Source organism: Streptomyces sp. NPDC060002 (assembly GCF_042737245.1).
Classification (GTDB): Bacteria; Actinomycetota; Actinomycetes; order Streptomycetales; family Streptomycetaceae; genus Streptomyces.
Genome location: NZ_JBHWUW010000064.1, coordinates 1 through 42,226 on the forward strand (window position 1 = coordinate 1; position 42,226 = coordinate 42,226).

Sequence of the window (42,226 nt, forward strand, 5' to 3'; positions counted from 1 at the left end):
CCTGGTATTTGTTTATACGACCATGGGTGGGCGCGGCCCCCGGGTGTGGGGGGGGGGGGGGCGGGGGGGCGGGGGGTCCGGCCCCGGTCCGGGCGGGGCCGGACACCCGGAGTGGGGAGGGCTCAGGCCTTGGCGAGTTCCTTCTCGCCGCCCTCGCGCTGCTCGGGCACGTCCGCCGGGGCGGTCTCAGCGCCGCCCTCGTTCTCGTCGAGCAGGGTCTTCTCGTCGAAGGGCAGTCCGCCGGCGAGCACCAGCTGGACGCGCTCCTTGTCGATCTCCTTGGTCCAGGTCCCGATCAGGACGGTCGCGACGGCGTTGCCGGCGAAGTTGGTGAGGGCGCGGGCCTCGCTCATGAAGCGGTCGATGCCCACGATGAGACCGATGCCGTCCACCAGGGCGGGCTTGTGCGACTGCAGACCGCCGGCCAGGGTCGCCAGACCCGCGCCGCTGACGCCGGCCGCGCCCTTGGAAGCAAGGAGCAGGAACAGCAGCAGCGGGATCTGCTCGCCGATCGACATCGGGGTGCCCATCGCGTCGGCGATGTAGAGCGACGCCATGGTCATGTAGATCATGGTGCCGTCGAGGTTGAAGGAGTAGCCGGTCGGGACGGTGATGCCGACGACCGGCTTGCTGACGCCCAGGTGCTCCATCTTCGCGATGAGCCGCGGCAGCGCGGACTCGGAGGAGGAGGTGGACAGGATCAGCAGGAACTCACGGGCCAGGTACTTGAAGAGCTTGAGGATGTTCAGGCCGGTGAAGACGCGCAGCAGGGCCGCGAGCACGACGAAGACGAACAGGAAGCAGGTCGCGTAGAAGCCGAGCATCAGTACGGCGAGGCTCTTCAGCGCGTCCATACCGGCCGAACCGACCACGGCGGCGATCGCACCGAAGGCGCCGATCGGGGCCGCCCACATGACCATGGCCAGGATGCGGAAGACGAGCCGCTGGATGTGCTCGATGCCGCGCAGGACCGGCTGGCCGACCGACCCCATCGCCTGCAGCGCGAACCCGGCGAGCAGCGCGACCAGCAGCGTCTGCAGTACCTGGCCCTCGGTGAACGCGGAGACGAACGTCTTCGGAATGATCGACAGCACGAAGTCGACCGGCGGCAGTGCGTCGGCGGACACCTGGTCGTGCCCGGTCGCCTTGATCGCGTCGGTCAGGTGCATCCCGTCGCCCGGGTGCAGGATGTTGCCGACGACGAGGCCGACCGTGAGCGCGACGAGCGACATCACCGTGAAGTAGCCCAGCGCGATACCGCCGACGGCACCGACCTTCGCGGCCTTTCGTACGGACCCGATCCCGAGGACGATCGTGCAGAAGATGATCGGCGAGATCATCATCTTGATCAGGTTCACGAAGCCCGTGCCGAGAGGCTTGAGCTCGACCCCGGCATCGGGCCAGATCAGGCCCACCGCGATGCCGAGCGCCACGGCGACGATCACCGCGATGTACAGGTAGTGGGTGCGGTCCCGCTTGACCGCGGGTGCGGTAGGTGCCGTATCGGGGGTGCTGCTGGCGGCCACGGCTGCCCTCCTTGACGTCTTCGTCGGCATCACCGGCGTGCGGCTCACGTCCGGGGTTTATGGGGGATTGCCGTGACTATCTCCCGCCCTGTGAGGGCGGTCACCCTTCCGTTCATTTAGTTCACACTTAACGCCGGGGGCACACTGACGACATGCGCATCCCCGCTCTGCCGAGACCCCGCAGCCTGGCCGGCCAGCTCTTCGCCATGCAGGCGGTGCTGATAGCGGTGCTCGTCGCGGGATACGCGCTGTTCACCTACGTCAGCGACCGCAACCAGGCCGAGGAGGCGGCGGGCCGCCAGGCCACGGCCGTGGCACGCTCGGTCGCCGACTCCCCCTCCGTGAGGGCGGCGATCCGGACCGCGAAGCCCACCGCCGAGCTCCAGCCGTACGCCCTGCGGGTCATGAAGGACACGGAGGTCGACTTCGTCACGATCATGAACCCGGAGGGCATCCGCTGGACCCACCCGGACAAGACCCAGATCGGCCAGCGCTTCCGCGGCAACACGGCGAAGGCCCTGAAGGGCGACACCTTCACCGAGACCTACACCGGCACCCTCGGCGCGTCCGTCCGCGCGGTCACCCCGATCGAGGACGACGGCACGATCATCGGCCTGGTCAGCGCGGGCATCAAGGTCGAGTCGATCAGCAAGCGGGTGCAGGACCAGGTGACGGCCCTGTTCGCGGTGGCCGGCGGCGCGCTCGCCCTCGGCGCGATCGGCACGTACGTCATCAACGCGTCCCTGCGCCGGCACACCCACGGCATGAACGCGGCCGAGCTGAGCCATATGCACGACTATCACCAGGCCGCGCTGCACGCGGTGCGCGAGGGGTTGCTGATGCTGGACGGACAGTACAAGGTGGCGCTGATCAACGACGGGGGCCGGGAGCTGCTGGGCGTCTCGGGGGAGGTGGTGGGTATGTCGGTGGCGGAGCTGGGTCTGCCCGCCCCGCTGACGGGTGCGCTGCTCTCCTCGGAGCCCCGGGTGGACGAGGTGCATCTGACGGCGGACCGGGTGCTCGTGGTGAACACCTCCCCGGTGTCGGGCGGTGAGCGCCGGGGCAGCGTGGTCACCCTGCGTGATGTGACCGAACTCCAGTCCTTGATGGGCGAGTTGGACTCCGAACGCGGCTTCACCCAGGCGCTGCGCTCACAGGCCCACGAGGCGGCGAACCGGCTGCACACCGTGGTGTCGCTGATCGAGCTGGGCCGGGCGGAGGAGGCGGTGGACTTCGCGACGGCGGAACTCGAACTGGCCCAGGCGCTGACGGACCAGGTGGTCGCGGCGGTCAGCGAGCCGGTCCTGGCGGCCCTGCTGCTGGGCAAGACGGCCCAGGCGAACGAGCGGGGCGTGGAGCTGGTGGTGTCGCAGGAGAGCACCCTGGACGACGGGCTGCTGCCGGAGTCGCTCCCCGCCAGGGACCTGGTGACGATCCTGGGCAACCTCATCGACAACGCGGTGGACGCGGCCCAGGGCAGCACCCGGGCGCAGGTGACGGTGACCGCCGCCACGGAGGGCGCCGAGCTGCTGCTGCGGGTGGCGGACACGGGAGCGGGCGTGGACCCCGCGCACGCCACCCTGGTCTTCGAACGCGGCTTCTCGACGAAGCCGGCCGGGCCGGGCGGACGCGGACTCGGGCTGGCACTGGTCCGGCAGGCGGTACAGCGGCACGACGGGACCCTGTCGGTGGCGGAGGCCTCGGGCGGCGGAGCGGAGTTCCTGGTACGCCTGCCGTTGCCGGCGACGGCCGCCTCCGGTGCGGCCGCCTCCGGTGGCGCCGGGTCCGGTGGCGCCGGGTCCGTGTCGGGGTCTGGAGGCAAGGGATGACGAACGAAGAGCCGATCAGAGTGCTGGTCGTGGAGGACGATCCGGTCGCCGCGGACGCCCATGTGATGTACGTGGGCCGGGTGCCGGGGTTCGTCGCGGTGGGCAAGGCGCACACCGGCGCGGAGGCCCGGCGGCTGCTGGACCGCACGCCGGTCGACCTGCTGCTGCTGGACCTGCACCTGCCCGACGCGCACGGGCTCCAGCTGGCCCGCTCGCTGCGGGCGGCGGGGTACCACGCGGACGTCATAGCGGTGACGTCGGCGCGGGACCTGACGGTGGTGCGGGAGGGCGTCTCACTCGGAGTCGTGCAGTACGTACTGAAGCCCTTCACCTTCGCCACGCTCCGGGACCGGCTCGTGCGGTACGCCGAGTTCCGGGGAGCCGCGGGCGAGGCGAGCGGTCAGGACGAGGTCGACCGCGCGCTGGCGACACTGCGCGCGCCGGGACCCGCCGCGCTGCCCAAGGGACTGAGCGCGCCCACGCTGGAGCGGGTGACGGAGACCGTACGGGAGGCGGAGCAGGGGCTGACCGCGGCGGGGGTCGCCGAGTCGGTGGGCATCTCGCGCATCACGGCCCGGCGGTATCTGGAACATCTCGTGGAGGCGGGGAGAGTCGAGCGGAAGCCGCTGTACGGGCAGGTGGGCAGGCCCGAACTGGTCTACCGGTGGGTACGGACAACGCGCGGAAAGTGACATCCGCCCCCTGACCACACGCCCCTGCCACCCGCCACCGCCCTCGCTCGCGGTCACGGCCCTGACTCACGGGCCACCGCCCTCACTGACGGTCCGGTTCCGACTCGCGGTCACGGTCCTGGCTCACGGGCCCCCGCCCTCGCTGACGGCCACGGCCACGGTCCCGACTCGCGGCCACCGCCCTCGCTCGCGGTTATGACTCGCGGCCACCGCCCTCACTCACCGCCGCCCCCGAACGGCAGCGCGTACCGCACGACGAACACCGCCAGCCCCGCCACCGCTCCCGCCTCGGCCACGGACAGCGCCAGCAGCCCCGCCGACACCTGTCCCCCGCTCCAGTACACGACCAGCGCGGCCGTCGGCACGACACAGAAAGCCAGCAGATCGACCACGCACTGCACGATCTTCCGGGACGTCCGCCCGGGGTCGCCCCGATGGTAGGTCTCCCACCGGAAGGCCACCTCGGTCCCGGCCAGTTCGGCGAGCCTCGGCCCCAACTCCTGCCGTACGTACCGCCCGACGGCCGAGATCTTCTCGTCGTTGACCAGGTAGGTCCACCCCAGCACCACGCACACCGGCGGCAACGCCAGCAACATCGACGTCTGTTCGGCCTGGGCCGCCGCGGCGATCACCGCCGCCACCACCGCCAGGGTCACGTACAGCAGGTTGTCCCGGAACCCGATCCGCGCCTTCTGCTCGTCCTTGACGCTCTGGTACTCGGCGAGCAGCAACTGCCCGGCGCTGACGTCTCGTTCGGCCACGGCGACCGCCCCCTCCCCCGATGGTCCTGGCAGTACCTTAAGGGTGTGCCCGAGACCGAACCCCTCGCCGTGGTCCTCACCGCGCTTCCCGTCGAGTACGACGCCGTGCGCGCGCTCCTCGGATCCCTGGACGAAGTCGTCCTCGACGACGGGACCCGTCTCGAACAGGGCCGGCTCTCCGGTACGGACTGGACGGTGGCGCTCGCCGAGCTCGGCGAGGGCGCCCTGACCACGGCCGCGCTCACCACCCGTGTCGTCGCCGAACTCGCCCCCGAGTGCCTGCTCTTCGTGGGCGTCGCGGGGGGCCTCAAGGACGACCTGCGGCTCGGTGACGTCGTCGTCGGCACCAAGGTCTACGCCGTCCACGGCGGCAAGCAGACCGCCGGGGGTCTCCTGGCCCGCCCCGAGGTCTGGCACGGCTCGCACCGCCTGGTCCAGGCGGCCCGCTCGGCGCTGCGGGACCTGGACGGGGTGCGGGCCCACCGCAAGCCGATCGCCTGCGGGGACGTCGTGCTGGCCGACGAGCGGTCCGCGCTGCGCGAACACATCCGGCGGACGTACAACGACGCGTACGCCATCGAGATGGAGGGCTCGGGGGCGTCCCACGCGGCACACCTCTGCGGCCGGCTGGACGCCCTCGTCGTCCGGGGCATCAGCGACCTCGCCGACGCCGGCAAGGGCGCGGCCGACGCGGAGGGCTCGCAGGAGCTGGCGGCGGGGCAGGCGGCCAAGGTCGCGGTGGCGGTCCTGCGCAAGCACGACCCGCGTCCACGGAGCACCTCCGGCACCCGGCAGGAGCCCCGACGCGGCACAGGCGCGGGCACGGACTCAGGCACGGGCACGGGCACGGGCTCAGGCGGCGACACCATCAACTTCCAGGGCGGCACCTACTACGGGCCGGTCGTCGGGAAGATCACGCGGCGCGACTGACCCGTACGACCGGCCGACCGGACCTCCGTAGGTTCCTACAACCGGTGACCATCCGAACACCGTGTAGTCATCGCACGCCGCGCCCCCTACCTTGTCCCCGGTGTCCAGGCCTCCAGCCCACACCCGCCAGCCAGGTCCCCCCTTCAACGCTCCCGCCACCCGCAGGCTCCGCGCGGCCCTCGGCATGACCCCGGACCACGTCGCCCACGGACTGCGCGCCTCCTACTCTCTCCCGCACGCGACCCCCGATCCCGTCCGCGCCTGGGAACGCGGGGCACGCCCCCCCTCGCACCCCGAACTCACCGCTCTCGCAGGCGTGTTGTGGTGTTCTCCGGGTAAGCTGATCGGCAGACCGTGGACCCTGCGCGAACACCGCGTAGCCCAGGGCTTCGCCCCCGAGGACGTCGCCCGGCCCGGGGGGCACGAGTTCCTGGCGTACACGCGCATGGAGGAGAGCGGGCGGTGGCGCGGCACGGACCGGCAGTCCGCGGTCCTCGCCGAGCTGCTCGACCTCTCGCTGCCCGACCTGGTCACCGTCACCGGCCTCGAGGCCGAGCTGGCGGACCTGCTGCGCACCGCCGCCCCGCACCCGCCGGCAGGCGTACGTCAGATCCGTGGGCATGATCTTGCCCCTGGACCGCCGGCTCCTGGAGGAGACCCTCCAAGAGCTGCGTCAGGACTACCAGGGGCAGGTGGTCGCCACGCTGAGCTGGGGCGACGGCAGCGCGGCCGGTGAGGCGAGCGACGCGGGCCGGGACTTCCTCGACCGGATCGTCGACACGTTCTGGACGAGCCTCGTGAACCGGACCGCCTAGAAGACCGACTCCGCCTCGACGATCCGGTCCTTCGGGACCGTCTTCAGCTCGGTCACCGCCTCCGCCAGCGGCACCATCACCACGTCCGTCCCGCGCAGCGCCGTCATCCGCCCGAACTGGCCCCGGTGCGCCGCCTCCACCGCGTGCCAGCCGAAGCGGGTCGCGAGGACACGGTCGTACGCCGTCGGGACACCGCCACGCTGGACGTGGCCGAGAATCACCGGTCGGGCCTCCTTGCCGAGCCGCTTCTCCAGCTCGTAGGCCAGCGCCGTGCCGATGCCCTGGAAGCGCTCGTGGCCGAACCGGTCGATCGCGCCCTTGGTGTAGTCCATGGTGCCGTCGGCCGGGTGCGCGCCTTCCGCGACGCAGATCACCGCGAACTTCTTGCCGCGGGCGAACCGCTCCTCGACCATCTTCACCAGGTCGGCGGGGTCGAAGGGCCGCTCCGGCAGACAGATCCCGTGCGCGCCCGCGGCCATGCCGGACTCCAGCGCGATCCAGCCGGCGTGGCGGCCCATGACCTCGACCACCATCACCCGCTGGTGGGACTCCGCCGTGGTCTTCAGGCGGTCCATCGCCTCCGTCGCGACGCCCACCGCCGTGTCGAAGCCGAAGGTGCGGTCCGTCGACGAGATGTCGTTGTCGATCGTCTTCGGGACGCCCACCACCGGCAGGCCGGCGTCCGACAGCATCCGCGCCGCCGTCAGCGTGCCCTCGCCGCCGATCGGGATCAGCGCGTCGATGCCGAAGTCGTGGATCATGTCGGAGGCGCTCTCGCAGGCCTCGCGCAGCCGGTCGCGCTCCAGGCGGGACGAGCCGAGAATGGTGCCGCCGCGGGCCAGGATGCCGCTCACCGCGTTGAGGTCGAGGCTGCGGTAACGGCCGTCCAGCAGACCCGCGTAACCGTCCTCGAAGCCGATCACCTCGTCGCCGTAGTTGTCGACGGCGCGGTGCACGACCGACCGGATCACTGCGTTCAGGCCGGGGCAGTCGCCACCTGCGGTGAGAACTCCGATGCGCATCGTGCTGTGTCTCCTGCTCGCTGTTGGTACCGGTGAGCCAGGTCCGATTGTTTCACGCCGCCGAGCGGGCTGTCTCTTGACGGGCGCCTTAACTACGGCCGGAGGTATTGTCAAGAGGGATCTGCTCACCTAGGTGGGCGATTTTTGTGCCCCGTGCCCCGTGCCCCCGTAGAGAGACGGAGAGCTCGCGTGACCCGCAGCGTGTACGTGACCGGAATCGACCGCGGCGACGGCCGTCAGGTCGTCGAGCTGGGAGTGATGGAACTCCTGACCCGGCAGGTCGACCGGGTGGGCGTGTTCCGTCCCCTCGTCCACGACGGGCCGGACCGGCTCTTCGAGCTGCTGCGTGCGCGCTACCGGCTGGCGCAGGATCCGGCCACCGTCTACGGCATGGACTACCACGAGGCGTCCGTCCTCCAGGCGGAACAGGGGACGGACGAGCTGGTCTCCACCCTCGTCGAACGGTTCCACCGCGTCGCCCGCGCCTACGACGTCGTCCTCGTCCTGGGAACGGACTACGCCGACACCCAGTTCCCGGACGAACTCGCCCTCAACGCGCGTCTCGCGAACGAGTTCGGCGCGTCCGTGATCCCGGTCGTCAGCGGCCGCAAGCAGCCGGTGGAGTCCGTGTTCGCGGAGACCCGCAACGCCTACCGGGCGTACGAGGTCCTCGGCTGCGACGTCCTCGCCATGGTGACCAACCGGGTGGCCCCGGACGACCGGGAGGAGATCGCCGCCCGGCTCGCGACCCGGCTGCCCGTGCCCTGTTACGTGCTGCCCGACGAGCCCGCGCTCTCCGCGCCGACCGTGGCGCAGATCGCCCACACGCTGGGCGCGAGGGTGCTGCTCGGCGACGACTCCGGGCTGGCCCGTGACGCGCTCGACTTCGTCTTCGGCGGGGCGATGCTGCCGAACTTCCTCAACGCGCTGACCCCGGGCTGTCTGGTCGTCACTCCGGGGGACCGGGCCGACCTGGTCATCGGCTCGCTTGCCGCGCACAGCGCCGGCACCCCGCCGATAGCCGGCCTGCTGCTCACCCTCGACGAGGTGCCGAGCGACGCGATCCTCACCCTCGCCGCCCGCCTCGCCCCCGGCACCCCCGTCGTCTCGGTGCCCGGCAACAGTTTCCCCACCGCCGAGCAGCTGTTCTCCCTCGAGGGCAAGCTGAACGCGGCCACCCCGCGCAAGGCCGAGACCGCTCTGGGTCTGTTCGAGCGGCACGTGGACACGAGCGGTCTGCTGGGGCGCGTCTCCGCGCCGAGCACCGACCGCCTCACGCCGATGATGTTCGAGCACAAGCTGCTGGAGCAGGCCCGCGTCGACAAGCGCAGGGTCGTCCTTCCGGAGGGGACCGAGGAGCGGGTGCTGCACGCGGCCGAGGTGCTGCTGCGCCGGGGCGTCTGCGACCTCACGCTCCTCGGGCCGGTCGACCAGATCCGCAAGAAGGCCGCCGACCTCGGCATCGACCTGGGCGACTGCTCGCTGATCGACCCGGCCACCTCCGAGCTGCGCGACTCCTTCGCCGAGAAGTACGCCCGGTTGCGGGCCCACAAGGGCGTCACGGTGGAGCTGGCGTACGACGTCGTCTCGGACGTGAACTACTTCGGGACGCTCATGGTCCAGGAGGGCCTCGCCGACGGCATGGTCTCCGGGTCGGTGCACTCCACGGCCGCGACCATCCGGCCCGCCTTCGAGATCATCAAGACCAAGCCGGACGCCGACATCGTCTCGTCCGTCTTCTTCATGTGCCTCGCCGACAAGGTCCTCGTGTACGGCGACTGCGCCGTGAACCCCGACCCGAACGCCGAGCAGCTCGCCGACATCGCCATCCAGGCGGCCGCGACCGCCGCCCAGTTCGGCGTGGAGCCGCGGATCGCGATGCTGTCGTACTCCACCGGTACGTCCGGCTCGGGCGCCGACGTCGACAAGGTGCGGGAGGCGACGAAGCTCGTCCGCGAGCGGCGTCCCGACCTGAAGATCGAGGGGCCGATCCAGTACGACGCCGCCGTGGAGCCCACCGTCGCGGCGACCAAGCTGCCGGGCTCCGAAGTCGCCGGGCAGGCAAGCGTGTTGATCTTCCCGGACCTCAACACCGGCAACAACACCTACAAGGCCGTGCAGCGTTCGGCCGGCGCGATCGCGGTCGGGCCGGTGCTCCAGGGCCTGCGCAAGCCGGTCAACGACCTGTCCCGGGGCGCCCTGGTCCAGGACATCGTCAACACCGTCGCCATCACGGCGATCCAGGCCCAGACCTCGACCCGGACCCCGCCTCCGGCCCCGTCCATCGACCAGAAGGCTCCCCAGCAGTGACCGCGACCCGTGTCCTCGTCCTCAACTCCGGCTCCTCGTCGGTGAAGTACCAGCTGCTCGACATGCGAGACAGCGGCCGGCTGGCGAACGGGCTCGTCGAGCGGATCGGTGAGCAGTCCTCCCGGCTCAGGCACACGCCCCTCGCGACCGGCGGGGAGAGCCGTGAGCGGACCGGGCCGATCGCCGACCACGACGCCGCGCTGAAGGCCGTCGCGGAGGAGCTCGCGAAGGACGGGCTCGGTCTCGACTCCCCCGAGCTCGCCGCCATCGGGCACCGTGTCGTGCACGGCGGCAGGCGGTTCACCGAGCCGACCGTGATCGACGACGCCGTCCTCGCCGAGATCGAGCGGCTGATCCCGGTCGCCCCGCTGCACAACCCGGCCAACCTCACCGGCATCCGCACCGCGACGGCCCTGCGCCCCGACCTGCCCCAGGTGGCCGTCTTCGACACCGCGTTCCACACGACGATGCCGGAGGCGGCGGCCCGCTACGCGATCGACGTCGAGACCGCCGACGCGCACCGCGTGCGGCGCTACGGCTTTCACGGGACCTCGCACGCGTACGTCTCCCGGGCGACGGCGAAGCTGCTGGGCAAGGCACCCGAAGAGGTGAACGTCATCGTGCTGCACCTCGGCAACGGGGCGTCCGCCTCGGCCGTCGAGAAGGGCCGGTGCGTGGACACCTCGATGGGGCTGACGCCCTTGGAGGGGCTCGTGATGGGTACGCGCTCCGGAGACACCGATCCGGCCGTCATCTTCCATTTGGCACGTGTTGGTGAAATGTCCATCGACGAAATCGACACTCTTCTCAACAAGAGGAGCGGGCTCATCGGGCTGTGCGGTGACAACGACATGCGGGAGATCCAACGCCGGATCGACGAGGGTGACGAGCGGGCGAAGCTCGCCTTCGACATCTACATTCACCGGCTGAAGAAGTACATCGGCGCCTATTACGCCGTGCTCGGGCACGTGGACGCGGTCGCGTTCACCGCCGGGGTCGGGGAGAACGCGGCGCCGGTGCGGGAGGCGGCCGTGGCGGGCCTGGATTCCCTGGGCCTGGCGGTGGACGACGAGCTGAACGCGGTACGCGGTGACGGGCCGCGGCTGATCTCGCCCGCCGGCGCGCGGGTGGCGGTCGCCGTGGTGCCGACGGACGAGGAACTGGAGATCGCCACACAGACCTACGCACTGGTGAAGCGGCATTGATATGCGACTCCGCCGCGTGGCAACTGAGCAGGAAAGCAACTGAGCACAAGGCCTCTCATTTGTATCTTCCACCAGACGGAATATTCCGTAGCGAAACAAACCGATAGGATCCCCCCATGCGCCGTTCGAAAATCGTCTGTACTCTCGGCCCCGCGGTCGACTCCCATGAAATGCTCGTGTCGCTGATCGAAGCCGGCATGAACGTGGCCCGCTTCAACTTCAGCCACGGCACGCACGCCGAGCACCAGGGCCGCTACGACCGGCTCCGGGCCGCCGCCAAGGAGACCGGCCGGGCCATCGGTGTCCTCGCCGACCTCCAGGGCCCGAAGATCCGCCTCGAGACCTTCGCCGAGGGTCCGGTCGAGCTGGTGCGGGGTGACGAGTTCGTCATCACCGCCGAGGACGTCCCCGGCGACAAGACGATCTGCGGCACGACGTACAAGGGCCTGCCGGGCGACGTCTCGCGCGGCGACCAGATCCTCATCAACGACGGCAACGTCGAGCTGAAGGTGCTGGACGTCGAGGGCCCGCGGGTGAGGACGATCGTCATCGAGGGCGGTGTCATCTCCGACCACAAGGGCATCAACCTGCCCGGCGCGGCCGTCAACGTGCCCGCGCTGAGCGAGAAGGACATCGAGGACCTGCGGTTCGCGCTGCGGATGGGCGCCGACCTGGTCGCGCTGTCCTTCGTCCGGGACGCCAAGGACGTCACCGACGTCCACAAGGTCATGGACGAGGAGGGCCGCCGGGTCCCCGTCATCGCCAAGGTGGAGAAGCCGCAGGCGGTGGAGAACATGGAGGACGTCGTCGCGGCGTTCGACGCCGTCATGGTGGCCCGTGGCGACCTGGCCGTCGAGTATCCGCTCGAGAAGGTCCCCATGGTGCAGAAGCGCCTCATCGAGCTGTGCCGGCGCAACGCCAAGCCGGTGATCGTGGCGACCCAGATGATGGAGTCGATGATCACCAACTCCCGTCCGACCCGCGCCGAGGCCTCCGACGTGGCCAACGCGATCCTGGACGGCGCGGACGCGGTCATGCTGTCCGCCGAGTCGAGCGTGGGTGCTTACCCGATCGAGACCGTGAAGACGATGTCGAAGATCGTCACCGCGGCCGAGCAGGAGCTGTTCAGCAAGGGCCTCCAGCCGCTGGTGCCGGGCAAGAAGCCCCGCACGCAGGGCGGTTCGATCGCGCGCGCCGCGTGCGAGATCGCCGACTTCCTCGGCGGCCGGGGCCTGGTGGCCTTCACCCAGTCCGGTGACACCGCCCGCCGGCTCTCCCGCTACCGCGCGGCCCAGCCGATCGTCGCCTTCACCACCGACGAGGGCACCCGCAACCAGCTCGCGCTCAGCTGGGGCGTCGAGTCGCACATCGTGCCGTTCGTGAACAGCACCGACGAGATGGTCGACATGGTCGACCAGCAGATCGCCAAGATCAACCGCTTCAGCCCCGGCGAGATCGTCATCATCACCGCCGGCTCGCCCCCCGGCGTGGCCGGCACCACCAACATGCTCCGCGTCCACCACCTGGGTGGCGTCTCCCGCGACTGAGCGGGCGGCCCCGGCCCGCTGACCGGGCTTGCACGGCGCTGAGGGCGCCCCCTGTGAACAGGGGGCGCCCTCAGCGTCTGTTGCGGCTCCCGGACGGGATCGGGGACGATCGGCCGGTGCTGCTCAGCCGGTCGTGTACTGGTGCAGGCCCGGAACGGTCAGCGTGCCGCCGAGCTGCCCCGCCTGCTGGACCTTCGCGTCGGTGAAGTAGATCAGCGGGATGTTCAGCGGCGGCGGGCTCTTCGGGCTGAACGTGATGGGTATCAGGCCGAACAGGTTGCCGGAGATGCTCTCCGTGTACATGATCGTGTCGCCGTCACGGATGGTGGACGTGGTGCCCTTGCCCGCCTGTACGTGGTACGTCTTGCCGGACTGCTTGTCGTCCACCGTCTGGTGCAGGTCGCCGATGTCGGTGCCGTCGGAGATGACGTACTTCAGCACCTCCTTGACCGTGCCGTTGGCGGTCTTCACCTTGACTATGCCCTGGTAGTCGGCGCCCTTGAGGAGCAGCGAACTGGCGTTCAGGTACCAGGGGTCGTCGGGCAGCCTGATCTTGTTGTCGATGCCGCCCTCGTCGTCCGTGGCGGCTGGGCAGTCGTCGGCGTCCGTGGTGGCGCTCTCCGAGGGGCTCGGCGAGGCCGTGGCGTCGTCGGCGGTCTCCTCGGTGTCCTTCGCCGTGTCCTCGGCCTCGTCGGCGGTGTCCTTGACGGTGTCCTTCGCCGTGTCGGTGACGGCGTCGGTGGCGTCCTTGGAGGTACCGGACGTGTCCTCGCCGGCCGAGCCGGAGTCGGAGGAGCCGGAGCTGTCCGAGGAGCCCGAGCCGGAGTCCGACGACGAGTCGCCGGTCGACGCCGATTCCGAGGCCGACGGGGACGGGCTCGAACTGGCCGTCGCGTCGGACTCGTTGCCGTCGAAGAGGTCCGTGATGGCGTCGCCGACGGTCTCCAGGACGTTCTTGCTCGTCTCGGAGGCCGAGGGGCTCGCCGTCGCGGTGTCGCCGGACGTCGACGACTTGTCGGGCTCGGCGGCCGCGGAGGACGCGGCGGGAGCGGGCTCGGCCGTGTCGTCGGAACCTGAATCCGACGAATCGGAGTCACCCGTGCCGCCCGAGCTGCCCGAAGTGTCCTTGGAGTCGTCCGCGGACTCGTCCTTCGAGTCGTCGGCCGATTCGCTCGCGCTCGCCGAGGCGGACGGCGACGGGGAGGCCGACGCGGAGGCGTCCGCGCCCTCCAGGGCCGCCACGCAGTCCTTGTACTCGTCGATGGTGAGGCTCTTGGACGCCGGCTGGTCCTCGGCGTTGGCCAGGGTCGGCGTGAACCCCATTCCCATGAGGACCGCCGTCGGCATGGCCGCCAGGGCTATCGCCTTGCCGGCCGGCATGTGGAACCTGGTGAAGATCGGCTTTTTGGGTGCCGCGTGCCGCGGCCCGGTGGTTCTCACGCGGGCAGCGTCCACATCGCTCCCGGTGGAAACCTCGTCAGCCGGCACTGTGCCTCCCGTTCGCCCCGTTGGCCGGGCTCGTTCCTGACAGATCGTGCAGATCGTGCGGCTCGCCCGCCCCGTGGTCGTCCTTCGTGAAGGACGGCCTCTCGGTGGGGGCCGGGCCCGTGCTGTACGGGTTCTCGGTGAGGTCGCCCGCATCGGCGGGACTTGCGGGGAACGCGCCCTCGGGGGCGTTTCCGGCGGTCGCGCCGGCCTCGGGGCCCGGAGCCGGGGCGGGCGGTGAGCCCGGCACCCAGGACACGGCCATCGCCCCGCCGATCAGCGCGAACAGGAAGCCGATGAGGAAACCGCCGAGGTTCGACACCGGGATGGACACCAGACCGAGCAGGATCGCCGCGACTCCCGCGAAGACCTGTACGTGCTTCTGGAACCACAGACTGATGCCCAGGACGCCCAGCAGCACGCCGATGATCAGCGACCCTGCGCCCGCGGTGGTAGCCATCGCCAAAGTCAGGTGGCCCACCTGGAGGTGCGCGTAAGGGAAGTAGGCGATGGGGAAGCCGGCAAGAAGGACGAACAGGCCCGCCCAGAACGGCCTGGTTTCCCGCCAGGCGCGGAACTGCTGCCTCCGGCGGGTGAACTGACCGGGGGCGACAGGGGTCTCGGCGCTCATGGAAACAGCTCCCTGGTGCGGCGTTTCTGTGGTGGTGAGTCGAACTGCTGGTGAAGCCGCGGGCTTCAGACTGGACGGGCGGGGGCGCCACCGGCCCCCCCGCCCGTCAGAGAGTGCTTAGTAGCACTCCTTGACACCCGTCGACAGCGACATCTTCAGGCCGCTGAGCTTGAAGGTTCCGGCAGTGGTGGCCCACGCCGTCTGCTTCACGTCGGACAGCGTGGCGGACTCCGCCTGCTGGGCGAACCCGTACGGGTTGGCCGCGTCACCACTCTTGAGGCCCGGACCCTTGGTGGCGTCCTTGGCGGCCACACCGATGTCGATGTTCTTGAACACGGCGTCCGCGCTCAAGTCCTCGACGTCGATGTACAGGTTCTCTGCCTCGACCGGCGTACCGCCGCCGCCCGCCTTCAGCGTGAGGCTGACGGAGCCGAGCAGCGGGATGTTCGGGGTGACCACGGACTGGCACATGTTCGTGATCGAGGCGCTCTTGAACGCCGAGACCGCAACGGCGTGAGCCGTCTTCTTGCCGTCGAGGGTGTAACCCGAGTCGATCGCGCCGTACTGCGAGAAGCCCGTGCCCTCCAGCTTGTCGGCCGTCACCTTGAACGACTGACCGGACACGCTGAACGACGCGGCCAGTGCACCCTGCGCGAGGGCGACACCTATACATGCCGTAGCGGCGACGCTGGGCACCATGACCACAGCGAAGCGCTTCCATCTGGTCCCGCCACGCACCTGGGACTCCATATTTCCTCCTTCTCGGACGTACATCTCCTGATCCCGGTTCGCCCCCTCGAACGGCGGCTCAGCCGGGCAGGGATGGGAGAAGTGCTACGTCCTCGGGAAGGGGAGCGCCTGTCTCGGAGGCGCGAACCGCGCACCGATCACCGGCGATCACCCCCGAGCGACAACCACTGGTCGCGCCTGACGCACATCACGCACAACCTTGCCGGACAGGCTTCGCCGCAGCGAAGACCCCCCTGTCCGAGAGCCGACTCCACTGCCTTCGGCTCTGCTCGGTGGGGACCCAGGAAAACCCGTTGACCCAACCGGCTGTCGGGGGAGGGGATTGGACCGAGCGTGGCCGATCGTGGTGCATTCTCGTCGCCCGCACAAGGGGGTTCGTTACTGGCTAGTAACGGCCGGATAACCGAACAACGACCCATAGGTCTCGACCGGCAACGCAGGGTGTCATCGACGCCGGGGACAAAGCTGTTGATCGCTGGACAGAATCCGACAGAACAACGCCCGAGTCTTACTTGAAGTAACAGCGGCCGCGATTACCAAGATTTGGTAAAGCGCGGCCGCGGGGGAACCACATCGGCCGAACTTTCACTCCGGCACCACGGGCTCTGACGTTTAGTGACTGGTCAGAACCCGGCTCGCGCCGGATCAGAAGAGGGCGCGCGCCAGCGCTCGCCTGGCCGCCGCGACCCGGGGGTCGTCCGGCCCTACCACCTCGAACAGTTCGAGCAGCCGCAGCCGTACGGCGTCCCGGTCGTCGCCGGCCGTGCGCCGCACGGTGTCGATGAGCCGTCCGAACGCGTCCTCGACATGACCGCCCACCAGATCCAGGTCGGCCGCGGCGATCTGCGCCCCGGCGTCCTCCGGCTTGTCGGCGGCGTCCTTGCGCACCTGCTGCGGGTCCATCTCACCCACCCGCTGGAGCAACTCGGCCTGCGCGAGCCCGAGCTTGGCCTCGCTGTTGCCCGGGTCGTCGGCGAGCACGTTGCGGTACGCCTGCACGGCGCCGCCGAAGTCGCCTGCGTCCAGCGCCCGCACGGCGGCTTCGAGCAACGTGTCGTACGGCCCGACGGGCTCGGCCGCGACCGCCTCCACGGCGCCCGGCTCGGCGTCGGCGTCGACGGTCAGGCCGGTGAGCCCGAACCGCTCCTCGGCGACCTGTACCAACTGATCGAGGGTCTGCCGGATCTGCGCCTCGCCGGCGGCCCCCTGGAAGAGCGGCAGCGCCTGCCCGGCGACGACCGCGAAGACGGCCGGGATGCCCTGCACCCCGAACTGCTGCATCAACATCTGGTTGGCGTCGACGTCGACCTTGGCGAGCAGGAAGCGGCCGCCGTACTCGACGGCGAGCCGCTCGAGGACGGGGCTCAGCTGCTTGCAGGGCTGGCACCACTCGGCCCAGAAGTCGATGACGACGGGCACCTCGGCGGACCGCTGCAGGACCTCCTGCTCGAAGCCCGCCTCATCGACGTCGATGACGAGATCGGCCGGGGAGACAGCTCCCGCGCCGCCCTGCCGTGCCGTTTCGGCGCGCGTCTGCTCCGCCTTCGCCTTGGCCTCCTGGGCCGCCTTCACCGCGGCGAGGTCGACGACTCCGCTCATGGACATGTTCCGTGGCTGCATGCGTCTATCCTCCCCCGTCCGCGCGCCTGCGTGAAAAGCGATCCGAATACGTCCCGAACATCCCGAACATGAGCACCGGGGTCCCCACCCCGCACCCTGCCGGGCCGGTCGGCCCGCGCACGTCCTGCGCGAGCTTTCGCTACGAGTCGTAGCGTAATGGCACCGAGTGCCTCCGCAACACCCCGCCTCGGTGATCTCCCTCACGGAAGCCCGTGACAAACCGCCGGTTATGGTCGGGGAATGCAGATCCGCACCCCCGCCTGCCGTACGGGCCGTTCGGGCCGTCCGCGCAACGCCGCCGCGGACACCGCGATCCTGGCCGCGACCCGGGAGGCGCTGGTCGAGCTGGGCTGGTCCAAGCTGACGCTGGGGGACGTGGCGACGCGCGCCGGGGTCGCCAAGACGACCCTCTACCGCCGCTGGGCCGGCAAGAACGAACTGGTCGTCGACGCGGTCGCGGAACTCTTCGGTGAACTCGAACTCCCCGACCGGGGCAGCCTCGCCGCCGACATCGAGGGTGTGGTCCTTCAGTTCGCGGCGATCCTGGCCCGGCCGGAGGCCAAGAGCGGCCTGATGGCGGCCGTCGCCGAGTCCACCCGCGACGACGCCCTGCGCGAGCGCATCCGGGCCTCCATCGTCGACCCGCAGAAGGACCTGGTCCTGGAGGGCCGCGCCCGTGCACAGGCGCGCGGTGAACTCCCCCCGCAGACCGACCCGGCCGAGGCCGCCCGCACGGTCGACCTCATCTTCGACGTCGTGGCGGGTGCGGTGGTCCACCGCACCCTGGTCAGCGCGGAACCCGCGGACGAGGAGTGGGTACGCGGCTTCACCCGGATCCTTCTCCTGGGCCTGACCGCGTCCACCGGCCCGTCCGGGGACCTCCCCGGCGAACGCGCCTGAGGCGGGGGCCACAGACTCGCCCCCGCCCCCGACCGGCGTCCCCTAGAAGCCCGCGGGCTCCGTGTACACCCCCCACTCCTCCCGCAGCACCTCGCAGATCTCGCCCAGCGTCGCCTCGGCCCGCACGGCGTCCAGCATCGGCCCGATCATGTTGGAGCCGTCACGGGCGGCGCCCAGCATGGCGGCGAGCGCGTCCCGCACCGCCGTATCGTCCCGAGCGGCCCTGCGTGCGCCCAGCGCCCGCACCTGCTCCCGCTCCACCTCGTGGCTGACCCGGAGGATCTCCAGGTCCCCGGTCACCGACCCGGTGTACGCGTTGACGCCGACGACCCGCTTCTCGCCCTTCTCCACGGCCTGTTGGTACCGGAACGCCGACTCCGCGATCTCCCCGGTGAACCAGCCGTCCTCGATCCCGCGCAGGATCCCGGAGGTGATCGGACCGATCGGGTGCCGCCCGTCGGGATGGGCCCGCAGCCCACGCTCCCTGATCTGCTCGAAGATCTTCTCGGCGTCGGCCTCGATCCGGTCCGTCAGTTGCTCGACGAACCAGGAACCGCCCAGCGGATCGGCGACGTTGGCGACGCCGGTCTCCTCCATCAGCACCTGCTGGGTGCGCAGCGCGATCTCCGCCGCCTGCTCGCTCGGCAGCGCGAGCGTCTCGTCCAGGGCGTTCGTGTGCAGCGAGTTGGTCCCGCCGAGCACCGCCGCGAGGGCCTCCACGGCCGTCCGCACCACGTTGTTGTACGGCTGCTGGGCGGTCAGCGAGACGCCGGCGGTCTGGGTGTGGAAGCGCAGCCACTGCGCCTTCTCGGACTTCGCCCCGTAGACGTCCCGCATCCAGCGCGCCCAGATCCTGCGCGCCGCGCGGAACTTGGCGATCTCCTCGAAGAAGTCGACGTGCGCGTCGAAGAAGAAGGACAGCCCGGGCGCGAACACGTCCACGTCGAGACCGCGGCTGAGCCCCAGCTCCACGTACCCGAAGCCGTCCGCCAGCGTGTAGGCCAGCTCCTGCGCGGCCGTCGCGCCGGCCTCGCGGATGTGGTACCCGGAGACGGACAGCGGCTTGTAGGCGGGGATGCCGGCCGCGCAGTACTCCATCAGGTCGCCGATGAGGCGCAGGTGCGGCTCGGGCTGGAAGAGCCACTCCTTCTGGGCGATGTACTCCTTGAAGATGTCCGTCTGGAGCGTGCCGTTCAGGACGCCCGGGTCGACGCCCTGCCGTTCGGCGGCGACGAGGTACATGCAGAAGACGGGGACGGCCGGCCCACTGATCGTCATGGAGGTCGTGACGTCACCCAGCGGGATGTCCTTGAAGAGGACCTCCATGTCGGCGGCCGAGTCGATGGCGACCCCGCAGTGCCCGACCTCGCCCAGCGAGTGCCGCTCGTCGGAGTCGCGCCCCATCAGCGTGGGCATGTCGAAGGCCACGGACAGACCCCCGCCGCCGTTGGCCAGGATCATCTTGTAGCGCTCGTTGGTCTGCTCGGCGTTGCCGAACCCGGCGAACTGCCGGATGGTCCACGTGCGCCCCCGGTAGCCGGTCGGGTACAGGCCGCGCGTGAAGGGGTACTCCCCGGGCCAGCCGATCCGCTCGAAGCCGTCGTACGCGTCACCGGGCCGGGGCCCGTACGCCGGCTCCACGGGGTCCCCGGAGAGCGTGGTGAAGTCGGCCTCGCGCTTGCGCGAAGCGTCGTACCGGGCCTGCCAGCGACGGCGGCCCTCCTCGATGGCGTCAGCGTCCATGCCTCAAATTTACTAGGACGTCCAAGTAAATGTCGATGGCTACTGGTAGGACATCCAAGTAACTGTGCGTGACCGTCCGCCGCACCCGCGTGGGTACGGCGTGGGCTCGGGCCCGCTGACAGGCGGTGGGGCTCGGCGCCGGAGCTAGGCCTTGGCGGCCACGGGAGCCTCGTCGGCGATCCGGCCCTCCAGCTCGCGGCTGATCCTGCGCTCCACGAAGAAGGCGGCCGTCGGGACGGTCCCGGCCAGCAGCACCCACAGCTGCTTGCCCACCGGCCACTTCGCCTTGGACCCCAGGTCGAAGGCGAAGACCAGGTAGAGGACGTAGAGCCAGCCGTGCGCGATGGCGACGACGCGGGTGAAGTCCGCGGCCCCGTCGACGTCCAGGCCGTACTTGGCGATCATGCCCAGGCACAGCAGGACCAGCAGCACACCGGTGACATAGGCCAGGACGCGGTAGCGGGTCAGCACGCTCTTCTTCATGCCGACGAGCGTAACGGCCCGTTCCGGGAGATCTTGCCCCGGGTCACTCCTCGTCGAAGTCGTGCGCGGCCACCCGCAGCGGCCTCAGCATCGCGAAGATCTCCCCGCACTCCTCCGCGTCGTACGCCCCGAGGCCGAAGTCCATCGCCATCAGGTCGCGGGTGGCCGCCTCGACGACCTCCCGCCCCTTGTCGGTGATGACGGCGAGGGTGCCGCGGCCGTCGTTGGGGTTGGGGCGCCGGGCGACCAGGCCCGATTTCACCAGGCGGTCGACGGTGTTCGTCACCGAGGTGGGGTGCACCTGGAGCCGCTCGCCGATCTTCGACATGGTCAGCTCGCCCTCCTTGGAGAAGGTGAGCAGCACCAGCGCCTCGAAGCGTGCGAACGTCAGGCCGTACGGCTTGACCACGGCGTCCACCCCGGCGAGCAGGATCTGGTGCGCGCGCATGATCGAGGTGATCGCGGCCATGGACGGCGTGTTCCCCCAGCGCTGTTTCCAGAGCTCGTCGGCGCGGGCGATGGGGTCGAAGGGAAGACTGGGCGGTTTCGGCACGCCTCGAGACCTTACCGGCCGGTCATATCGCGGTCAGCCCCGTCTCGGCCTTCGGTCCGCCGGACCTCCAGGGCGGACAGCACGCAGCAGACCGTCCCCAGCACGCCGGCCCCCGTGACCGCGGCCGCCACGCCCATCAGCTCCGCGGCCACCCCCGCCAGGGCCATGCCGACGCCCTGGAACGTCATCAGCCCGGCGGTGAGCAGCGTCATGGCCCGGCCGCGCAGCTCCTCGGGCACATCCCTGACGATCCACTGGTCGAGGCCGAGCGTGTACGCCGACCCGGCGCCCGAGACCACCAGCAGGAGCAGCGAGACGGCGAGGCCGGGGTGGAGGGCGTAGCCGAGATAGGGCAGCAGGGTCACACAGACGAGCGGCAGCGCGACGCGCTCCCGGGTGACCGGGCGCAGCCGGGCACCCGCGTACAGCTCGCCGGCGATCGCGCCGACCGGCAGCGCGCACATCAGCAGGCCGAGGCCGACGGAGCCGACGCCGAGACCGTCGGCGTAGGGCGCGGACAGCGCCTCCGGGGCGACCGTGAAGGTCGGCGGCACCCAGAAGAGCAGCAGCAGCGCCCGGACCCGCCGGTCGGCGAGGATCTGCCGGGCGCCCTTGAGGGAGTCCGTGACCAGGGCGCCGCCGGTCCTGGCCCGGGCGGGGCGGCGGCGGGTGCCGAGCCGCAGCAGCGCAGCGGAGGCCAGGAAGGTGACGACGGTGACGAGCAGGGCCTGGCGCGGGGAGGTGACGGTGAGCAGCAGCCCGCCGAGTCCGAAGCCGACGAGCAGCGCGCTCTGCGCGGTGATGCGCAGCAGGGAGCGTCCGAGGACGAACAGGTCGCCGTCGCCGAGGATGTCGGCGAGGGTGGCCATCCGGGTGCCCGCGAAGACCGGCGAGACGACGGCGAGGCAGCAGCGCAGGGCGAGCAGGACGGCGAGGGGTGCGCCCGGCGCCGTCATCGGCACCACGCACACCGCGCACACCAGGTCGCAGCCCACGAGCACCCGCCGGGCCGGGAAGCGGTCGGCGACCCCGGCGAGCAGGGTGCCGCCGACGACGTAGGGCAGGAAGCCGAGGGCCCAGGCCAGCGCGCTCATCAGCGGTGAGCCGGTCAGGTCGTAGACGAGGACGGACAGCGCGATCTCGGCGACGATCACGCCGAGCATGGACAGCAGGTGGGCGGCGAAGACGGCCCGGAACTCGCGGACGGCGAAGACGCGGAGGTAGCCGGCGGGTGGTGTGCCGGTCGGGGGTGCCGCCGGTGTCGCGGAGGTCGAGGGCGGCGTGACTTCTGACATGGCGGCAGCGTGCTCGGAACGGCGCGCGAGCCCTAGAGTTTCGTTCACCGCCGAATGTCCGAGAGGTGAGGTCGTGCCGTCACACCTGCATTTCGGGGAGGACGACTTCCTGCGCTGCCGCTTCGCCGTGTCCCCGCTCTGGGAGACGCAGGAGGTCGCGCGCACCCTCAAGCGGCCCGACCGGCACGGCTACCACGCGCCCTGGCTGCGCCGGATCCGTACGGCCGCCGCGGCGCTCGACCTGGCCGGGCTGTGGCTGCTGATGCCGCGCCGGGGCCACTCCCCCGACTGGCTGTGCCCGCCGCCTGTCGGGCCCGCGGCCACGTTCGAGGAGGAGCTCGCCGCGGTCCGGGCCGCCGACCCGGAGACCGCCCTCGCGGACACCGCCCGCTCGCTCGCGGACACCCCCGGCGCACCGGACTCGCCCCGGGGGCGGGCCTGGCTGGCGGATCCGGAGCGGATGATCCGGGAGCTGACCGGTGTACTGGAGGAGATCTGGCACACCCTCCTCGCGCCGGACTGGCCCCGGCTGCGCGCCCTGCTGGAGGCGGATGTCGCCTTCCACTCCCGACGGCTGGCCGAAGTGGGTCTGGGCGGGCTGCTGCCGGAGATCAACCGGCGGTGCGGCTGGCAGGCCGGGACCCTGACCGTGGCCTCGAACGGCGAGCACGAGCGGCACCTGGGCGGGCAGGGGCTGGTGCTGATGCCGAGCGTGTTCTCGTGGCCGGACGTCGTGAGCGGCTTCGACCCGCCCTGGCAGCCGACGCTGGTGTACCCGGCGCGCGGCATCGGCGGCCTGTGGACAGACACCACCGCCCTCTCTCCCGAGGCACTCGTCCGGCTGCTGGGCCGGGGCCGGGCAGGCGTGCTCGGCGCGCTCGACGATCCGGCGACCACCTCCGCCCTCGCCCACCGGCTCGGCCTCGCCCCGTCCTCGGTCTCCGCGCACCTGACGGTGCTGCGCGACGCCGGGCTGCTGGTGTCCCGGCGCTACGGCCACCAGGTGCTGTACGAGCGGACGCCGCTGGGGATGGCGCTGGTGTCGGGCGGCGCTCAGTAGAGGCTGCGCAGGCCGAGGACATCGCCCTTGCCGAGCGTGCGGGCGTCCGTGGAGCAGGCGAAGGAGTTCGCGTACATGGTGAGGTTCTCGTGTCCGGCGCCGGAGTGACCGAGGCCGAAGACGTGCCCGGCCTCGTGCGTGGCGACGCTGCGGATGTCGTAGGCGTGCGTGCAGGCGCCGGCCGGACGGTCCGTGAACGGGAAGCCACGGGTGTTGAAGCGGACGTCGGCCTCGAGCAGTTCCTCGGGCCCGCCGGGCACCGGCCGGCTCCAGGAGCAGGTCGTCGCGACGGCTTCGCCGCCGATGTCGCCCGCGTCCCACACGCTCAGACCGTCCCGGCGGGTGCAGCGGCCCTCGCGGTCGATGCCGGCCTCGTTGCCGGTGGCCGACAGGAACCTGGCCTTCGCCGTGACCCGGTCGTCGTAGCCGCAGTCGTTGCGGCTCGTGGTGATGGTGGCGATGGCGTCCTCGAAGGCCTGCCGGCCCTCGGCGTGGGACAGCCGACCCGGCAGGGGGCCGTCGCCGATGAACCACTCGTACGTGTCGTACTCCTTGCGGCCCTCGGTGGAGTAGGCGCTGTCGACGCAGGGGGCCGGGGCGTCGGCGCGGGCCCTGGCGGCGGCCTGCGTACGGGCCGCCTCGTAGGCGTACGAGACCGTTCCGTCGGCCGCGACCGTCAGGGTGAATCCGTGCGCCGAGCCGTCCACCGTGAGCGCGTCGACGCTGACCGTCGTGCCGGGTTCGGGCACCGCCACTCCGGCGCCTTCGTGGGTGACCACCCGGCCGACGGCGAGGCAGTCGAACACGGACGAGCCGGCGGGCAGATCGTCCACGGTCAGCTCGCCCCGGGCGAGCGCGCACGCCGGTGGCCGGGGCGCTTCCCCCACGCAGACCCCCGAAAGCGCCGCCGCCACCAGGAACGCGGTGACCACCCTGCCGACCAGCCCCGGTCCGCGCCGCCCTGCCACCGCACACTCCCCTTCGGTGCCACGCCAGCGCGCGGAACTTGATCGGCCTCGGGAGACATTAGCCAGGCGGCACCGGCCGTAACCCCATCCGATATGACCCGTTCGAGCGACTATTGCTCAAACGGGTGTCCCGTCGCTGTCCCTTCCGCTACTCCGAGCGCTCCCCCAGATGCCGTTCCACCGTCTCCACCTTCGAGGTCAGACCGTCCGTCACACCGGGGCGGATGTCCGCCTTCAGGACCAAGGAGACCCGGGGGGCTCGCTTCTCGACGGCGGCCACGGCGCGCTTGACGACGTCCATGACCTCGTCCCATTCGCCCTCGATGGAGGTGAACATGGCGTCGGTGCGGTTTGGGAGGCCGGACGCGCGGACGATCCGGACGGCGTCGGCGACGTATTCGCCGACGTCGTCGCCGACGCCCAGCGGCGTGACCGAGAACGCGACGATCATGCCTTCGCCACCGTCTCCTGGCGGGCGCGGGAGGCGATGACCGCGTCCTCGGCCTCCCGGCGCAGCCTGCGCTCGGCGAAGAAACCGCCGGTCGGCAGGACCGACAGGACGAAGTAGAGGGCCGCGGTCCTCAGGGACCACTTCGCGCGGTTCCAGGCGTCCGCCCAGAAGAGCACGTACAGGACGAACAGCACTCCGTGGACCATGCCCATCACGGGCACCGCGTTGAAGTCCGTGGTCCGCTTCAGCACCGAGCAGATCAGCAGCAGGAGGAAGGAAACGGCCTCGGGGGCGGAGACCAGGCGCAGGCGGCGGAGGGCGGAGGCTGTCTTCAGGTCCACGGGTCACCTTCGGGGGGGGAGGTACGGCGACGAACAGGTCGGTTTGTGAATGCACGCACAAGCGTCGCCCATTGTGGCAAACGGTCCACCTAAGGGTGCGTTCAGGGTCGTTCTCCACCCCCGGGTGCTGTTCGGCGCACCCGTCCGGCCGCTACCTTTCGCAGCGTGGCGATGTTTCGACTTCAAGGCAGCAAGGTGCTCGCCGTCGACATGACCGGGGACGCCGTGAAGGCGAAGAACGGCTCGATGGTCGCGTACGACGGGCAGATGGCGTTCAAGAAGCTCAGCGGCGGCGGTGAGGGCATCCGGGGGATGGTCACCCGGCGGCTCACCGGCGAGCAGATGACCATGATGGAGGTGAGGGGGCAGGGCACGTGCTGGCTGGCCGATCGTGCCTCCGAGATCAATCTCGTCCAGCTCCGGGGGGACAAGCTGTACGTCGAGTCGAGCAACCTGCTCGCGACCGACGCCGGGCTCAGGACCGGGACGAGTTTCACCGGCCTGCGCGGCGCGACCCAGGGCAACGGACTCTTCACGACGACCGTCGAGGGCTCCGGCCAGGCGGCCATCACCTCGGACGGGCCGGCCGTGGTGCTGCGCGTCAGTCCGCAGTACCCGCTGACCGTCGACCCCGGCGCCTATGTCGCGCACCAGGGCAACGTCCGGCAGACCTTCCAGTCCGGTGTGACCTTCCGCACGTTCATGGGCGAGGGCGGCGGCGAGGCCTTCCAGATCCGGTTCGAGGGGGACGGCCTGGTGTACGTCCAGCCGAGCGAGCGCAACACGATCGCGGGGGATGTGTGAGATGACCTTCCGCGAGATCAACTCCAAGATGGTCGAGGCGACCGTCGTCCCCGGCCAGCGGCTCTTCAGTCAGCGCGGCGCCATGCTCGCCTACCGCGGCGAGGTGGCCTTCACCCCCAACGTCCAGGGCGGCCAGGGCGGGGTGAGGTCCATGATCGGGCGGCGGCTCGCCAACGAGGACACCCCCCTGATGACCGTCGAGGGCAGCGGCACGGTCCTGTTCGGGCACGGCGGCCACCACGTCCAGGTCATCCGGCTCACCGGCGACACGCTGTACGTCGAGGCGGACCGCCTGCTCGCCTTCGAGGGCACCCTCCAGCAGGGCACGATGTTCCTGGGCTCCCAGGGCGGGGTCATGGGCATGGTCCGGGGCCAGGTCAGCGGACAGGGTCTGTTCACCACCACCCTGAAGGGGCACGGGGCCGTCGCCGTGATGGCCCACGGCGGTGTCTTCGAGGTGCCGATCACCCCGCAGCGCCCGGTCCATGTCGACCCCCAGGCCTATGTCGCCCACCACGGCGACGTCCGCAACAAGCTGTCGACGGCGCTGGGCTGGCGGGACATGGTGGGCCGGGGCTCAGGCGAGGCGTTCCAGCTGGAGCTGAGCGGCAGCGGTGCGGTGTTCGTCCAGGCGTCGGAGGAGAAGCTGTGAGCATGTACGGGGCTCCGGGCGGCGGCCCGACGGTGCACGACCCGATGACCCTGCCGGTCGACGACAACGTGAACAGCTACACCTTCTGCGTGGAGCTCAAGGGGAGCCAGTGGTTCCTCCAGAAGGGGAAGATGATCGCCTACTACGGGTCGATCGACTTCAACGGCATCGGACACGGCCGTCTGGAGCGTCTGGTCCGCACTTCGTTCCATTCGCCTCTGCACGCCAGCGACTGGGTCGTGGCGGAGGGTTCGGGCAAGATGCTCCTCGCCGACCGGGCCTTCGACGTGAATTCGTACGACCTGGAAGACGGCAACCTGACCATTCGCTCTGGCAATCTGCTCGCTTTTCAGCCAACTCTGTCGCTCAAGCAGTCGATCGTGCCGGGATTTCTCACGCTGATCGGAACCGGCAAGTTCGTCGCGGCATCTAACGGTCCGGTGGTGTTCATGGAACCCCCGATCCGGGTCGACCCGCAGGCGCTCGTCGGCTGGGCCGACTGCCCCTCTCCGTGCCATCACTACGACCACGGGTACATGACCGGCCTGATGGGCGGTCTACGTGCGCTGACAGGCCTCGGAGGGGCTTCCGGGGAGGAGCACCAGTTCGAGTTCGTGGGTGCCGGGACGGTGCTGCTCCAGTCGACCGAGCTGCTCATGGCCGAGCAGGCGACGGGGGCGGTCCCGCACGAGCCGGGAGTGCCCGGCGCAGGCGCCGGACCCGGTGGGCACGGTGGCCCCGGAGCACAAACCGGCGCACCGCGCCTTCCCGGACAGCTGGGGGACCTCCAGCGTCGCTTCGGGCTGTGAGCGGTAGTCTGCGGAGTGTGACATCGAACGCGTGCGCACCGTCACACCACCCTCACTAGTTCGCCTTTCAACATTTTAGGTAGACTTCATTTATGGAGACCGAAACGGCCACGCGCTGGCTGACCGATGCGGAGCAGTGCGCCTGGCGCACCCACCTGGAGGTCAACAGGCTGTTGACGTACCAGCTCGAAAAGGATCTCCAACCGTTCGGCCTGACCATGAACGACTACGAGATCCTGGTGAATCTCTCCGAGTCGGAGGGCGTCCGGATGCGGATGAGCGACCTCGCGTCCGCCACCCTCCAGTCCAAGAGCCGTCTCTCGCACCAGATCACCCGCATGGAGAGCGCCAACCTGGTGCGCCGTGAGAACTGCGAGTCCGACCGCCGCGGCCTGTACGCGGTCCTGACCGAGCACGGCCTGGAGACGATGCAGAAGGTCGCGCCCCATCATGTGGAGTCCGTGCGACGGCACTTCATCGACCACCTCCCCCCCGAGGCCACGACGGAACTGTCGAAGGCCCTGAAGCCCGTCGCGGAACACCTCCGCGGGCAGCGGGGACGCCCGTGAGGAACTCCCGCTAGACGGTCGGTTCAGGCGATCGGTCCAGTCGACCGGCAGGCGGAGCTCGAACAGGGCTCCGCCTGCCGGCGTCTGACGGACCGTGAGCGTGCCACCGTGCCGGACGGCCACGTCCCGGGCGATCGCCAGGCCGAGACCCGCCCCGCCGTCATCGCGGCCGCGTGCGTCGTCGAGCCGCACGAAGCGGCGATGCGGTAGTCGGCCGTGTCGCCGTCGACGGTCGCGGAGCCGTCGCCGAACCGGGTCTCGTCGCCGATCTCACCGGGGTCGAGCGAGTCCCGGGCCGAGTCGACGTCGCCGCCGACGCCCGCGAGGACCTCGCCGCGCTGAAGGGCTCGAGCCTCGACGCCCACGAGGCCGCGCCGGCCGTCGCCGTCAAGGGCGCGGTGACCGACGTCGGCCTGGACGACGACGAGCGCGCCGCGGTGTGGAGCGTGGACACCGCCACGGCCGGCGAGTGGCAGGTCGACGTGCGCACGGGCAAGGTCACCCAGGACTTGACGACTGACCGGGCGCCCGGCCGTCAGACGAGGGGTACGAGATCGCTCGTGCCCCTCCGGGCACCTCTGGCGACGGCCGCCGCCGTCATCAGCACCACCGCTCCGGTCAGCGCGAAGCACACCGCCACCGGCAGCCGTCCGGCCAGTGCCCCGGCGACCGCCGTACCGGCCGTACTGCCCGCGTTGACGGCCGTGTTGACCCAAGCCCCGGCCCGCACCCGGGCCTGGGGCGCGGCGATCTCGTCGGCGATGAGATACGCCGTGGTGATCGCCGGCGACACGAAGAACCCGGCGGCCGCGACGGCGACGGCCAGCGTGCCGAGCCCCGGCGCGAGTCCCGCACCGCACAGCGTCAGGCCGAGTCCCGCCGTGAGCAGGGGCAGCCGCGCCCCGGCCGACGCCCGCCAGGTGACGGCCCCGTTGAGCAGCCCGCCGACGGCACTGCCGGCCGACAGCGCGGCCAGCACCCAGGCGGCGCTCGCCCCGCCGGTCCCGTGCCCGTGGCGCTCGGCGAACGCCACGACCAGCAGATCGACCACGCCCAGCGCCAGCCCCACGCCCGCGATGGCGACCACCGGCCGCCCGAGCCCGCGCAGACCGCCGCCGCGCCGCGCGGCGGCCTTCCCCGGTCCCACCGCCCGCACGGCCGGCGACGACAGGAACCCGGCCGTGCCCCCGGCCATCAGGGCCGCCCCGACGACGATCCCCGCGGCCGGCGGTGCGAAGCCGACGAGGACTCCGACCAGCAACGGCCCGGTGACGAAGAGGAGTTCCTCGGCGACGCCGTCGAGGCTGTACGCGCGCTGGAGCAGGGCGCGGTCCGGGGTGAGCATCCCCCACACCGCCCGCATGGTGGGCCCCAGCGGCGGCACGCAGGCGCCCGCGGCGGCGGCGAGGGCGCCCAGCACGGGGGCCGGGGCGCCGGCCGGGCGCGCGAGGGCCAGGGTCAGCAGGACGAGCACCGCGAGGTAGGCGGCGGTCATCGGCAGGAGTGCCCGGCGTGGCCCGTGCCGGTCGATGAGGGCCGCCCTGGCGGGCGACAGGAAGACGGTGGTGGCCCCGAACAGGGCCATCACGGTGCCCGCCACCGCGTACGAGCCCGAGGAGCGGGTCACGGCGAGCATCAGGGACAGCGGGACGATCCCGTACGACAGCCGTCCGGTCAGGGCGGCGGCGAAGGTACGGCGGGCGTGCGGAACGCGCAGGACGACGGCGTACGAAGGCCGCACGGCAGGCGAAGCGGACATGAGGAGTTCCTCGACTCATGGCAGGAGAAAGGGGACGCCGGATCGCCGCGAGCCGGGCGGCCGGAGCCGCTCACCGGTCGCGGGCCGAGGCGGGCCCTATGCCAGGAGGAGGAACATGAACGCGACCGTATCAGCGCGGCCCGGGCGCCGACGACGCCTTTTGTGAACGGCTCGTCGGCGCGCCTCACGGCGCCGCGCATCGGACCGGGTCAGCCCTGGGTCAGCCCCGCCACCAGTTCGTCCGCCGCCCGGTAGGGGTCCAGTTCGCCGGCGACGATGCGCTCGGCGAGCGTGCTCAGCCGACGGTCGCCGTGCAGGTCCCCGATGCGTTCGCGCAGGGCCGTGACGGCGATCGTCTCGACCTCGCGGGCCGCGCGGGAGCGGCGCCGCTCGGAGAGGACGCCGTGCTCCTCCATCCACGCGCGGTGCTTCTCCAGCGCTTCGACGACCTCGTCGATGCCCTCGGCGCGGGCGGCGACCGTCTTCACGATCGGCGGGCGCCAGTCCCCGGGACCGCGGGCCTCCCCTAGGCCGAGCATGTGATTCAGCTCACGGGCGGTGGCGTCGGCGCCGTCCCGGTCGGCCTTGTTGACGACGTAGACGTCGCCGATCTCGAGGATCCCCGCCTTGGCGGCCTGGATGCCGTCACCCATGCCGGGGGCCAGCAGGACGACACTGGTGTCCGCCTGCGACGCGATCTCGACCTCCGACTGACCGACGCCGACCGTCTCGACCAGGACCACGTCGCAGCCCGCCGCGTCCAGTACCCGGATCGCCTGCGGGGCCGACCAGGCGAGGCCGCCCAGATGGCCGCGGGTGGCCATCGAGCGGATGTACACGCCGGGGTCGGAGGCGTGCTCCGACATCCGGACGCGGTCGCCGAGCAGAGCGCCGCCGGAGAACGGCGAGGACGGGTCGACGGCCAGCACCCCGACCCGTCTGCCCTGCTTGCGGTAGGCGGTGACCAGCGCCGACGTCGACGTGGACTTGCCCACGCCCGGTGAACCGGTCAGGCCCACCACATACGCGTTGCCCGTGAGCGGGGCCAGCGCCTCCATGACCTCCCTGAGCTGCGGGGACGCCCCCTCCACCAGGGAGATCAGCCGGGCCACGGCCCGCGGCCGGCCTTCCCTGGCCTGGGCGACCAGCGAGGAGACGTCCTGCATCACAGCTCCGTTCAGATCCGTTCAGGGTGAGATGTGCACGAGGCGGGCGACGGGGCTCAGGCCCTGGGCACCCGCACGATCAGCGCGTCGCCCTGGCCGCCGCCGCCGCACAGCGCGGCCGCGCCCACGCCGCCGCCCCGGCGCCTGAGCTCCAGGGCCAGGTGCAGGACGAGGCGGGCGCCGGACATGCCGATCGGGTGACCCAGGGCGATGGCGCCACCGTTCACGTTCACCTTTTCCGTGGACACGCCGAGGTCCTTCATTGACTGCACCGCCACCGCGGCGAAGGCCTCGTTGATCTCGACCAGGTCGAGGTCGGAGACCTCCAGGCCGTCCTTCTTCAGGGCGTGCAGGATGGCGTTGGAGGGCTGGGACTGGAGCGAGTTGTCCGGCCCGGCCACGTTGCCGTGGGCGCCGATCTCGGCGATCCACGTCAGGCCCAGCTGCTCGGCCTTGGCCTTGCTCATCACGACCACGGCCGCCGCGCCGTCGGAGATCTGCGAGGAGGTGCCCGCGGTGATCGTGCCGTCCCTGGTGAACGCCGGGCGGAGCTTGCCCAGGGACTCCGCGGTGGTGTCGGCGCGGATGCCCTCGTCCTTGCTGAAGACGACCGGCTCACCCTTGCGCTGCGGGATCTCGACCGGGGTGATCTCGGCCTCGAAGATGCCGTTCTTCTGCGCGGCGGCGGCCCTCTGATGGCTCAGCGCGGCGATCTCGTCCTGCTCGGGACGCGCGATCCCGAGCCGCGTGTTGTGCTTCTCCGTGGACTCGCCCATGGCGATGTTCTCGAAGGCGTCGGTGAGACCGTCGTACGCCATCGCGTCGAGCATCTCGATCGCGCCGTACTTGAAGCCCTCGCGGGACTTCGGCAGCAGGTGCGGGGCGTTGGTCATGGACTCCTGGCCGCCGGCCACCACGATGTCGAACTCACCCGCGCGGATCAGCTGGTCGGCCAGCGCGATCGCGTCGAGGCCCGACAGACACACCTTGTTGATCGTGAGCGCCGGGACGTTCATCGGGATGCCGGCCTTGACCGCGGCCTGACGGGCCGGGATCTGCCCCGCCCCGGCCTGGAGCACCTGCCCCATGATCACGTACTGCACCTGGTCGCCACCGATCCCCGCACGGTCGAGGGCGGCCTTGATCGCGAAGCCGCCGAGGTCGGCTCCGGAGAAGGACTTCAATGAGCCCAGCAGCCGCCCCATGGGCGTCCGCGCGCCCGCGACGATCACCGAGGTCGTGCCGTTGGAACCAGTCGATTGAGTCATGAGCTGCGATTCCCCTTACCGGCCTGCACTGGCCGAGGAGTGAACGAGGGTTTACTTCGAATGTACTGAGCGGTAGTCCGCCCCGTCACCGGCCCTTCAGTGTGATCGCGCGCACGTTGCGTAACCACGTCCGGCGCGCTGCACTAACAGCATGCTGACGCGAATCGACCACATCGGGATCGCCTGCCACGACCTCGACGCGACCGTCGAGTTCTACCGTTCCACGTACGGCTTCGAGGTGTTCCACTCCGAGGTCAACGAGGAGCAGGGCGTGCGCGAGGCCATGCTCAAGATCAACGATACGTCCGACGGCGGGGCCTCCTACCTCCAGCTCCTGGAGCCGACCCGGCCGGATTCCACCGTCGCCAAGTGGCTCGACAAGAACGGCGAGGGCGTCCACCACATCGCTTTCGGTACGGCGGATGTGGACGCGGACTCCGCGGACATCAGGGACAAGGGCGTACGCGTTCTGTACGAAGAGCCGCGACGCGGCTCCATGGGGTCACGAATCACCTTCCTGCATCCAAAGGATTGCCACGGAGTACTGACAGAACTGGTCACTTCGGCGCCTGTTGAGTCACCTGAGCACTGACCCTCGTACATATGGGCCGGTAGGGTTGGGGGCGGTCGCCGCTCACACCGGGGCGACCCGGTCCTGCCGTACGGCGGCGGGACGCAGCCGGGGTCCGGGTGTCGGGGGACGAGCGTCGGGGCAGCAGCCCATGCTCCGTCGTTGATCTGACACCATTCCCCGGGAGCCCCGTTCGGCGGATGGACGGAGCTCGTACGGGAAGCTTGCGACCAGGGACGGATGGGACCGCGCAGTGCGGGGCTACGAGAGCCAGGAGCGGGAACCGGCGGCTGACGTCGACCACCTGACTCGGTTCGAAGCCGAGATGAAGCGGCTGAAGACCGAGCGGGAAAAGGCGATCCAGCATGCCGAGGACCTCGGCTACCAGGTCGAGGTGCTGCGCGCCAAGTTGCACGAGGCGCGCCGCACCATCATGTCCCGGCCCGCCTTCGACGGCGGCGACATCGGGTACCAGGCCGAGCAGATGCTGCGTAACGCGCAGATGCAGGCCGACCAGTTGCGGCAGGACGCCGAACGGGAGCTGAGCCAGGCCCGGGCGCAGACGCAGCGGATCCTCCAGGAGCACGCCGAACAGGCGGCCCGGCTCCAGGCGGAGCTGCACCAGGAGGCGGTGGCCCGTCGCCAGCAGCTCGACCAGGAGCTGGCGGAACGCCGGCAGAACGTCGAGTCGCACGTCAACGAGAACGTGGCGTGGGCCGAGCAGTTGCGGGCCCGCACCGAGGCACAGGCGCGCCGGCTGCTCGACGAGTCGCGGGCCGAGGCCGAGCAGTCCCTGGCGGCCGCGCGCGCCGAGGCCGAGCGAGTGGCCACCGAGGCCCGCCAGCGGCTCCAGGTGGACGCCGAGGCGACCCGCGCGGAGGCCGAGCAGCTGCTGCTGCGGGCCCGCACGGACGCCGAGCGGCTGCTGAACGCCGCCTCCAGCCAGGCCCAGGAGGCCAGCGACCACGCCGAGCAGCTGCGCACCTCCACCGTCACGGAGTCCGACGCGGCCCGCCGGCAGGCCGGTGAGCTCAGCCGCGCCGCCGAGCAGCGCATGTCCGAGGCCGAGGAGGCGCTGCGCAAGGCGCAGGCCGAGGCCGACAAGATGCTCGCGGAGGCGAAGGCCACCGCCGAGAAGGCGCTCGCCGGCGCGGAGGCGGCCAAGGAGCAGCGCACCCGCACGGCCAAGGAGCAGGTCGCCCGGCTGGTCAGCGAGGCCACCAAGGAGGCCGAGACCACCAAGGCGGACGCCGAGCAGCTCGTCGCCGACGCCCGCACCGAGGCCGAGAAGATCGTCGCGGAGGCCTCCGAGAAGGCCCGCACGCTCACCGCCGAGGAGAGCGCGACCCAGCTGTCGAAGGCGGCGAAGACCGCCGAGGACGTCCTCGTCAAGGCGCAGGAGGACGCGCAGAACACCACCAAGGCCGCCGCCGAGGAGGCCGAGCGGATCCGTCGCGAGGCGGAGACCGAGGCGGACCGGCTGCGCGCCGAGGCGCACGACATCGCCGAGCAGCTCAAGGGCTCCGCGAAGGACGACACCAAGGAGTACCGCGCCAAGACGGTCGAGCTCCAGGAGGAGGCCCGTCGGCTGCGCGGCGAGGCCGAGCAGCTGCGCGCCGACGCGGTCGCCGAGGGCGAGAAGATCCGCGCGGAGGCCCGCAAGGAGGCCGTCCAGCAGATCGAGGAGGCGGCCAGGACCGCCGAGGAGCTGCTGTCCAAGGCGAAGGCCGACGCGGACGAGCTGCGCCGTAAGGCCACCTCGGACAGCGAGAAGGTGCGCACCGAGGCCATCGAGCGCGCGACCACGCTGCGCCGGCAGGCCGAGGAGACCCTGGAGCGCACCCGCGCGGAGGCCGAGCGCCAGCGCGACGAGGCGGTGGAGCTGGCCGAGACCATCACCTTGAACGCCGAGCAGGCCGCGCGCGAACTGCGCGAGGAGACCGAACGCGGGGTCGAGGCCCGGCAGGCGGAAGCCGCCGACGAGCTGACCCGGCTGAACACCGAGGCGGAGTCCCGGCTCGCCTCCGCCGAGCAGGCGCTGACCGACGCCCGGGAGGAGGCCGCGCGGATCCGCCGCGAGGCCGGCGAGGAGACCGACCGGCTGCGCTCGGAGGCCGCGGAGCGGATCCGCACACTCCAGCAGCAGGCCGCCGCGGAGGTGGACCGGCTGCGCAACGAGGCCGCCGCCGACGCGTCCGCCTCGCGCGCCGAGGGCGAGGCCGTCGCCGTACGGCTGCGTTCCGAGGCCGCCGCCGAGGCGGAGCGGCTGAAGTCGGAGGCGCAGGACACCGCCGACCGCGTGCGCGCGGAGGCGCAGGCCGCCGCCGAGCGGCTGGCCGCCGAGGCGTCCGAGACGCTGGCCGCCGCCCAGGAGGAGGCGCTCCGGCGCCGCCGCGAGGCCGAGGAGCTCCTCGGTTCCGCCCGCCAGGAGGCGGACCAGGAGCGCGAGCAGGCCCGCCGGCAGAGCGAGGAACTGCTGGCCTCCGCGCGCAAGCGCGTGGAGGAGGCGCAGACCGAGGCCGTCCGGCTGGTCGAGGAGGCCGACCGGCGGGCCAACGAGATGGTGTCGGCTGCCGAGCAGCACGCGCAGCAGGTGCGGGAGTCCGTCGCCGGGCTGCACGAGCAGGCGCAGGACGAGATCAACGGGCTGCGTTCCGCCGCCGAGCACGCGGCGGAACGTACCCGGCGCGAGGCCGAGGAGGAGGCGGACCGGGTCCGTTCCGACGCCTACGCGGTGCAGGAGCGGGCGGCCGAGGACGCGAACCGGGTCCGGCGTGAGGCGAGCGAGGCGTCGGAGGCCGCGCAGGCGCTGGCCGAGCAGACCGTCGGCGAGGCGATCGCGGAGGCGGAGCGGATGCGCTCGGAGGCGTCCGCGCACGCCCAGCGGGTCCGCACCGAAGTCTCGGACGCCATCGCCCAGGCCGACCAGGACGCCTCGCGCACCCGCGCGGACGCCCGGGACGACGCCAACCGCATCCGCTCGGACGCGGCGACGCAGGCCGACACCCTCATCACCGAGGCCCGCAACGAGGCGGAGCGGCTCCAGACGGAGACCATCGCGGAGGCCGAGCGCCTCCAGTCCGAGACGATCGCGGAGGCCGACCGGCTGCGGGCCGAGTCGGTCGCCAAGGCGGAGAAGCTCATCTCGGACGCCGCCGGGGACGCGGAGCGGCTGCGCGCCGATGCCGCCGAGACGGTGGGTTCCGCGCAGCAGGCCGCCGAGCGGATCCGCAGCGAGTCCGAGCGCGTCAGGACGTCGGCGGCGGCGGAGGCCGACCGTCTGATGAGCGTCGCCCGCGAGGAGGCCGACTCGACGCTGGACGAGGCCCGCAAGGAGGCCAACAAGCGGCGCTCCGAGGCGGCCGAGCAGGTCGACACGCTCATCACGGAGACCGCGGCCGAGGCGGACAAGCTGCTCACGGAGGCTCAGCAGCAGGCGCAGCAGGTCACGGCGGACGCGGAGGCGCAGGCCGACTCGATGGTCGGCGCGGCCCGCAACGAGGCCGAGCGGCTGGTCTCCGAGGCGACGGTCGACGGCAACTCCCGGGTGGAGAGGGCCCGTACGGACGCCGACGAACTGCTGGTCGGCGCCCGCCGGGACGCGACCGCGATAAGGGAGCGGGCGGAGGAGCTGCGCGACCGCATCACGAGGGAGATCGAGGGGCTGCACGAGCGGGCCCGCCGCGAGGCCGCCGAGACGATGAAGTCGACCGGCGACCGCTGCGACGCGCTCATCAAGGCGTCCGAGGAGCAGCTCGCCAAGGCGCAGGCGAAGGCGAAGGAGCTGGTGTCGGACGCCAACTCCGAGGCGGGCAAGGTCCGTATCGCCGCCGTGAAGAAGGCCGAGGGGCTGCTCAAGGAGGCCGAGCAGAAGAAGGCGACGCTCGTACGGGAGGCCGAGGAGCTCAAGGCCGAGGCGATCCGCGAGGCGCGGCGCACGGTCGAGGAGGGCAAGCGCGAGCTGGAGGTCCTGGTGCGTCGGCGTGAGGACATCAACGCCGAGATCTCCCGGGTCCAGGACGTGCTGGAGGCGCTGGAGTCCTTCGAGGTCCCGACCGGCGGCAAGGACGGGGGCGTCAAGGCGGGCGCCGCCATCGGGGCGCCCCGGTCGGGTGGGAAGCCCTCGGACGGCCAGCGGAATGTGTGAATTGCGTTAAAGTCTGATGCCTTTGACCGGACCTTTGGCAAGTGGTGTGCCGCTCAGCCACCCAAAAGGGGTGTCATTCTCCAGATCAAACACGCATACGCTCGATGACACACCGTTCAGGCCCCTAGGATTCCACCTATCACCTCACCGGTCTCATTCGACAGGAACCCCATGAGCGACACTTCCCCCTACGGCTTCGAGCTTGTGCGGCGTGGGTACGACCGCGCTCAGGTGGACGAACGCATCTCGAAGCTCGTCTCCGACCGTGACAGCGCTCTGGCCCGTATCACTGCTCTGGAAAAGCGCATCGAGGAGCTCCACCTCGAGACGCAGAACGCCCAGGCTCAGGTAAGCGACGCGGAGCCGTCGTACGCCGGCCTCGGCGCGCGTGTCGAGAAGATCCTCCGCCTCGCCGAGGAAGAGGCCAAGGATCTGCGCGAGGAGGCCCGTCGCGCGGCCGAGCAGCACCGTGAGCTCGCCGAGTCGGCGGCCCAGCAGGTGCGCAACGACGCGGAATCGTTCGCTGCGGAGCGCAAGTCCAAGTCCGAGGACGAGGGCGTCCGGATCGTCGAGAAGGCCAAGAGCGACGCGTCGCAGCTGCGTTCCGAGGCGCAGAAGGACGCGCAGTCGAAGCGTGAGGAGGCGGACGCCCTCTTCGAGGAGACCCGTGCCAAGGCCGCGCAGGCCGCCGCCGACTTCGAGACCAACCTCGCCAAGCGCCGCGAGCAGTCGGAGCGCGACCTGGCGTCCCGTCAGCAGAAGGCGGAGAAGCGTCTCGCGGAGATCGAGCACCGCGCGGAGCAGCTGCGCCTGGAGGCCGAGAAGCTGCGCACCGACGCCGAGCGCCGGGCCCGTCAGACCGTCGAGACGGCGCAGCGCCAGGCCGAGGACATCGTGGCCGACGCCAACGCCAAGGCGGACCGGATCCGTTCCGAATCCGAGCGCGAGCTGGCGGCCCTCACCAACCGCCGCGACAGCATCAACGCCCAGCTGACGAACGTCCGCGAGATGCTCGCCACGCTGACCGGTGCCGCGGTGGCCGCGGCCACCACGCCGTCCACGGACGACGAGCCGATCTCCCGCGGGGTCCCCGCGCAGCAGTCCCGGTAACGTCCACGGGTACGGCCAACGAACATCGGCGAAGCCCTCCGCCACTCCGGTGGCAGAGGGCTTTGCCGCGCTTTAGCGTGGCCGCATGATCGAGCTGTCGGGCCTGACGAAGCGGTACGGCGAGAAGGTCGCGGTGAACAACCTGACCTTCACCGTCAGACCGGGCATCGTCACGGGCTTCCTCGGTCCCAACGGCGCCGGCAAGTCCACCACCATGCGGATGCTGCTGGGCCTCGACCGGCCGACCGCCGGGGACGTCCGGATCGACGGGCAGCACTACGACCGGCTGAAGGACCCCCTCAAGTACATCGGCGCCCTGCTGGACGCGAAGGCCATGCACGGCGGGCGCAGCGCCTTCAACCATCTGCTGTGCCTGGCGCAGAGCAACGGCATTCCGAAGAGCCGGGTGCACGAGGTGCTGGACACCGTCGGTCTCACCTCCGTGGCGAAGAAGAAGGCCAAGGGGTTCTCGCTGGGCATGGGGCAGCGGCTGGGCATCGCGGGCGCGCTCCTCGGTGACCCGCGGATCCTGATGTTCGACGAACCGGTCAACGGCCTCGACCCCGAGGGCATCCACTGGATCCGCAACCTGATGAAGTCGCTCGCCGCGCAGGGGCGGACCGTGTTCGTCTCCTCCCACCTCATGAGCGAGATGGCGCTGACCGCCGATCACCTCGTCGTCATCGGGCAGGGCCGGCTGCTCGCCGACACCTCGATGGCCGACTTCATCGCGCAGAACTCGCGCTCGTTCGTCCGTATCCGTACCCCGCAGCGGGAGCGGCTGCTGGACGTGCTGCACGGTGCCGGGGTCCTGGTCGTCGAGTCCGGCAGCGGGGTGCTGGAGGTCGACGGCGGCAAGTCCGAGCACCTCGGGGAGCTGGCCGCGCGGCATCAGATCGTGCTGCACGAGCTGAGCCCCCAGCGGGCCTCCCTGGAGGAGGCGTTCATGCAGCTGACCGCGGAGTCGGTGGAGTACCACGCGCACTCGGACCCGCCCCCCGGACCGCTCGAGCGGTTCGAACCGCCCGGACCGCAGTGGGGCGACGACTGGACGAGGAGCTGATGATGGCGGCGACCCAGGTCATCCGGTCCGAGTGGACCAAGATCCGGTCGGTGGCCTCCACCGTGTGGACGCTCTCTCTCGCCGTGGTGGTCACCATCGCCCTCGGCATGCTGATCGCGGCGCTGTCGAGGAACGAGTTCGACAACATGAGCCGCGACGACCGGCTCTCCTTCGACCCCACCTTCATCAGCTTCGCCGGGATGAGCCTGGGCCAGCTCGCGATGATCGTGTTCGGGGTGCTGGTGGTGTCGAACGAGTACAGCACCGGCATGATCCGCACCTCGCTGGCCGCCGTGCCGCAGCGCGGCACCTTCCTGTTCAGCAAGATCGCGGTGGCCACCGGGCTCGCGCTGGCCGTGGGGCTGGCCACCAGCTTCGTCACGTTCTTCCTGGGGCAGGCCATGCTCGGCTCCCACAAGGCGTCGATCGGGGACAGCGGAGTCCTGCGCGCGGTCATCGGCGGCGGTCTGTACATGACGCTCATCGCCGTGTTCTCGATGGGCGTGGCCACGATGCTGCGCTCGCCGATGCTGTCGCTGGGCATCCTGATGCCGTTCTTCTTCCTGATCTCCAACATCCTCGGCAACGTCTCCGCGACGAAGAAGATCGGCCGGTATCTGCCCGACCAGGCCGGCAGCAAGATCATGCAGGTGGTCACGCCGATCGACGACGACACTCCGTACGGGCCCTGGGGCGGGTTCGGAATCATGGCGCTGTGGGCCCTCGCCGCGCTCGCGGGCGGCTACCTCCTGCTGAAGAAACGCGACGCGTAACGCTTTGGGCTTTGCTTTCATTTGAGCGGAACCGTCAGCGCCCCGATAGTCTCCTAACCCTTACGGGGGCGTGTGCCCTGCTGTCCTGAACCTTTCGATGGGTGCGGAGCATGATCGAAGCAGTCGGCCTGACCAAGCGCTATGGCGACAAGACCGCTGTGTACAACCTTTCCTTCCAGGTGCGGCCCGGTGCCGTCACCGGCTTCCTCGGGCCCAACGGCTCGGGCAAGTCGACGACCATGCGGATGATCCTCGGCCTGGACAACCCGACCTCCGGGACGGTGACGATCGGCGGCTACCCGTACCGCAGGCTGCCGAACGCCGCCCGCCAGGTGGGCGCCCTGCTGGACGCCAAAGCCGTGCACGGCGGCCGGCACGCCCGCAACCACCTGCTGAGCCTGGCCCAGCTGTCCGGCATCCCGGCCCGGCGGGTCGACGAGGTGCTCGGCGTGGTCGGCCTCCAGGACGTGGCGCGCAAGCGCTCCAAGGGCTTCTCCCTGGGCATGGGCCAGCGGCTCGGCATCGCGGCCGCGCTGCTCGGCGACCCGCAGGTGCTGCTCTTCGACGAGCCGGTCAACGGCCTCGACCCCGAGGGCATCCTCTGGGTGCGCAACCTGATGAAGTCGCTGGCCGCCGAGGGCCGCACGGTGTTCGTCTCCTCCCACCTCATGAGCGAGATGGCGGTGACCGCCGATCACCTGATCGTCATCGGGCGCGGGCAGCTGCTCTCCGACATGAGCGTGACGGACTTCATTTCGGCCAACTCCGCGGACTTCGCGCGCGTCCGCACCCCACACCCCGAACCCCAGCTGCGCGAGAAGCTGGCCTCCGCGCTCACCGAGGCGGGCGGCCATGTGCTGCCCGAGCAGGACGGCGCGCTGCGGGTGACCGGGCTGCCGCTGCCGCGCATCAGCGACATCGCCCACGACGCCGACGTACGCCTGTGGGAGCTGTCGCCGCACCAGGCCTCGCTGGAGGAGGCGTACATGCGGATGACGCAGGGCGCCGTCGACTACCGGTCGACCATCGACCAGAAGGCCGGCCTCCAGCAGCAGCTGCCGCCCGGCGCGCAGCCGCCGATGCCGGTGCCGGGCCAGGGCCAGCCGGGCTGGTACGCCCCGCCGCCCCCGCAGCACCCCGGCTACGCGCCTCCGCAGCCGGCCCAGACGCCTCCGGCGGCGTCCTACGGGTCGTACGGCGCCCCGGCGGCACCCGGCACGGCATCCGGCCCGAGCGGGGCACCCGGCCCGAGCGGGGCCAACCCGTACGCCCAGGCGCCCGCACAAGCCCCGGCCCAGCCGCCTGCCCCGGCCGCGTCGCCGGCGTCGGCACCGCCCGCGCCCGCCCCGGTGGCCGCCGCGCCCGCGCCTGCCCCCGCAGCTCCCGCCGCACCCGCCCCCGACGCCGCCCCGACCAAGTCCGAGGACGCCCGATGAGCACCCCGCAGCACCCGTCGCCGCAGGCCGCGCCCGCCTGGCAGGGGGCGCCCGGTCCCGCGTACGCCGCGGCCGGCCCCGCCTACACCTCGCCGATCCCGATCGTGCGCACCCACCTCGGACACGCCGTCGCCTCGGAGTGGACGAAGATCCGGTCGGTGCGCTCCACGATGTGGACGCTGGGCGTGTTCGTGCTGCTCGTCGTCGGCATCGGACTGCTGGCCGGCGCGATCGTCGCCGCGAACGCGACCGAGAGCGACCTCGCGGGCGACACCGCCCTGTCGTTCGGCTTCTTCGGACTGCTCCTGGGCAGCATGTGCATCATCACGCTCGGCGTGCTGACCACGGCCTCGGAGTACGGCACCGGCATGATCCGGACGACGATGGTGGCCTGCCCGACCCGCGGCCGGGTGCTCGCCGCGAAGGCGGTCGTGTTCTTCGCCGTCGCGTTCGTCGTGACGCTCGTGTCCTCGGGCTTCGTCGCCATGGTGGACGTGGGCATGCTGGGCGACGCCCGGCAGCCGACCGGCTCGGAGTGGCTCAAGGCCACCTTCGGTGTGTCCCTCTACATCGCGCTGCTCGGGCTGATCTCGCTGGCCGTCGGCTCGATCATCCGGCACTCGGCCGGCGCCATCACCATCATGATCGGCGTCCTGCTGGCCCCGCTGGTCATCGCGATCTTCATGTTCTCGTCCTCGCTGGAGGACCTGCGCCAGGCCCTGTTCGAGTACTCGATCCCGAACCAGCTGAGCGTCTTCTACTCGACCTCGCTCAGCGACAGCGGCCCGAGCGGCTGGGACCCGCTGTGGATCGCGCTCGGCGTGACCGCCGCCGTGCTCGGCGGCGCCTTCGCCCTGCTGGAGAAGCGCGACGTCTGACGGCTAGGGCCTGTCCGGCGGATCAGCGCGGAGGAAAGCCACGGCACCTCGTCACTGCGGGTGAGCGGGGTCTGGTGCGTTGAACGCAAGGCGGAGGAGGGAGTCGACGCGGAGCGTCGGCAACCGACGGCAACGCCGCAGATCGGCGTGCCAGACCCCGCGTCTCCGGCATGATCCGCCGGACAGGCCTTAAAACTTCGGCGCGTTACGGGACCGCCGCACCCCCGGGGGGCGGCGGTCCCGGGCGTTGCAGCACGCCGTGTGCCAGTGGCGGCGGGCGGCGACGCCCCCGTGGGAGGGCCAG

36 protein-coding genes and 3 pseudogenes are annotated in these 42,226 nt (G+C 71.1%); 20 read left to right on the plus strand and 19 right to left on the minus strand.

Annotated elements, in window-relative coordinates; genetic code table 11:
* Positions 1 to 122: 122 nt before the first annotated feature.
* Positions 123 to 1,556 carry a cation:dicarboxylate symporter family transporter gene (locus tag ACFWBD_RS35650; RefSeq protein WP_385676439.1) on the minus strand — a complete coding sequence of 478 codons (1,434 nt, stop codon included), beginning with the start codon at positions 1,554 to 1,556 and terminating at the stop codon, positions 123 to 125.
* A 122-nt stretch (positions 1,557 to 1,678) separates the two neighbouring features.
* Here ACFWBD_RS35650 and ACFWBD_RS35655 point away from each other — a divergent pair, with 122 nt between their 5' ends.
* Both ACFWBD_RS35655 and ACFWBD_RS35660 read left to right on the plus strand, forming a co-directional pair.
* Positions 1,679 to 3,355 carry an ATP-binding protein gene (locus ACFWBD_RS35655; protein ID WP_385676354.1) on the plus strand — a complete coding sequence of 559 codons (1,677 nt, stop codon included), beginning with the start codon at positions 1,679 to 1,681 and terminating at the stop codon, positions 3,353 to 3,355.
* Positions 3,352 to 4,047: a response regulator gene (locus tag ACFWBD_RS35660; protein ID WP_385676357.1), complete on the plus strand. Its 696-nt coding sequence runs from the start codon at positions 3,352 to 3,354 to the stop codon at positions 4,045 to 4,047. The genes ACFWBD_RS35655 and ACFWBD_RS35660 overlap by 4 nt, the downstream gene beginning before the upstream one ends.
* A gap of 215 nt (positions 4,048 to 4,262) precedes the next feature.
* Here ACFWBD_RS35660 and ACFWBD_RS35665 read toward each other — a convergent pair whose 3' ends face one another.
* Positions 4,263 to 4,808 (minus strand): hypothetical protein, encoded by a 546-nt coding sequence (locus tag ACFWBD_RS35665; protein WP_385676360.1) that lies wholly within the window; start codon positions 4,806 to 4,808, stop codon positions 4,263 to 4,265.
* Positions 4,809 to 4,853: 45 nt separating this feature from the next.
* Between ACFWBD_RS35665 and ACFWBD_RS35670 the strand changes: the two genes are divergently transcribed.
* Together ACFWBD_RS35670 and ACFWBD_RS35675 are read left to right on the plus strand one after the other, a co-directional pair.
* A complete protein-coding gene (locus tag ACFWBD_RS35670; protein WP_385676363.1) occupies positions 4,854 to 5,738 on the plus strand; it encodes a 5'-methylthioadenosine/S-adenosylhomocysteine nucleosidase in 885 nt (294 codons plus the stop codon).
* A 184-nt stretch (positions 5,739 to 5,922) separates the two neighbouring features.
* Positions 5,923 to 6,553: pseudogene (locus ACFWBD_RS35675) on the plus strand (XRE family transcriptional regulator).
* Here the strand turns inward: ACFWBD_RS35675 and ACFWBD_RS35680 are convergent.
* Positions 6,550 to 7,575: an ATP-dependent 6-phosphofructokinase gene (locus tag ACFWBD_RS35680; RefSeq protein ID WP_385676365.1), complete on the minus strand. Its 1,026-nt coding sequence runs from the start codon at positions 7,573 to 7,575 to the stop codon at positions 6,550 to 6,552. The pseudogene ACFWBD_RS35675 and the gene ACFWBD_RS35680 overlap by 4 nt on opposite strands.
* A 189-nt stretch (positions 7,576 to 7,764) precedes the next feature.
* Here ACFWBD_RS35680 and pta point away from each other — a divergent pair, with 189 nt between their 5' ends.
* The 3 genes from pta (at position 7,765) to pyk (ending at position 12,637) form a co-directional block, all read left to right on the plus strand.
* A complete protein-coding gene (pta, locus tag ACFWBD_RS35685) occupies positions 7,765 to 9,885 on the plus strand; it encodes a phosphate acetyltransferase (protein WP_385676368.1) in 2,121 nt (706 codons plus the stop codon).
* On the plus strand, positions 9,882 to 11,090 hold the full coding sequence (locus ACFWBD_RS35690; RefSeq protein ID WP_385676370.1) for an acetate kinase: 1,209 nt from the start codon (positions 9,882 to 9,884) through the stop codon (positions 11,088 to 11,090). Before pta ends, ACFWBD_RS35690 begins: the two co-directional genes overlap by 4 nt.
* A gap of 116 nt (positions 11,091 to 11,206) precedes the next feature.
* Positions 11,207 to 12,637 carry a pyruvate kinase gene (gene pyk, locus ACFWBD_RS35695; RefSeq protein ID WP_385676373.1) on the plus strand — a complete coding sequence of 477 codons (1,431 nt, stop codon included), beginning with the start codon at positions 11,207 to 11,209 and terminating at the stop codon, positions 12,635 to 12,637.
* Positions 12,638 to 12,760: 123 nt separating this feature from the next.
* Here pyk and ACFWBD_RS35700 read toward each other — a convergent pair whose 3' ends face one another.
* The 4 genes from ACFWBD_RS35700 to ACFWBD_RS35715 form a co-directional block, all read right to left on the minus strand.
* Entirely contained in the window at positions 12,761 to 14,125 is a 1,365-nt protein-coding gene (locus ACFWBD_RS35700; protein WP_385676376.1) for a hypothetical protein, read from the minus strand.
* Positions 14,115 to 14,753: a DUF6114 domain-containing protein gene (locus ACFWBD_RS35705; protein WP_385676379.1), complete on the minus strand. Its 639-nt coding sequence runs from the start codon at positions 14,751 to 14,753 to the stop codon at positions 14,115 to 14,117. The genes ACFWBD_RS35700 and ACFWBD_RS35705 overlap by 11 nt, the downstream gene beginning before the upstream one ends.
* Before the next feature lie 117 nt (positions 14,754 to 14,870).
* Positions 14,871 to 15,503, minus strand: coding sequence for a DUF6230 family protein (locus ACFWBD_RS35710; RefSeq protein ID WP_385676382.1), 633 nt, complete (start codon positions 15,501 to 15,503; stop codon positions 14,871 to 14,873).
* Between the two features lie 645 nt (positions 15,504 to 16,148).
* Positions 16,149 to 17,123, minus strand: coding sequence for a tetratricopeptide repeat protein (locus ACFWBD_RS35715; protein ID WP_385676385.1), 975 nt, complete (start codon positions 17,121 to 17,123; stop codon positions 16,149 to 16,151).
* Positions 17,124 to 17,363: 240 nt separating this feature from the next.
* Here ACFWBD_RS35715 and ACFWBD_RS35720 point away from each other — a divergent pair, with 240 nt between their 5' ends.
* Positions 17,364 to 18,023: a TetR/AcrR family transcriptional regulator gene (locus tag ACFWBD_RS35720; protein ID WP_385676387.1), complete on the plus strand. Its 660-nt coding sequence runs from the start codon at positions 17,364 to 17,366 to the stop codon at positions 18,021 to 18,023.
* 42 nt (positions 18,024 to 18,065) lie between these two features.
* On the opposite strand, the gene ACFWBD_RS35725 is transcribed toward ACFWBD_RS35720, so the two are convergent.
* The 4 genes from ACFWBD_RS35725 to ACFWBD_RS35740 all read right to left on the minus strand — a co-directional run bounded on the left by ACFWBD_RS35725 (position 18,066) and on the right by ACFWBD_RS35740 (position 22,097).
* Entirely contained in the window at positions 18,066 to 19,766 is a 1,701-nt protein-coding gene (locus tag ACFWBD_RS35725) for a methylmalonyl-CoA mutase (protein ID WP_385676390.1), read from the minus strand.
* Between the two features lie 144 nt (positions 19,767 to 19,910).
* A complete protein-coding gene (locus ACFWBD_RS35730) occupies positions 19,911 to 20,249 on the minus strand; it encodes a DUF3817 domain-containing protein (RefSeq protein WP_057603486.1) in 339 nt (112 codons plus the stop codon).
* Positions 20,250 to 20,292: 43 nt separating this feature from the next.
* A complete protein-coding gene (locus ACFWBD_RS35735; RefSeq protein ID WP_385676393.1) occupies positions 20,293 to 20,802 on the minus strand; it encodes a MarR family winged helix-turn-helix transcriptional regulator in 510 nt (169 codons plus the stop codon).
* Between the two features lie 11 nt (positions 20,803 to 20,813).
* Positions 20,814 to 22,097, minus strand: coding sequence for an MFS transporter (locus tag ACFWBD_RS35740; RefSeq protein ID WP_385676396.1), 1,284 nt, complete (start codon positions 22,095 to 22,097; stop codon positions 20,814 to 20,816).
* Positions 22,098 to 22,170: 73 nt separating this feature from the next.
* Here ACFWBD_RS35740 and ACFWBD_RS35745 point away from each other — a divergent pair, with 73 nt between their 5' ends.
* Positions 22,171 to 23,157, plus strand: coding sequence for a DUF5937 family protein (locus ACFWBD_RS35745; protein WP_385676399.1), 987 nt, complete (start codon positions 22,171 to 22,173; stop codon positions 23,155 to 23,157).
* Here the strand turns inward: ACFWBD_RS35745 and ACFWBD_RS35750 are convergent.
* From ACFWBD_RS35750 to ACFWBD_RS35760, 3 genes are all read right to left on the minus strand, one after another.
* Positions 23,151 to 24,125 (minus strand): matrixin family metalloprotease, encoded by a 975-nt coding sequence (locus ACFWBD_RS35750; RefSeq protein WP_385676402.1) that lies wholly within the window; start codon positions 24,123 to 24,125, stop codon positions 23,151 to 23,153. The genes ACFWBD_RS35745 and ACFWBD_RS35750 overlap by 7 nt on opposite strands.
* Before the next feature lie 148 nt (positions 24,126 to 24,273).
* Entirely contained in the window at positions 24,274 to 24,576 is a 303-nt protein-coding gene (locus ACFWBD_RS35755) for an MTH1187 family thiamine-binding protein (protein WP_385676405.1), read from the minus strand.
* Positions 24,573 to 24,917 (minus strand): DUF3817 domain-containing protein, encoded by a 345-nt coding sequence (locus ACFWBD_RS35760; protein WP_385676408.1) that lies wholly within the window; start codon positions 24,915 to 24,917, stop codon positions 24,573 to 24,575. Before ACFWBD_RS35760 ends, ACFWBD_RS35755 begins: the two co-directional genes overlap by 4 nt.
* A 171-nt stretch (positions 24,918 to 25,088) precedes the next feature.
* Between ACFWBD_RS35760 and ACFWBD_RS35765 the strand changes: the two genes are divergently transcribed.
* The 4 genes from ACFWBD_RS35765 (at position 25,089) to ACFWBD_RS35780 (ending at position 27,751) form a co-directional block, all read left to right on the plus strand.
* The gene (locus tag ACFWBD_RS35765; RefSeq protein WP_351761427.1) at positions 25,089 to 25,721 is read left to right on the plus strand and encodes an AIM24 family protein; all 633 of its coding nucleotides are present in this window, start codon (positions 25,089 to 25,091) and stop codon (positions 25,719 to 25,721) included.
* A gap of 1 nt (position 25,722) precedes the next feature.
* On the plus strand, positions 25,723 to 26,373 hold the full coding sequence (locus tag ACFWBD_RS35770) for an AIM24 family protein (protein WP_385676443.1): 651 nt from the start codon (positions 25,723 to 25,725) through the stop codon (positions 26,371 to 26,373).
* A gap of 2 nt (positions 26,374 to 26,375) precedes the next feature.
* The gene (locus tag ACFWBD_RS35775; protein WP_385676446.1) at positions 26,376 to 27,182 is read left to right on the plus strand and encodes an AIM24 family protein; all 807 of its coding nucleotides are present in this window, start codon (positions 26,376 to 26,378) and stop codon (positions 27,180 to 27,182) included.
* A gap of 92 nt (positions 27,183 to 27,274) precedes the next feature.
* Complete coding sequence (locus ACFWBD_RS35780; protein ID WP_385676411.1) at positions 27,275 to 27,751, plus strand: MarR family winged helix-turn-helix transcriptional regulator; 477 nt, start codon at positions 27,275 to 27,277, stop codon at positions 27,749 to 27,751.
* Between the two features lie 96 nt (positions 27,752 to 27,847).
* Here the strand turns inward: ACFWBD_RS35780 and ACFWBD_RS35785 are convergent.
* The 4 genes and pseudogenes from ACFWBD_RS35785 to ACFWBD_RS35800 all read right to left on the minus strand — a co-directional run.
* Positions 27,848 to 27,949 (minus strand): annotated as a pseudogene (locus ACFWBD_RS35785) (hypothetical protein); the annotation flags it as partial.
* Positions 27,950 to 28,286: 337 nt separating this feature from the next.
* Positions 28,287 to 29,510, minus strand: coding sequence for an MFS transporter (locus ACFWBD_RS35790; protein ID WP_385676414.1), 1,224 nt, complete (start codon positions 29,508 to 29,510; stop codon positions 28,287 to 28,289).
* Positions 29,511 to 29,719: 209 nt separating this feature from the next.
* Positions 29,720 to 30,676 carry a methylmalonyl Co-A mutase-associated GTPase MeaB gene (meaB, locus tag ACFWBD_RS35795; RefSeq protein WP_385676417.1) on the minus strand — a complete coding sequence of 319 codons (957 nt, stop codon included), beginning with the start codon at positions 30,674 to 30,676 and terminating at the stop codon, positions 29,720 to 29,722.
* A gap of 56 nt (positions 30,677 to 30,732) precedes the next feature.
* Complete coding sequence (locus ACFWBD_RS35800) at positions 30,733 to 31,944, minus strand: acetyl-CoA C-acetyltransferase (protein WP_385676420.1); 1,212 nt, start codon at positions 31,942 to 31,944, stop codon at positions 30,733 to 30,735.
* A gap of 151 nt (positions 31,945 to 32,095) precedes the next feature.
* Between ACFWBD_RS35800 and mce the strand changes: the two genes are divergently transcribed.
* From mce to ACFWBD_RS35835, 7 genes are all read left to right on the plus strand, one after another.
* Entirely contained in the window at positions 32,096 to 32,536 is a 441-nt protein-coding gene (gene mce / locus ACFWBD_RS35805; RefSeq protein WP_020131156.1) for a methylmalonyl-CoA epimerase, read from the plus strand.
* A 232-nt stretch (positions 32,537 to 32,768) separates the two neighbouring features.
* The gene (gene scy / locus ACFWBD_RS35810) at positions 32,769 to 36,662 is read left to right on the plus strand and encodes a polarized growth protein Scy (protein ID WP_385676424.1); all 3,894 of its coding nucleotides are present in this window, start codon (positions 32,769 to 32,771) and stop codon (positions 36,660 to 36,662) included.
* Positions 36,663 to 36,833: 171 nt separating this feature from the next.
* On the plus strand, positions 36,834 to 37,772 hold the full coding sequence (locus ACFWBD_RS35815; RefSeq protein WP_385676427.1) for a cellulose-binding protein: 939 nt from the start codon (positions 36,834 to 36,836) through the stop codon (positions 37,770 to 37,772).
* Positions 37,773 to 37,857: 85 nt separating this feature from the next.
* Positions 37,858 to 38,835: an ABC transporter ATP-binding protein gene (locus ACFWBD_RS35820; protein WP_385676430.1), complete on the plus strand. Its 978-nt coding sequence runs from the start codon at positions 37,858 to 37,860 to the stop codon at positions 38,833 to 38,835.
* Between the two features lie 2 nt (positions 38,836 to 38,837).
* Entirely contained in the window at positions 38,838 to 39,608 is a 771-nt protein-coding gene (locus tag ACFWBD_RS35825) for an ABC transporter permease (protein ID WP_351760706.1), read from the plus strand.
* 110 nt (positions 39,609 to 39,718) lie between these two features.
* Positions 39,719 to 41,044, plus strand: a complete 1,326-nt coding sequence (locus tag ACFWBD_RS35830) for an ATP-binding cassette domain-containing protein (RefSeq protein ID WP_385676433.1) — start codon at positions 39,719 to 39,721, stop codon at positions 41,042 to 41,044.
* Positions 41,041 to 41,922, plus strand: a complete 882-nt coding sequence (locus tag ACFWBD_RS35835) for an ABC transporter permease (RefSeq protein WP_385676436.1) — start codon at positions 41,041 to 41,043, stop codon at positions 41,920 to 41,922. Before ACFWBD_RS35830 ends, ACFWBD_RS35835 begins: the two co-directional genes overlap by 4 nt.
* Before the next feature lie 189 nt (positions 41,923 to 42,111).
* Here ACFWBD_RS35835 and ACFWBD_RS35840 read toward each other — a convergent pair.
* Positions 42,112 to 42,226, minus strand: a pseudogene (locus tag ACFWBD_RS35840) (ATP/GTP-binding protein); the annotation flags it as partial.

What these genes read in the sequence shown, in the direction of transcription:
- ACFWBD_RS35755 (WP_385676405.1), bottom strand. Translation starts at nt 24,576, where the DNA reads ATGATCGTCGCGTTCTCGGTCACGCCGCTGGGCGTCGGCGACGACGTC.
- ACFWBD_RS35820 (WP_385676430.1), top strand. Translation starts at nt 37,858, where the DNA reads ATGATCGAGCTGTCGGGCCTGACGAAGCGGTACGGCGAGAAGGTCGCG.
- ACFWBD_RS35740 (WP_385676396.1), bottom strand. Translation starts at nt 22,097, where the DNA reads ATGTCAGAAGTCACGCCGCCCTCGACCTCCGCGACACCGGCGGCACCC.
- ACFWBD_RS35655 (WP_385676354.1), top strand. Translation starts at nt 1,679, where the DNA reads ATGCGCATCCCCGCTCTGCCGAGACCCCGCAGCCTGGCCGGCCAGCTC.
- ACFWBD_RS35715 (WP_385676385.1), bottom strand. Translation starts at nt 17,123, where the DNA reads ATGCAGCCACGGAACATGTCCATGAGCGGAGTCGTCGACCTCGCCGCG.
- ACFWBD_RS35830 (WP_385676433.1), top strand. Translation starts at nt 39,719, where the DNA reads ATGATCGAAGCAGTCGGCCTGACCAAGCGCTATGGCGACAAGACCGCT.
- ACFWBD_RS35815 (WP_385676427.1), top strand. Translation starts at nt 36,834, where the DNA reads ATGAGCGACACTTCCCCCTACGGCTTCGAGCTTGTGCGGCGTGGGTAC.
- ACFWBD_RS35770 (WP_385676443.1), top strand. Translation starts at nt 25,723, where the DNA reads ATGACCTTCCGCGAGATCAACTCCAAGATGGTCGAGGCGACCGTCGTC.
- ACFWBD_RS35730 (WP_057603486.1), bottom strand. Translation starts at nt 20,249, where the DNA reads ATGAAGAAGAGCGTGCTGACCCGCTACCGCGTCCTGGCCTATGTCACC.
- ACFWBD_RS35775 (WP_385676446.1), top strand. Translation starts at nt 26,376, where the DNA reads ATGTACGGGGCTCCGGGCGGCGGCCCGACGGTGCACGACCCGATGACC.
- ACFWBD_RS35720 (WP_385676387.1), top strand. Translation starts at nt 17,364, where the DNA reads ATGCAGATCCGCACCCCCGCCTGCCGTACGGGCCGTTCGGGCCGTCCG.
- mce (WP_020131156.1), top strand. Translation starts at nt 32,096, where the DNA reads ATGCTGACGCGAATCGACCACATCGGGATCGCCTGCCACGACCTCGAC.
- meaB (WP_385676417.1), bottom strand. Translation starts at nt 30,676, where the DNA reads ATGCAGGACGTCTCCTCGCTGGTCGCCCAGGCCAGGGAAGGCCGGCCG.
- ACFWBD_RS35660 (WP_385676357.1), top strand. Translation starts at nt 3,352, where the DNA reads ATGACGAACGAAGAGCCGATCAGAGTGCTGGTCGTGGAGGACGATCCG.
- ACFWBD_RS35780 (WP_385676411.1), top strand. Translation starts at nt 27,275, where the DNA reads ATGGAGACCGAAACGGCCACGCGCTGGCTGACCGATGCGGAGCAGTGC.
- ACFWBD_RS35705 (WP_385676379.1), bottom strand. Translation starts at nt 14,753, where the DNA reads ATGAGCGCCGAGACCCCTGTCGCCCCCGGTCAGTTCACCCGCCGGAGG.
- ACFWBD_RS35765 (WP_351761427.1), top strand. Translation starts at nt 25,089, where the DNA reads ATGTTTCGACTTCAAGGCAGCAAGGTGCTCGCCGTCGACATGACCGGG.
- ACFWBD_RS35680 (WP_385676365.1), bottom strand. Translation starts at nt 7,575, where the DNA reads ATGCGCATCGGAGTTCTCACCGCAGGTGGCGACTGCCCCGGCCTGAAC.
- ACFWBD_RS35710 (WP_385676382.1), bottom strand. Translation starts at nt 15,503, where the DNA reads ATGGAGTCCCAGGTGCGTGGCGGGACCAGATGGAAGCGCTTCGCTGTG.
- ACFWBD_RS35650 (WP_385676439.1), bottom strand. Translation starts at nt 1,556, where the DNA reads ATGCCGACGAAGACGTCAAGGAGGGCAGCCGTGGCCGCCAGCAGCACC.
- ACFWBD_RS35835 (WP_385676436.1), top strand. Translation starts at nt 41,041, where the DNA reads ATGAGCACCCCGCAGCACCCGTCGCCGCAGGCCGCGCCCGCCTGGCAG.
- ACFWBD_RS35800 (WP_385676420.1), bottom strand. Translation starts at nt 31,944, where the DNA reads ATGACTCAATCGACTGGTTCCAACGGCACGACCTCGGTGATCGTCGCG.
- ACFWBD_RS35725 (WP_385676390.1), bottom strand. Translation starts at nt 19,766, where the DNA reads ATGGACGCTGACGCCATCGAGGAGGGCCGCCGTCGCTGGCAGGCCCGG.
- pyk (WP_385676373.1), top strand. Translation starts at nt 11,207, where the DNA reads ATGCGCCGTTCGAAAATCGTCTGTACTCTCGGCCCCGCGGTCGACTCC.
- ACFWBD_RS35825 (WP_351760706.1), top strand. Translation starts at nt 38,838, where the DNA reads ATGGCGGCGACCCAGGTCATCCGGTCCGAGTGGACCAAGATCCGGTCG.
- ACFWBD_RS35790 (WP_385676414.1), bottom strand. Translation starts at nt 29,510, where the DNA reads ATGTCCGCTTCGCCTGCCGTGCGGCCTTCGTACGCCGTCGTCCTGCGC.